The following is a 54,705-nucleotide window of genomic DNA, read 5'->3' as shown; positions in this document are numbered from 1 at the left end:
AGCGTTTGGCCTCATCAACCAGAAGCAGAGCCCGGTTGCTGTCATTGGACTGAAGGGCGGAAATAATGCCGGAATTAAAATAATGTCGCACTTTTTCGGCCGCATTGGCGTTATCGGCAGGTGAGCCCGGCAGTTTCAAGGTGGTTTTATCCTGGCCATAGGCCTTAATAAAGGTTTGCTCGGCCTGGCTGGCAGTGGTGATGGCCTCCTGGCGAAGTTTCATGGCCCCGGCAACGTTGCCTTTTTTCAACTTAGACTGGATATGAAGAATGGCCTCATCAATCATGACTTCCACATTACGGTCACTTTTTATGGCCTTATGGGCAACGGTTGGCACCATTCTCAGCTTACTGTCCACCTCCATACTCTGTTGTGCCTTGACGGTATCCGGGGTGATTGGCGTGAGCCTGATCAGGAGCTCTCCCTGGCTGACGTGCTCTGCCTCAATATCCGGTATGGGGGGCGCTACCTGTCCTCTGGCTTCAGCATAGGCTTTGGCTTCATTGAACAGTGCGGTTGTGTCCTGACGCAGCTCATCGGTGGTGTAAACCACCAGATAGCGGGCCTTGTCACCGGTATTGATCTGCAGTGTTGTGCTGACATTTTCCGGGTTCAGGAATTGTCTCGGCTGGTAGATCATCTCATCAGCCATCAGGTGATCCACTGTCTGGTAGTTCTTATCAAGCACCAGCACTTCCGGATAAAAGAGGGAGCCATGGTTCATGGTTCTATTCACCAGGCTTGCTATCTCGACGGAGTATGGCGTTTGCTCTGGCAACTGATACCCGACAACCGGTGTTGTACCACCGGGCAGGTTCATTTGCTGAATCGATGCAGTAATGGCGCTGGACAGCTTTTTTTCGGAGGAAAGATCCAGAGGCCGATAGCTGACATCGGAAAAATCATGAATGATGGCTGGCTGCACAATAGCAGAGGATACCTGCTCGGTTTTGTGAGCATTGTTAGCAGCGGTACAGCCGCCCAGTAGCGTTAACGGTATTATCCAGAGGATAGACTTCACTGTATTTCGCCCCCGACTCTTCATTTTTTATTCATCATTTGCTGTTTTCTAATTTGTCTGATTCATGACAGCGGAATGAATAGGTTGAATTTTACGTTGATTGTTTTAAATACAACAGGGTTAAAAATAAATTATTAAATGTCTGTAAACGCTTACATGTTGATATGAGTCACATTCATTCATCTTTTATCAATAAAAAAATAAAAAGACCTGATGATTTCAGTAAACGTTTACAGATTGATTTAAATCACAATTCTCTTACAACGGATTTCTTATAGTTCTTTTCCCATAAGCAAACAGCAAGTCACAGCAAAGCAATTTTGCTAACAGCGCTGTCTGCTTTTGCCAGAACAGGTCATTCTGCCCGGCTTAGGGGAGCTGATGGGCAGGATTGATCGGATTAACAAAAACACAAACACCTGAGTAGTAAATCAATGTCAAACTTGAAGCGTCTTCCGCTGGCCGGTGCTATTGCTGCTGCACTGATGGCCTCTTCTGCCATGGCAGCCACTGTTGATTTTCATGGTTATGTTCGTTCCGGTATTGGTGCTTCCGCTGGTGGTGGTGGGTGCTCTCTCTGAATGATTGAAACAATAGTGCTCTATTTTCACAGCTACTATGGGAACACCACTCATAATAGTTAACTGTCATGCCCGCTTCTGTTATTTCCAGCTCTACCAAAAGCATCGTTTTGCAAATTGAAGTTTCTATAGATTCAGGCAACATGCTGAATCTTGAAGATAGTTTACAGCGTGCACTCAATGAAGCCGGGCAGCTTGGAACAAAAGAGTTATTGGGGCTATTTGAATCACCCAATAAAGAACCTATCGTCGTTAATCAGCAGAAGTGGAACTACAAAGGAAAGGTTCTTAAGCACTATGAAACCTTATACGGTCGTATACCTTTGGAGCGCTCCGTATATCAGGGTGTCAGAGGTGGCAGTACTCTGGCAGCACTTGATCTTCGTGCCGGTATTATTGGTTCAGCTACCCCCAAATTTGCCAAGTCTATCGCCTGGAAATACAGCCAGATGCCAGCGCCTGCGGTAAAAGAAGATTTTGAGACCAACCATCAAAGGACGCTTTCAAATTCTTATATCAAGCATTTATCGGACAGAGTAGGTGCATTAATTGAAGACCAGCAAGACACTCACTACCACCTTCCTCCACTAAAAGAGCCTGTTGAAACAATAGCCATTGGTCTGGATGGAACCTGCATGCTGCTTTGTGAAGAAGGCTGGAGGGAAGCCATGTGTGGGACATTGAGCCTATATTCTGCAGATGGAGACAGGCTCCACACGATATATACAGCCAGTTCGCCAGAGTATGGTAAACAAAGCTTTATGAGCAAGCTCGACGAGGAGATTGCAGATCTAAAACGACTCTACCCAAATGCCACATACATCGGGGTAGCTGACGGGGCTAGAGAAAACTGGAGTTATTTGAAACAACATACCTCTGGGCAGATACTCGATTTTTATCATGCATCTGAATATTTAGCTGGAGCAGCGGAAGCACTGTTTCCAACCAGTAAGGCGAAGCGACACCAGTGGCTTGAAGACAGGCTACATAGTTTGAAAAACAAGCGTGGAGCAGCCAAAAAAATCCTTCAGGAAATTGAATCAGCCGAGCTCCCGAAAAAGACAATCGCACTGACAGAGAAGCGCTACAAAGCTGTGAGCTATTTTACAAACAATCACCAGTTAATGAATTATCATCAGGCGCTTAAACGCCATTGGCCAATAGGTTCAGGAGTTACTGAAGCGGCTTGTAAGACTCTGGTAAAGCAACGATTATGTGGTTCTGGAATGAGGTGGAAAGCAACAGGAGCGGAAGTGCTTTTGACAACAAGAGCACTGATCCAGAGTAAGGGGCGCTGGGAACAACTTTGGTCTGAGTTCATGACTGGAAAGGTTGAAGCTAACCTATGAGTCAGTTATCAAATTGAGAGAGCACCCGTGGTGGTGACCAGGAAGCGTTTGGTGCAGTGGGGGCGGGTTCCAAATACCGTCTTGGTAACGAAACCGAAACCTACGGCGAAATCAAGCTGGGTTCTGAATTGTTTAATAACGGCGAACAGTCTTTTTACCTGGACAGCAACATGGCATTCAGTGTGGATCAGGCCAATGACTGGGAAGGTACTGATCCGGCATTTCGTGAGTTCAACGTCAAGGGCAAAGGTGTATTGGGCTTTGCTCCAGAGGCTACCCTCTGGGCGGGTAAGCGCTTCTACAAGCGTCATGACGTTCATATGTCCGACTTCTACTACTGGAACGTTTCTGGACCAGGCGCTGGTGTAGAAGGCATTGACCTTGGGTTTGGTGACTTCAGTTTTGCCTGGGTGAAGAGCAGTACTTCATTTGAATATTACAAAACTGCGGTAAATGCTCAGGATCGTACTGACGCTCAGGAATTTGACATTGATCAGAATATTCTTGATTTCCGTCTGGAAAATATTGCTGTTAACCCAAATGGCTCGTTAACCGTGGGTGTTGACTACGCCTTTGGTAATCCTTCTGGCTCATTTGAGGGTGGATTCAAGGCAAATGGTTTTGATAACGCAGGCAATGGTCAGTCTGCAGTGATTGATCCAATTGCTGAGTCTGATATGGACGACACTGGATATATGCTGACCCTTGAACACACCCAGGGTGAGTTCTTTGGTGGTTTCAACAAGTTTGTTGTTCAGTATGCGACAGATGCCATGACTGCCCATGGTTTGGGTTCAAATGGGCAGGGCGTTTCTGCGCTGACTTCCGATAACCTCGATGGTAACGACTTCTATCGCATCATGGATCACGGTGTTGTAGGTCTGGGTAAAAACGTCGAAATGCAGTACCTGGCCAGCTACAACAACCTGTCTTTCAAAGAAACAGGCAAGCCTGATCAGACCTGGATCAGTCTGGGCGTTCGTCCAGTTTATTTCTGGAATGACATCATGAGCACTGCTGTAGAGCTGGGTTATGACCAGGTTGATAATGCCTTCAAAACCGATGCCGGTGACTGGAAAGACTCCAAGCTGACTAAGCTGACGGTTGCCCAGCAGTGGTCTGCTGGCCGTGGCTACTGGGCGCGTCCTCAGATCCGTGTATTCGGCACCTATGCCAACTGGAATGATGATTCCAAAGGCCAGATCGGTGGTGAAGCATTTGCCAATGATACTGACGGCTTTACCTTCGGTGTCCAGATGGAAGCCTGGTGGTAATAATCGGCTGAAAATCTCCTGAAACTCCCTCGTGTTGCTATGGCCGCCTCCGGGCGGTCTTTTTTTAACTCCATATATGCAATAACATGGCCGGTGATTTTTTTCTTCTCCCCGATTTCAGTAAGGTCTCGTCGGAAAGCCGTATGTCGACAGAGCAGGATGAGTCTTCCCAGCCCCCTCAGGTAACCATTCATCACGTTGCAGCCTGTGCAGGGTTATCCATTGCCAGTGTCAGCCGGGCGCTGAATGGTGAAAAGTACGTTTCAGAGAAAACGCGTCAGAAAGTCATGGATGCGGTTCGTGAGTTGAATTATCAGCCGAACTACGTTGCTCGGCAGATGCATCGGCAGAAGCAGTTCTCGATTGGTGTGGTACTGGGCAAGGATGCGGGGACCTATACACCCTTTGCCATGAAAGTCTATGAGTCTCTGCAAGCGTCGTTTCAGCAGCGAGGCTACCGGGCACGGCAGGCTCAGTTCCTGAAGAATGGCAAATTAAAGGATGCGTCTGCAGGCTACATAACGATCGGACTGCACGAGTCTGATCCCCGCTATGAGGTCATGCACAATTCATCTTCTGTTGTTCTGGATATTGGTGAGGCAAGAAAAAGTGGACTCTGGGTTTCATCGAATGATCAGCAGGGTGGGTATCTGGCCACTCAGCACCTGATCGAATCCGGTTGCCGTGATATTCATTTTATCTGTCTGCATGAAAAACACCGGGTATCGCGATTCCGTTATCACGGTTATCTGGATGCCATCAGACAACAGGGCTTGACGGTCTATGAACCGATTGCCGTTGGTGACGATGCAGGCACACCGGCACTGGACACCTACCGGTCACTGACCCGGCTTTTCCATGCAGGTCTTAAGGCGGATGGCTTTGTCTGTTTTGCGGATACCCTGGCCACCGGCGCCTGCTCAGCCGCCAGTGATTTTGGCTTGAAGATACCGGATGACCTATCAGTGATCGGCTATGACGGTATTGTTGGATACGGAAATATAGATCTGTCGTCTATTCGGCAGGACATTGATGGCCTGGCAGACAGTGCTGCAGAACTCTTAATTGATGCCATGAAAAGCGGTGAGATGAAAGGTCGCTCTCTTGATGTCAGCCTTACCGCTGGAAAAACCACCCGTCCTCATAAATCAATAGCCATATAATCAATATGGCTATTGGCTGCTTTAACAAACAATCACATTCACATCAAATAAAACCTGTTCTTTAAATAACGTTGTTAAAGAAAAGTTAACAGAAAATTTCTGGAAACGCTTACAGATTGATTTAAATCATCATCTTGAAAACGTGACCGATGAATACTTTCCCCGGTTCCACAGGAATGGTCAGGTTGTGCCTCTGATAATCAGTTTTTCTTAATTGATTCAGGAAACAGGCACTGAGTTAACCTGATATTCATAACAATTAGATCAGCGACCGAATACTAGCTGTGTTATCCGATGTTCCAGGAGTGGGGAAATGAGCAAAACCAATAATATTTTCGTAAAAACTCTGGCGGCGGCTGTAGCTGCATCCACATTGTTTGCCGGCAGTGTTCAGGCTTTCAGTGAAGACGAGCTGGTTATCTGGGTAGGGGGCGATAAGGCTTACAACGGTATTCGTGAAGTCGGCAAGCGTTTCGAGGAAGAAACCGGCATTAAGGTGAAGGTTGAGATTCCTCAGAACATCACTGACCGCTTCCAGCAGGCAGCTTCTACCGGTGCCGGGCCTGACATCATGCTCTGGGCTCACGACCGCTATGGTGAGTGGGCTGCCAGTGGTCTGCTGGCACCAGTCAGCCCATCGGCAGAGTTTAAGGCGGATGTCGTAGAAAAAGGCTGGGAAGCCATGAGCTTTAAAGGCAAAACCTATGGTTACCCCATTTCCATGGAGTCCATCAGCCTGATTTATAACAAGGATATCATTCCTGAAGCGCCAGCCTCTTTTGAGGCCATGTTTGAGTTGAATAACAAGCTGGCGAAAAAAGACATCAAAACCATCATGTGGGATCAGGTCCAGCCTTATTTCACCATGCCAATGCTGGCTGCCAACGGTGGTTACCCATTCGCCTATGAGAATGGCAGTTACAACATCAAGAAGACCGGTGTAAATAACGATGGCGCCATGAAAGGTGCTCAGATGATCACCAAAATGATTGACGCTGATGTTCTGCCCCGTGGTGTGGATTACGGTGTCATGGAGTCCACCTTTAACAATGGCAAAGTCGCCATGATGATCACTGGCCCATGGGCCTGGTCCAACCTGGACAAGAGTGGCATTAACTATGGTGTAGCTCCACTGCCGTCTATTGATGGCAACCCATCCCGTGCATTTGTCGGCGTCTGGGGCGCTGCTCTGAACAACGCCAGTCCGAATCAGGCTTTGTCTGCCGAGTTCCTTGAAAACTATCTGCTCAGCATCGATGGTCTGAAAACCATGAACGCTGACGTTCCACTGGGTGCGGTGGCGAACAGGGAACTGATGGCTGAACTGCAGAAGGACCCACGTATTGCCGCTACCTGGGCGAACGTTGAAGCCGGTCTGCTGATGCCAAACATTCCGGAAATGGGCAAGTTCTGGTCTGCCATGGAATCTGCGCTGCGCAATATCACCAGTGGTCGCCAGGTGGCTGATGCGGCATTGAATGACGCGGCATCACGCATCGTTAATTAATTCTGATTGAGCCAACTTTGCCGGTTTTTCCATTGGGATAAACCGGTTGCCTCTTTTTTTGACCATTGTGCTTTCTGGAGTGTTCAATGAGTGATGTTGTGCTGGGGAGCGGCACCAACCGAATCGGCAATGGCCTTAAATGGGCGCTGGTAGCAGCCATTAACCTGCTTCTTTTATACGGCGTGACCCTGATGTATGCCCAGGGAGAGATGGCCTTTGCTTTGCTGGTGCTGATTATTACGGCGACGGCTAACTGGGTTTTTCTCAGCAGTAAGGCGTACAGTTACCGCTATGTGTTTCCTGCCCTGGTTGGCGTACTGGTTTTTGTGGTCTTCCCACTGATTTATACCGTCAATATCGCCTTTACCAATTACAGTTCTACCAACCTGTTGAGTCTGCAGCGGGTTAAAGAGATTCACCTTGCCAAAACCTATGAAACTGGCGGTGGCAGTTATGGCTTCTCCCTCTATCAAAACGGAGAAAGTTATCAGCTGAACTTGCAGGGCAAAGGTGACAATAAGCATTCCTATACCACGGAAGATTTTTACCTGATGGGCGCCGAAGGGGTGGACGCTATTCAGGTTACGACCCTTGATGGTTCATCAGAGCCTGTGGGTGAAAAACTGGCGATCAAAGCATTGATCAAGCTTCGGCAGGGTTTGAAGAAAGTTCAGATAACACTGCCCGATGGAACCGGTCTGGCCATGACGGGTTTACGTTCCTTTGGAGCGATTGCACCGGTTTATCAGGCGGGAGAAAACGACACATTAATTGACAGTCGAAGTGGTGCAGTACTGACACCGGATCATGCCACTGGCTTTTATATCGATGAGCATGGTGAGCGCCTTTCTCCCGGTTTTACTGTTTACACAGGCTGGGACAACTTTATTCGGGTAACCACCGATGAAGGGGTTCAGGAGCCTTTCCTTAAGATATTTGTTTGGACAGTGTCGTTTTCTGCACTGACCGTGGTTTTCACGCTCGCCGTTGGCCTGCTGATGGCCTGTCTGATGCAGTGGGAGCCGTTGAAAGGCAATGGCGTCTATCGACTGTTTCTGATTCTCCCTTACGCCGTACCCGCCTTTATCTCCATTCTGATTTTCCGGGGATTGTTCAATCAGAACTTTGGTGGTAACTATTCAGCACCCTTCATATAAATCTGGAATTTTCTGATTTTTCGACCATCATCTTATACTCAATTTTTCTAACAAATCTCCAGTATGGAACCAGACTTCCCAGCTACTCCGTTTACCGAAGCTCTCCTTAAAGAGAATGAAGAGCTTCGGACCGAGAATGCGCTTTTACGGGAACGTTGCAGCGAACTGGAAGAAAGGGTTAATAAAAACAGTCAAAACAGTAGTAAGCCACCATCGTCAGATGGTTATCAAAAGCCCAGTAAAAAAGGGAGTGATAAAGGTGATACATCTTCCAAAGAAGCCCCCTGCTCCTCACAGGAAACACCGAACCCCAAAAGCCTTAGACCATCTTCAGGCAATAAACCAGGTGGCCAGAAAGGTCATCAAGGCTCTTGTTTGAGACGTGTCGCCTTACCCGATTATGTCAGGCATCTGAAGGTTGAAAAATGTTGCTGTTGCCAGTCTTCGCTTATCGATATTAAACCCACCAAATACATTGAGCGACAGGTTTTTGATCCAGGTAGACCCGGAGAATTTGAAGTTACCGCGTACTGGGCAGACGTTAAAGTATGTCCTTGTGGTAAACGGAACACCGCTGAGTTTCCCCAAGGAGTGAAAGCCGCTGCTCAATACGGAGAAGTGACTCAGGCAATGGCTGTTCATTTAAACCAGTATCACTTCATCCCATATCACCGGGTGTCTGAGTATTTCAATACTATTTATTGCATGAGTGTCAGCGCAGGCTCTGTTGCCAATTTTGTTGCCTATACCCATGAGAACCTGGCCTCTACTGAGCAGAGTATCCGCGATGCTTTACAAGAAAGTCCGGTTGCAGGAGCGGATGAAACTGGCATGCGGGTTGACGGTTCACTGTGGTGGTTACACATTATGCGAGATGACCAATGGACGCTTTACTACCTCTCAGAAAGGCGAGGTTGTGAAGCAATGGATGCAATGGGCATCCTGCTGACTTTTGCAGGCATTCTGGTTCACGATCATTGGAAGTCCTACTTTGCCTATGCGGCAGTGCATGTGCTTTGTAATGCCCATCATCTGAGAGAGCTTCAGGGAGTTGTCGATAGGGATGCGAATAAGCTGGCTCTGCGGCTGATGAAATTGCTTACGCTCTCCTGGCACTTCTGCAAGAAATACAAAGCAGCCGGTCTGACTCAAATGCCTGGTGCAATACAGCTTCGCATTGAGACGATATACGACCAAATCCTTCAAAGGGCTCTCACGAAGGAAACCGCTTATATGGAAAAACAACGACAGGTGCTTGGACGTAAGAAGGTCAGGAATACCAAGGCCTACAACCTGTTCAAAAGGCTTATTGAGTTGTAACTATTCAGCACCCAGCAAAGGCGTATTGTTGTAATTTCGAACCGCTTTAAGAAGCGCCTGAAATATGTTCAACCCCTGCTTTTTAGCAGATGATAAATAGCTTCGGATTCGGGTAAACATGGTACCTCCGTCTTCGCTTCTGAAGCAGCCTGAGATCTTCTGCTTAAGTTTGGCCATCCTGGCATCACGTTCACTGCCATTGTTATCGAAGGGAATTGAAAAGTCCGACATGAAGCGCAACGTTTCAACCTTAAACTCAATAAGCCTTTTGAACAGGTTGTAGGCCTTGGTATTCCTGACCTTCTTACGTCCAAGCACCTGTCGTTGTTTTTCCATATAAGCGGTTTCCTTCGTGAGAGCCCTTTGAAGGATTTGGTCGTATATCGTCTCAATGCGAAGCTGTATTGCACCAGGCATTTGAGTCAGACCGGCTGCTTTGTATTTCTTGCAGAAGTGCCAGGAGAGCGTAAGCAATTTCATCAGCCGCAGAGCCAGCTTATTCGCATCCCTATCGACAACTCCCTGAAGCTCTCTCAGATGATGGGCATTACAAAGCACATGCACTGCCGCATAGGCAAAGTAGGACTTCCAATGATCGTGAACCAGAATGCCTGCAAAAGTCAGCAGGATGCCCATTGCATCCATTGCTTCACAACCTCGCCTTTCTGAGAGGTAGTAAAGCGTCCATTGGTCATCTCGCATAATGTGTAACCACCACAGTGAACCGTCAACCCGCATGCCAGTTTCATCCGCTCCTGCAACCGGACTTTCTTGTAAAGCATCGCGGATACTCTGCTCAGTAGAGGCCAGGTTCTCATGGGTATAGGCAACAAAATTGGCAACAGAGCCTGCGCTGACACTCATGCAATAAATAGTATTGAAATACTCAGACACCCGGTGATATGGGATGAAGTGATACTGGTTTAAATGAACAGCCATTGCCTGAGTCACTTCTCCGTATTGAGCAGCGGCTTTCACTCCTTGGGGAAACTCAGCGGTGTTCCGTTTACCACAAGGACATACTTTAACGTCTGCCCAGTACGCGGTAACTTCAAATTCTCCGGGTCTACCTGGATCAAAAACCTGTCGCTCAATGTATTTGGTGGGTTTAATATCGATAAGCGAAGACTGGCAACAGCAACATTTTTCAACCTTCAGATGCCTGACATAATCGGGTAAGGCGACACGTCTCAAACAAGAGCCTTGATGACCTTTCTGGCCACCTGGTTTATTGCCTGAAGATGGTCTAAGGCTTTTGGGGTTCGGTGTTTCCTGTGAGGAGCAGGGGGCTTCTTTGGAAGATGTATCACCTTTATCACTCCCTTTTTTACTGGGCTTTTGATAACCATCTGACGATGGTGGCTTACTACTGTTTTGACTGTTTTTATTAACCCTTTCTTCCAGTTCGCTGCAACGTTCCCGTAAAAGCGCATTCTCGGTCCGAAGCTCTTCATTCTCTTTAAGGAGAGCTTCGGTAAACGGAGTAGCTGGGAAGTCTGGTTCCATACTGGAGATTTGTTAGAAAAATTGAGTATAAGATGATGGTCGAAAAATCAGAAAATTCCAGATTTATATGAAGGGTGCTGAATAGTTACAATTCCAGATTTATATGAAGGGTGCTGAATAGTTACAGCAGAAGATCTCAGGCTGCTTCAGAAGCGAAGACGGAGGTACCATGTTTACCCGAATCCGAAGCTATTTATCATCTGCTAAAAAGCAGGGGTTGAACATATTTCAGGCGCTTCTTAAAGCGGTTCGAAATTACAACAATACGCCTTTGCTGGGTGCTGAATAGTTACCTTTGGTGAAATCAATATGGTGCTGAATGCCCTGTTTGGCCTTCGTCCAGAGCGGTTCAGTGATGAAGGGCTTGCCCGTTCCATGCTGCTGATCGTGAATACCTGGCTGGGTTATCCCTACATGATGATTCTCTGCATGGGACTGCTGAAGGCAATTCCAGATGATCTGTATGAAGCCTCTGCGATTGATGGTGCGGGTCCTGTGGATAACCTGATGCGCATCACACTGCCAATGATTATTAAACCATTGACGCCTTTATTGATTGCCGCCTTTGCCTTCAACTTTAACAACTTTGTACTGGTTGAACTACTCACTGGCGGTGGACCAGACATGATTGGGGCAACAACACCTGCGGGATCAACCGATCTGCTGGTCAGCTACACCTACCGGATCGCCTTTGGCCAATATGGACAGGACTTCGGTCTGGCATCCGCCATTGCCACCATTATCTTCCTGATGGTGGGTGTTATTTCCTGGCTCAACCTGCGGGCCACCAAGAAACTACAGGAGAGTTAAGGGGGCGGTTATGGCAATGGTACAACCAAAAAACCTGAAATACCGTGTCTGGGCAACCCGGATATTTCTGATCCTGTTTATTCTGATGATCATGCTGCCCTTTCTGATGATCATTTCCGTGTCTTTCCGCACAGGTAACTTTGCAACGGGCAGTTTAATCCCGGAAAACCCAACACTGGAGCACTGGTCCCTGGCGTTTGGTATTCCCTGGACCAATGCGGACGGCAGTATTTCATTACCGCCATTTCCGGTGCTTACCTGGCTGTGGAACTCCATCAAGATTGCGGTCATCTCTTCTACGCTGATTCTGATGTTATCCACAACCGGCGCTTATGCATTTGCCCGTTTCCGCTTCCGTTTTCGTGAACATATGCTGACCGCTATGATGATCTTTCAGATGTTCCCGGCGGTACTGGCCCTGGTTGCGATCTACAGCATCTTTAACACCCTTGGGAACTATGTGCCCTGGCTGGGGCTGGATACCCATGGTGCGGTGGTGATTGCCTCTCTGGGTGGTGTCACTCTGCATATCTGGCTGATTAAAGGGTATTTCGAGAGTATCGATGGTTCCCTGGAAGAGGCTGCCGCTATCGATGGTGCGACGCCCTGGCAGGCATTTCGATATGTACTGCTGCCGTTGTCTGTTCCGATTCTGGCGGTGGTCTTTATTCTGGCTTTCATCGCCTCTGTGGGTGAATACCCGGTGGCATCAGTACTCCTTCAGGATGTGGATAAGTTAACCCTGGCAGTTGGCTCGCGTCAGTACCTGAATCCACAGAATTACCTCTGGGGTGACTTTGCCGCAGCCTCGGTGCTGTCCGGCTTGCCAATTACCCTGGTGTTCCTGTTGTCCCAGCGCTGGATTGTCGGCGGTCTGACGGCAGGTGGCGTTAAGGGATAAGAATTCAAACGGTGGTCCAGATCATAGGAGCCTGTCGAACTTAACACAGACCTACTGCGAAAAAGCCGGATTTGGCCATTTTTTATGCTGCTTTTCGTTGAATAGAACCACTATTCGCCTCAAATCAGCATAAAAACTGGCTCAAACCGAACTTTTTCTCGCTACGGTCGATTAAGTCCGACAGGCTCCCAGGTCACCGTAACCAATTACTAAATACATTGAGCCAATGTCGTTTGGCTGGGTGGGAGTGAAAAGAATGGCTGAAGTATTTCTGGTCGATGTCAGCAAAAGTTATGACCAGGGAAAATCCTGGGTTCTGAAAAACGTGAATCTCTCCATTGCGGATGGTGAGTTTGTGGCCTTTGTTGGGCCATCCGGTTGTGGTAAGTCCACGCTGTTGCGCATGATCTGTGGCCTGGAAGAAATTACTAAAGGTGACCTTTCTATTGGTGATGAGCGTGTCAATGATATGCCGCCCAATGAGCGTAAGGTCGGCATGGTATTTCAGTCTTATGCGCTTTATCCCCATATGACGGTACGGGAAAACATGGCCTTTGGCCTTAAGCTGGCAAAAGCGGACAAAAAGACCGTTGACCAGCGAGTCGATGAGGCGGCCAGGATTCTTCAGCTGGAGCCCCTGTTGGATCGCAAGCCAAAAGCTATGTCTGGTGGACAGCGCCAGCGTGTAGCCATTGGCCGCTCCATTGTTCAGGAGCCAAGGGTGTTTCTGTTTGATGAGCCGCTGTCTAATCTGGATGTTTCACTGCGGGTGCAGATGCGTCAGGAGTTGGCCCGTTTGCATCGCCGTCTCAAAACTACCTCCATTTATGTAACCCATGACCAGGTAGAAGCGATGACCCTGGCGGATAAAGTGGTGGTGCTGAGCCCTCTGGCTGACGGTGCAGAAAGTAACCTTGAGCAGGTGGGTGCTCCTCTTGAGCTGTATCACCACCCGAGAAATATTTTTGTTGCCGGGTTTATCGGCTCTCCCAAGATGAACTTCTTTGATGGCACCTTACTGGAAGGTGGTGAGGAGTTCAGCCGGGTGCGACTGAACTCCGGCAGTGAAATCTCGGTTGCCGTTAATGCAGTCAGCGGCAAAGCAGGCGATAAAGTGGTTTTGGGGATACGTCCTCAGGATATCCATCTGGTTGAGTCTCAGGGTAATGCCATTGAGGGAACGGTTTCAGCGCTTGAGCGCCTGGGAACGGAGTCGTTTATTTATTTCTCCCATCCAGATATCCGTGAAAGCCTGACCGTCCGGGTTGAAGACTCCAAGGCCCGTCATGAAGGCGATGTACTGACACTGAAGCTGCCGGCAGAGAACTGTCATCTCTTTGATGCCGATGGCCTGGCTTTTCGCCGCACCCGTGTCACCGATTTTTAACCAGTCGGCTTTACCATTCTGAAGAACCTGAATACGACGAGTTTATAAAAGAAGAGGGAGAGAGTTTAACAGTGGATATGCAACGGATTGAGCGCCTGGCCGCATGCTATGGCCTGAGTGGGGAGTATAACGACTGGGCTGGTAATCCGGTTAAGGTTCCCGTTGAGAAAATGATTCCAATGCTTGAGGCCATGGGCCTTCAGCTGGGTTCCGATCAATTGATTGACCAGCAGATTGAAGACGTTGAAAAACAGCGCTGGCAATCCATTTTACCCGGTGTTGCTGTGCTGCACAAAGGCAGCCCTTTTGAACTGGAGCTGCACTTACCGGCCAGTAAGCTGAAAGATACGATCAAGCTGAACCTGACTCTGGAAAATGGCAAACAGCGACTACTGGAGCTCTCTGGAAAAGAAGGGCAGTACAAAGAGGTGGCTCGCAATAAACATGGGCGGACAACCATCGTCAGGATCAATGCGATCCTGCCTGATGATCTGCCAGAGGGTTATCATCAGCTGCAACTGCAGGCGGTAAAAAAGAAGAAGGGCGATAAAAAGCCCGAAGGCGTTGAAACCTGCGCGTTGATCATTGCTCCAGAAACCTGCTATGAACCGGAAGCACTGGCCAAAGGCCAGAAAATCTGGGGATCGGCCATTCAGCTCTACACGCTGCGTTCCGCAAGAAACTGGGGGATGGGGGATTTTACCGATCTTAAGGAAACGGTAACGGCACTGGCTGCAAAAGGCGCTCATATTGTGGGATTGAACCCCATTCATGCGCTGTACCCTGCGGGGCCTCAGCATTGCAGCCCTTACAGTCCTTCCAGTCGGAGCTTCCTGAACCCTCTTTATATCGATGTAGAAGCGGTTGCGGAGTTTGAGTTCAGTGATGATGCCCGCCGATTGATGGATGATCAGGCGTTTCAAGCCAAACTGTCCGAAGCCAGGTCTGCAACCCATGTGAATTATCCTGCAGTGGCTGAGCTGAAGATGGCGGTGTTGGAAAAGCTCTATGACACCTTTGTCAGTCGAGAATTGAAAGCCAAGACCCAACGAGGTAAGCAGTTCAAGGCATTCTGCAAAACCCGGGGTGGGAGTCTGGATCGTCAGGCGCTTTATGATGCGCTCTTTGAGCATCATCTTAAGCAGGGTGCCCATGCCTGGGGCTGGCGCCATTGGCCAGAGTCTCTGCAGAATCCGGAGAGCTCAGAAACCAAGGCTTTTGCCAAAGCACATAAAGAGCGGGTTCTTTTTTACACCTGGCTTCAGTGGGTGGCCGATGGTCAGCTGGAAGATGCCCAGCAGGCTGCACAGCAGTCCGGCATGATGGTTGGACTCTATCGTGACCTGGCGGTTGGCGTTGACAGTGGTGGGGCGGATGTATGGTCCGATCGTGAACTCTATTGTCTGGATGCCAGTGTCGGTGCGCCGCCTGATGGTGTTGCCCCGCAGGGACAGAACTGGGGTTTACCACCATTCAATCCCGAAGTGCTGAAAGCATCCGCTTACCAGCCATTTATTGAGATGGTTCGCGCCAATATGGATCACTGTGGCGCATTGCGCATTGACCATGTGATGGGATTACTGCGACTGTGGTGGTGTCCAAACGGCAAGACCGCAGACTTCGGGTGTTACGTTCGCTATCCGCTTCAGGACCTGCTGGGCATTATCAAACTGGAGAGTCAGCGCCATCAGAGTCTGGTGTTTGGTGAAGACCTCGGCACGGTACCGGAAGAAATTTCAGAAAGCCTGCCGCCAGCAAAATTCTACTCCAACACCGTAGGGCTATTTGAGAAGCTGGAAGAGGATCGGTTTACCGCGCCAGTGGATTATCCGGGCAGAACGCTGGCCTGCATGTCCAATCATGACATTCCTACGCTGAATGCCTGGTGGAACTGTCTGGATCTGGACCTGTGGCGTGAGCTGGGCACTTATGATGAAGAGCGCTGTGAGCGGGAAAAGAATGAGCGTCACGCTGCCAAGGTGGCACTGCTGAACACGCTGGCTGATATTGGTGAACTACCACCGGGTATGGATCCTGAGCGGATGGAGACCATGGCCTTTTCCCGCGAGCTGATGGAGCGTCTGCATTATTATCTGGTTCGCTCCAATGCACTGATTACCGTTATTCAGCTGGAAGACTGCATGATGCTGGATACGCCGGTGAATGTTCCGGGAACTTGTGAGGAATACCCGAACTGGCGTCGTCGACTGACCAGTGACGTTGCTGCTTTGGTCCAACAGGAGGGGATGGAGCAGTTTCTTAAGAACGTAAATATCATCCGGGGAGCAGAGCAGGCAGCGTTTTGAGTTTACAGGGCAGAGAACCTGCTTTCAGGGTTCTTTGCTCCTGCTTCTTTTTCTGGAAGTTTTCTCGCTCCCATGATGACCATGGGAGCGTTGTCAGTTGCAGGCCAGCAGACAGTAAGAATTAATCCTGCTGATGCCCACGCCACATCTTGTAATTATTCATCAACAGCGATTTACCCAGCAGTTGTGCTGCGACAGGGGCTGTCATCAGGATAAATGCGATAATGCCGATTGCCCGTGAAATGACGGACGTATCGTGAAAGTGCAGCGCAACAGCCACCATAATCAAGCCAACCCCGATGGTGCCCGCCTTAGTAGACGAATGCATGCGTATATAGGCATCGGGCATTCGTAAAATACCCAGCGCAGAGAAAAAGCTGAACAGTACCCCGACGATTAAACAGCTGGCGACCACCCACTCCATCATAATTCTTCTCCTGGCTTTGAACCTGAGTTTGAGCCTGAGTCTGCATCCGACTGACTCAGTGGCACGCGCATAATAAAGCGGGCAAAGGCAATCGTACTGAGAAACGCAACCAGTGCCAGAGTAATGGCTATATCCATAAATGCGGTGGCGTTGCTGTAAATGGTAAAGACGCCAATAAAACCAATGGTGATAAAAGCGATCAGGTCCAGGGCGATAACACGATCGGCCAGTGAGGGGCCTTTGCACAGTCGGATGAATGCCAGGGCAAGTCCGGCTAACAAACCGGCAAAGGCGAAGTTAGTCGCAAAAGCCATAATGTCAGTCACGGGTCACCTCCAGAATGCGGCGTTCCAATGTTTCTTTAATGTCGTCGATCACCGACTGCTCGTCCTGGCTGAACATGGCATGTATGACCAGATACTTACGATCTTCACTGACGTCCAGACTCAGTGAACCCGGCGTCAGCGATACGATATTGGCCAATAACATAATCTCAAAGTCAGACTCTACCTCCAGTGGCACGTTGATGATGGCCGGATGACTCAGGTGAGTCGGGGTGATGACATCCCACACTACCTGCAGGCTACTGGTCAGCAGTTTGTAGAGGAAGACCGCCAGCAGTTTCAGGGCTGCCCAGAACTTGCGCCCATAATTGGGTTTATTCCGGAACGGCTCCGTCAGTAGCAGAGCAAAAAAGCCAACCACAAAACCAATGGTAAAGTCGGTGCTGCCGTAGTTGCCGTTCAGCAGCATCCAGCCAAACGCCAGGAGAATGTTTAATAAAAACAAGTTCATTGTTGTATTCCTCCCGCAGGTGCTGCTGATAAAGAAGGTGCGGATAGCTGCGCAGCGTAGGGAGTGCTGTCGCTGCCAAGCACAGCATTAATGTAAGGCTGTGGGTTGAGAAGGTTGGTTGCGGAGGTTTCTGCCAGCTGATAAATGGGCTCGACCATCAAACCGATCAGAACGGTAATCACCGCCAGTACCGCAATAGGTGTAATGTACAGGCAGTTTTCCTTCCACGTCAGAGAGGCTGGTGCTGCTGCATTCTCCGGCAGAGGCTTCCAGAACGCTTCCGCCCAGATTTTGGTCATTGAGTAAATGGTCATCAGACCAACAAATAATGCGGTTGCTGCCAGCAGATAGTCTTCAGTGAGCAGGCCCGCCTTGATCACCAGAAACTTGCCCCAGAAACCGGACAGTGGTGGAAAGCCGGCCAGAGAAAAAGCCGGAATCAAAAACAGCAGCGCCAGCCAGGGCATGGCGCTATAGGCACCACCCAGCTCACGCAGGTTGTCGCTGCCCTGTTTGCGTTTCAAAAAGCCGCCAATCAGGAACAGGTTAGCCTTAACAATAATGTGATGGATGATGTAGAAAATCGCCCCCGTAATGGCCAGCGGTGTATAGATGGCCAGCCCCATCAGCATATACCCAATCTGACTGATAATATGAAACGACAATATACGTTTAATATTGAACTGACTGGCAGCGCCGAGAACACCTGTGAGCATGGTCAGGCCGGCAATCACAATCAGCAACGGCTGGTAACCACTGGCCACCAGGTCGAACACGATGGTGAAGACACGCATCAAGGCGTAAACGCCAACCTTGGTCAGCAGCGCAGCGTACAGGGCAACGATGGCACTGGGCAGATGGTGATAGGATGCTGGCAGCCAGGAGAAGACCGGGAACGCCGATGCTTTGATGGCAAAACCAAAGAGAAACAGCCCGGAAATGAGCATCATGGTGGTGTCCGGCAGCTGCGCAACTTTGGCGTGCAGGTCAGCCATGTTCAATGTGCCGGTAGCACCATAAAGCAGACCGATGGCCAGCAGGAAAACCATGGTGGATATCAGGTTGAGTACGACGTATTTCACCGCCGCATCCACTTGCTCTTTATTCGCACCCAGCACCATCAAACCAAATGAAGTAATCAGCATGACTTCAAAAAACACATAGAGGTTGAAGATGTCGCCGGTTAAAAAGCTGCCCATAACACCGGCCAGCAGCGCATGAATCAGGCTGTGGTAAATGGCATAGAATGGTTTGCTGCGCAAATCGGCGGTGCTGTAGAGCACAATGGCGATACCGATAATGGCAGTAATCAATACCATGCTGGCGGACAGCAGGTCGGCAACAAAGACAATACCGAAGGGGGCTTTCCAGTCCCCGAAGGCCGTCACCTGCAGTCCGTTTGAGATAACCTGTTGCATCAGCAATACGGCGACACACAGATTAGCGATTGCACCGCACCAACTGATCACAGACGACAGTGAACGGGCGCGAAAGCTGAAGGCGCAGGCCGTTGCGGTAAGCAACGGAATAAAAATAGGCATAACCAGCAGCCAATGCGTCATTGCTCGGCCTCCGCGTGTTGCATTTTATCCATGTCAGCAGTGCCAAGCTCTTTGATGGCGCGATAGGCCAGTAATAAGGTGAATAACAGCAGACCGAAACCGATCACGATAGCCGTAAGAATGAGTGCCTGAGGCAGTGGGTTCGCGTAACCGGCAGCAGGGAGTAAAGCGTCACTGGCAATCAGCGGTGGATTGCCGCGGGTTAATCGACCGGCGACAAAAATGGCCAGGTTAATGGCATTACTGACCAGAATCATACCGAACAGAAAGCGCACAATATGGCGTTCCAGCATCAGGAAAACACCACAGGCAGTCATCAAGCCAACGACCAGACACCAGAGAAATTCCATTAACTTAACTCCTCTTCCACATTCAGTAGAACCATCAGCACGGAGCCAATAACTGCGAGATAGATGCCGATGTCAAACAACAGCGGGCTGCCGATTTTGCCCCACCACAGACCGGAGAGAAAAGGCTGCCCAAAGAACAGTGGCAGCAGTCCGGCCAGAAGCGCGATTAACACACCGGCGCCAGCAAAGACCGCTGGTGGGTAGACCAGGCGGTCGCGCACATAGTCAATATTTTCGGCCAGCATTAACAGGGCAAAGGCAATCACCGCAATAAGACCTGCGATAAACCCACCGCCTGGATTGTTGTGGCCGCGCAACAGCAGATAGACAGAAAACACCAGCATCAGCACCGTGACGAAATGAGCACTGGTACGAAAAATAATCGATGACATTAACGGTGCTCCTTGTCGGTTTCAGAGACCAGCTTGTTAATCCGTTTACCGGCCAATACGGCGACGGCGGCCAGTCCGGCAATCACCACCACAACGGCCTCACCAAGGGTGTCGAAAGCGCGGAAGTCCACCAGGATAACATTGACGATATTGCGTCCCTTACCACCACTGACGCTGGTTTGGGCATAGAACTCGGAGATTTCCTGATTCATGGGGACGGCAGTAATAATCCACAGCGCCAGAGTGATGCTGATACCGATACCAGCAGCAACACAGGCGTGAATAATACGACGAGAGGTTGAATGCCGGGGGACAGAGCTGACAGCGGATAAGTGGCGCAACACGATGGCGATAAAGACGACCAGCAGGGTTTCGACCAGAAGCTGTGTTTTGGCAACATCCGGTGCGCTGTATACCAGAAACACCATGGTGGTTAGAAAACCGATCGTACCAAGTGCGGCAACCGCCAATAACAGGGTACGGGCTTTAACCACCACAAAAGCGGCGATGACCAGAAACACCGCAAGTACGACGTCGTAGTAATACAGATCCCATTCAATAGAGGGCAGTGGGTGTATTTGCCAGAGTACTGTTCCAAGAAAAGCCAGCAGCACCAGGAAGAACTGCAGGCTGTATTGGGTGAGGTGGCCATGCTGCAACACACGGGTTTGCCAGTTCGCCAGTTTAATCACTGCATTCAGCAGGTGCTGGTAAACCGCTGGTCCGGAGGGCAACCCAGACAGGAGCTGGTCGAGTCGTGGCTTCAAACGTGGATAAGCGACATAGAGCAGAATACCAAGTAACAGCGTGAGTGCGCTTAACAGCAGTGGCAGATTTAAGCCTTCCCAGAGTTTGACCGTTTTCACCTGAGGGGTTGCCAGCATCACCGAGGCGGCAGGATCAATTATCACACCCTGATACCAGTTCAGCAGGGCCACCGGCACAATAACTGACAGCAGCGCCAGAACGATGGGTGGTAACCACAGCAGCTGATTATGCTCAACGGCTTTCATCGGCGCAGCTTTTGGGTGATGAGGTTTTAAAAAAGGTTTGATCAGGATCAGCAATGCCAGAGCGACCATAATGGCATTAGCCAGCAGCATGGTGCCGGAAAGCACCCAGCCAAATTCGAGACCTGCTTTATAGAGGTATTCCTTGGACAGGAAACCAAACGATGGCGGCAGGCCAGCCTTGGAAGCGGCGGTTACCAAAGCGGCGGTGAAGCTGATGGCCAGTACTGCACGCAGGCCGGCCAGCTCATGGTATTCACGGGTGCCGGTGGCTTTATCGATATTGCCGACCACCATAAATAGCCCGGCCTTATAAAAGGAATGGGCGGCAATCAACAGTAGTGCAGCAGTGACGGCATAACTGCTGCCGATGCCAATCAGCATGACCAGCTGGCCAAGAATGACATTGGTACTGAAGGCAAGCATCAGCTTTAAGTCGGTCTGGCGGTAGGCCTGTATGGCGCACCACAGGGCAGTGAAGGCACCGGCACTGCACAGCAGTGTGAACCATAACGTGCTATCGCCATACACGGGCAGCAGTCTCGCCAGCAGGTATACGCCCGCTTTTACCATGGTGGATGAGTGCAGATAGGCGCTGACGGGGGTGGGGGCAGCCATGGCGCCCGGTAGCCAGAAATGAAAAGGAAACTGTGCCGATTTAGTGAATGCGCCAAGCAGAATAAGTAGCAGTGATGGGGTAAACCATGGCTGCTGAGCCAGTGAAGCCCCTTGGGTGATGATGGCGCTGATACTGTAGGTGCCTGCCATTTCACCCAGCATAATCAAGCCGGCCAGCATCGCCAGACCGCCAGTGCCGGTGACCAGCATGGCTTGCAGGGCGTTCTTGCGTGATCCTTCTTTCTCGTGGTTAAAGCCAATCAACAAATAAGACGTGAGTGTGGTTAATTCCCAAAATACGAACAGCAGCAGCAGATTGTCGGCCAGTACTAATCCCAGCATGGCCAGCATAAACAGGGTCAGATACAGGTGGAACGCTGCGCGGCCTTTATAGGGTTTCATGTAGGCAATGGCGTAGAGCTGAACCAGAAAACCGACGCCGCTGATCAGGCTGGCAAACAACACGCTGAGGCCATCAAGGCGGAGCGAAAACGGAATATCCAGGGATGGAATCCAGGGCCAATACAGCAGAGTCTCTGGTGGTTTATAGCTGGCGCCGATCAGCAGAAAAATCCCAAGCGGTAGCAGTGCGCAGAACGCTAACCAGAGTTTGAGTAGTGGATTTGGCATGAAGTGAGGCCGTAAATACCGTTTTGATGAGAAAGCCGAAATTAATATCGGGCATTATAATGACACTTTCGCCCTACTATATATAAAAGTTATGTTGCCCATAAGAGGTAGTGTTCACGGTTGTATTTTGCAGCTCTTTATCGGGTTATGGTTGGAACTTCCCAATAAGCTGGATAAACAGGCGAGTTGAGTCGCTAGTCGAGTGCACTACGGCATCTTCCGCGATTAGTGCTGACTGTGCCTGGGGGGATTTGCGGTATTTTGCAAAGGAACCTATGCCAGGTTACAGCAATCCACAATATAAATGATGTTCGACCGACCTCTATAATGCCCGCCAGATAAAATGACATTCTGCTCTTCCATATAACAAAAACTTGTTTGAACGCTTGTGTTGACAGCAGGTTTTGTGGTTAGTAGAATTTCGCGTCCTTTTGTCTAGGTGACATAGTTCATCAGACTTTGTTCTTTATAGATGCCATGGTTAGAACAAAATGAGCCAACAATCAAAGCAGTCCTCACAGGCGCAGCAAATTCGTATTCGCCTGAAGGCTTTTGACCATCGCCTGATTGACCAGTCTACGCAGGAAATCGTTGATACTGCGAAGAGAACTGGTGCGCAGGTGCGTGGTCCAATCCCTCTGCCAACCCGAAAAGAACGTTTTACGGTTCTGATTTCTCCACACGTCAACAAAGACGCTCGTGATCAGTATGAAATCCGTACCCATAAGCGTCTTCTCGACATTATCGAGCCCACCGAAAAAACTGTAGACGCACTGATGAAGCTGGATCTGGCAGCCGGTGTTGAAGTGCAGATCAGTCTCGGTTAATGAGGCCATGGGCTCTCCATCAAAGTGTGCACACTTTTGTGTAACAGCTCTGAAGTGAGCGGCCATAGTGGGTAATAGCCCCGTACACGAGAGAGGTTGAAATGACTATTGGATTAGTCGGCAAGAAACGCGGTATGACCCGTGTTTTCACCGAAGACGGTGCTTCTATACCAGTTACCGTAATTGAAGTAGATCCAAACCGCGTTACCCAGGTTAAGAGCCTGGAAACCGATGGATACACTGCAATTCAGGTTACTTCTGGTAGCAAGAAAAGCAGCCGTCTCAGCAAGCCAGAAGCTGGCCACTTCGCCAAAGCAGGCGTTGAAGCTGGTTCTGGTCTCTGGGAATTCCGTATCGACGCTGACGCTGAATACAAAGCTGGCGACGTTATCGGTGTAGACCTGTTTGAGCAGGGTCAGAAAGTAGATGTTACTGGTCAGTCCAAGGGTAAGGGGTTCCAGGGCGTAATCAAGCGCTACAACTTCCGTATGCAGGACGCGACTCACGGTAACTCTCTGTCTCACCGTGCACCTGGCTCTATCGGCCAGTGTCAGACTCCAGGTCGAGTCTTCAAGGGCAAGAAAATGGCTGGGCATATGGGCGCTGAGAAAGTGACCGTACAGTCCCTGGAAATCGTTCGTGTTGATGGCGAGCGTAACCTGCTGCTGGTTAAGGGCGCAGTACCTGGTGCTACCGGTGCTGACGTTATCGTTAAACCTGCGGTTAAAGCTGGCGCCTGAGGGGATTAGACGATGGAACTGAAGGTAAACGGTGCAGATGCCGTTCAGGTCTCAGACGTGACTTTTGGCACTGAATTCAACGAAACCCTGGTTCACCAGGCTGTTGTTGCATTCATGGCAGGTGCGCGTCAAGGCACCAGAGCTCAGAAAAACCGCAGCGACGTAAGTGGCGGTGGTCGTAAGCCCTGGCGTCAAAAAGGTTCCGGTCGTGCACGCGCCGGTACTATCCGCAGCCCACTGTGGCGCGGGGGCGGCAAGACGTTTGCTGCCAAACCACAGAATCATGCTCAAAAGCTGAACAAGAAGATGTATCGCGCAGCGCTGCGCTCCATCTTGTCCGAGCTGGTTCGTCAGGAGCGTCTGGTGGTGGTTGAGCAGTTCGCTGTTGAATCTCCAAAGACCAAACTGGTTGTTGCCAAGTTGAATGAACTGAACGCTAACGGCGCGTTGATCGTTGCTGATGAAGTGGATCAGAACATTTATCTGGCCGCTCGCAACATTCCTCACGTGGATGTTCGTGACGTGCAGGGTATTGATCCGGTTAGCCTGGTTGCTCACGAGAAAGTCGTGATGACCGTGTCTGCCATCAAGAAGTTCGAGGAGATGCTGGGATGAACCAGGAACGTATTTTTAAAGTTCTGCTTGGTCCGCACATTTCCGAGAAGGCCACTGTCGTTGCTGAAGAGCACAACCAGTACGTCTTCAAGGTAGCTAAGGACGCAACCAAGCTCGAAATCAAAAAAGCTGTTGAGCAGCTGTTTGAAGTCAGCGTTAAAGCTGTCAGGACTGCCGTTGTTAAGGGCAAGACTAAGCGTACTCGTTTCGGTATGGGCCAGCGCTCAGACTGGAAAAAGGCTTACGTCAGCCTGGAGCAGGGTCAGGAAATTGACTTCGCGGACGCGGAATAAGGAGCTAGAGAATGGCAGTTATCAAATGCAAGCCGACTTCTCCAGGTCGCCGCTTCGTTGTCAAGGTAGTTAACCCTGACCTCCACAAGGGCCGTCCATACGCGCCTCTGGTGGAAAAGAAAGGCAAGACTGGTGGTCGCAACAATGCTGGTCGTATCACAACCCGTCATCGCGGGGGTGGTCACAAGCAGCACTACCGTATCGTAGATTTTCGTCGCAACAAGGACGGCATTCCAGCTGTTGTTGAGCGTCTGGAATACGATCCAAACCGTACTGCGCACATCGCCCTGTTGAAGTACATGGATGGTGAGCGTCGTTACATTATCGCGCCTAAAGGCGTGAAAGCTGGTGATGAGCTGTTCTCCGGTGTGCATGCCCCGATTAAAGCTGGTAATACTCTGCCTCTGCGCAATATTCCACAGGGTTCCATCGTACACTGTGTAGAAATGAAGCCTGGTAAAGGCGCTCAGATGATTCGCAGTGCTGGTGCTTCTGCCCAGCTGGTCGCTCGTGACGGTGCTTACGTTACTCTGCGTCTGCGTTCCGGTGAAATGCGTAAAGTATTGGCTGACTGTCGCGCCACTCTGGGCGAAGTCTCTAACAGTGAGCACAACCTGCGCTCTCTGGGTAAAGCGGGTGCTAAGCGCTGGCGTGGTGTGCGTCCGACCGTTCGTGGTGTTGCCATGAACCCGGTAGATCACCCACATGGTGGTGGTGAAGGTCGTACTTCCGGTGGTCGTCATCCTGTGACGCCATGGGGTGTTCCGACTAAGGGTCGTAAGACTCGTTCCAACAAGCGTACGGACAAAATGATCGTACGTCGTCGCAGCGCGAAGTAAGCCTAGAGAGAGGATACGATAGTGCCACGTTCATTGAAAAAAGGCCCATTTATCGACCTTCACCTGCTGAAGAAGGTTGAAGAAGCGGCTGAAAGCGGCAACAAGCGTCCGATCAAGACCTGGTCTCGCCGCTCCATGATTATCCCAACTATGGTTGGTCTGACTCTGGCTGTTCACAACGGTCGTCAGCACGTACCAGTCTTCGTTACTGAAGACATGGTTGGCCACAAGCTGGGTGAGTTTGCTGCAACCCGTACTTATCGCGGACACGCAGCAGACAAGAAGGCCAAGAAGCGCTAAGAGGGTATAGAAATGAAAGAAGTTGCTGCTATGCATAAAGGCGCTCGCATTTCTGCCCAGAAAGCGCGTCTGGTCGCTGACCAGATCCGCGGCAAGGCAGTTGGCGAAGCCCTGGATCTCCTGAGCTACAGCCCGAAAAAAGCTGCAGTTCTGGTTAAGAAAGTGCTTGAGTCTGCTATTGCAAACGCTGAGCACAATGACGGCATGGATATCGATGAGCTGAAAGTCTCCACTGTCTTCGTTGACGAAGGCATGACTATGAAGCGTATTCGTCCACGTGCCAAGGGTCGTGCTGATCGCATTCTGAAGCGGTCTTGCCATATTACGGTTAAGGTTGCAGAGGTCTAAGGAGCGGTCAGATGGGTCAGAAAGTACATCCTAATGGAATTCGCCTGGGCATCGTAAAGCCCCACCGTTCAGTCTGGTTTGCAGATGGCAGCGATTACGCTGACAAGCTGAATGCTGACCTGGCGGTGCGCAGTTTCATTGAAGCGAAGCTGAAAAATGCTTCTGTAAGCCATGTTGAAATTCAGCGTCCAGCTCAAAGCGCTCGCGTAACCATTCACACTGCCCGTCCAGGTATCGTGATTGGTAAGAAGGGTGAAGACGTTGAGAAGCTGCGTCAGGCTGTGTCCAAAATGATGGGCGTGCCTGTGCACATCAACATTGAAGAAATCCGCAAGCCTGAACTGAATGCCATGCTGGTAGCTCAGAGCATCGCTGGCCAGCTGGAGCGTCGTGTGATGTTCCGTCGTGCCATGAAGCGCTCTGTACAGAACGCTATGCGTCTGGGTGCCAAGGGTATCAAGGTTCAGCTGAGTGGTCGTCTTGGTGGTGCTGAAATCGCGCGTACTGAATGGTACCGTGAAGGTCGTGTGCCTCTGCACACCCTGCGTGCTGACATCGATTATGCACATTATGAAGCACTGACCACATACGGAATTCTGGGTGTGAAGGTCTGGATCTTTAAAGGTGAGGTTATCGGTGGCATGGCGCCAACTGTTGAGCCTTCCAAAGATAAAGAACAGCCAGCTCGTCGCCCTAAGAAGCGTCAAGCTAAGAGTTAAGGAGCGCGGAAATGTTACAGCCTAAGCGTACGAAATTTCGTAAGCAGCAAAAAGGCCGCAATCGTGGTCTGGCACTCCGCGGCTCCAAGGTTAGCTTCGGCGAATACGCATTGAAAGCAATCGGTCGTGGACGTATAACAGCTCGCCAGATCGAGGCGGCTCGTCGTGCCATGACCCGTCACATTAAACGTGGCGGTAAAATCTGGATCCGCGTCTTCCCTGACAAGCCGATCACCGGTAAGCCTCTTGAGGTTCGTCAGGGTAAAGGTAAGGGTAACGTGGAATACTGGGTGTGCCAGATTCAACCAGGCCGCGTTCTCTATGAGATGGAAGGTGTGTCCGAAGAGCTGGCTCGTGAAGCTTTTGCTCTTGCTGCAGCCAAGCTGCCACTGGAAACTGCCTTCGTTAAGCGGAGCGTAATGTGATGAAAGCTGCTGAACTGCGTGAAAAGTCTGTAGAGGAGCTCAACACTGAGCTGCTCTCTCTGCTGCGGGATCAGTTTAACTTCCGTATGCAGAAAGCTACTGGCCAGCTGGGTCAGAGCCATCTGCTGAAGCAGGTTAAGCGCGACATCGCTCGTGTGAAAACCATCCTGAACCAAAAGGCAGGAGCATAAGATGGCTGAAGACAAGAAGGTCCGTACCCTGACCGGTAAGGTCGTGAGCGACAAGATGGATAAAACCGTCACTGTTCTCATCGAGCGCCGGGTAAAACATCCGCTCTACGGTAAAATCGTTAAGCGGTCCACCAAGTTGCACGCTCATGATGAAAACAACGACTGCCGTATGGGTGACGTTGTAACCATCAAAGAGACGCGTCCTCTGTCAAAGAGCAAGACGTTTACGCTTGTATCTATTGACGAGCGTGCTACTCAGATCTAAGGCTACGGTGCTTTGGGCTTGAGTGATTAATGGCCGTTCCGGCTGTTTCTGGAACGGTTGTTTTTGTGAAAGCTGGCGAGTACCCGTCTGCAGTTTGGGCTTGGAGAATAAGCAATGATCCAGACAGAAAGTCAACTCGAAGTCGCTGATAACAGCGGCGCCCGTCGAGTTCAGTGTATCAAGGTGCTGGGTGGATCCCACCGCCGTTACGCTGGCATTGGCGACATCATCAAAGTATCCGTCAAGGAAGCAATTCCTCGCGGTAAGGTCAAAAAAGGCCAGGTGATGAACGCTGTTGTCGTGCGTACTAAAAAAGGTGTTCGTCGTCCAGACGGTTCCCTGATCAAATTCGATGGCAATGCAGCTGTTCTTCTGAACGCAAACCTGCAGCCAATCGGTACCCGTATCTTTGGACCAGTGACTCGTGAACTGCGCGGTGAGCAGTTCATGAAGATCATCTCACTGGCCCCAGAAGTACTTTAACGGGAGCAGGTCATGAAAAAGATCCGTCGTGATGACGAAGTCATCGTAATTGCCGGCAAGGACAAAGGTAAGCGCGGTAAAGTGCAAACCGTTCGTGCTGACGGCAAACTGATTGTTTCAGGCATCAATATGATGAAGAAACATCAGAAGCCTAACCCAATGCTGGGCACTCCTGGTGGAATCGTAGAGAAAGAAGCGGCTATTCAAGCTTCTAACGTTGCGCTTCTGAACCCTGAAACCAACAAGGCTGATCGTGTTGGCTTTGCTATCGAAGATGGCAAAAAACAGCGCGTATTCAAGTCTAACGGCAAGCCTGTTGACGCGTAAGGGGAGAGTGATGGCAAATTTTAAAACCAAATATCGTGAAGAGATTCTTCCAAAGCTCAAAGAAGAGCTGGGTGTAAAGAACGTTCATGAAGTGCCACGCATCACTAAAATCACCCTGAACATGGGTGTGGGTGAAGCGATTGGTGACAAGAAAGTTATCGAGCATGCCCTGGCTGACATGGAAAAAATCGCTGGTCAAAAGCCAGTGGTAACCAAGGCTCGCAACTCTGTTGCAGGCTTCAAGGTTCGTGAAGGCTGGCCAATCGGTGTTAAGGTGACTCTGCGTCGTGAGCGCATGTATGAGTTCCTGGAGCGTCTGGTTGACATCGCTCTGCCACGTGTACGTGACTTCCGTGGTCTGAGCCCTAAGTCTTTCGACGGCCGTGGTAACTACAGCATGGGTGTTAAAGAGCAGATCATCTTCCCTGAAGTTGATTACGACAAAATCGACACTCTGCGCGGTCTGGACATCACTCTGACCACTACCGCCAAGAATGACGAAGAAGGCCGTGCTCTGCTGAAGGCTTTCAACTTCCCATTCCGTAACTGATACAGGTACGAGTTTTATGGCAAAAGTATCCATGAAGCAACGGGAACTGAAGCGTCAGCGCACCGTTGCCAAGTATGCTGAAAAGCGTGCACAGCTGAAAGCTGTGATTAACAATCCTAACAGCACTGAAGATGAGCGTTGGGATGCCCAGGTAGCTCTGCAGAAGCAGCCTCGCAATGCGAGCAAGGCTCGTCTGCGTAACCGCTGCCGCATCACTGGCCGTCCACACGGCGTGCTGCGCAAGTTCGGCCTGAGCCGTATCAAGCTGCGTGAAGCAGCGATGCGTGGCGATGTTCCAGGTCTGGTTAAGGCCAGCTGGTAAGCGCATTTCATCTTCGGGAGATATAGATAATGAGTATGCAGGACCCGTTAGCAGATATGCTAACTCGTATCCGTAATGCCCAGATGGCAGAGCACGCCTCTGTCACCATGCCGTCCTCCAAAATCAAGGTTGCTGTAGCCAAGGTTTTGAAAGACGAAGGTTTCATCGCTGACTACAACGTAGCTGGCGAAGCCAAGGCTGAACTGGTTGTTGAGCTGAAGTACTTTGAAGGCAAGCCAGTTATTGAAAGCCTGATGCGTACCAGTCGTCCTGGCCTGCGTTCTTACGCTGGCAAGGAAGCTCTGCCAAAAGTGAACGGCGGTCTGGGTATCGCTATTGTTTCCACCAACAAAGGTGTTATGACCGATCGCGCTGCTCGTGCAGCCGGTGTTGGTGGTGAAGTTCTCTGCACTGTGTTCTAAGGGAGGGGTATTATGTCTCGAGTAGCCAAAAGCCCTGTTGCTATCCCTGCTGGTGTAGAGATTAAGCGCAATGGCCAGATCCTTGTAATCAAAGGGTCTAAGGGTCAACTGGAACTTGTTGTTCACAACAATGTCGAAGTTGCTCAGGAAGAAAACGTTCTGACGTTTGCTCCACGTGATGGTGCCAAGCACTCTCGTACTCTGGCCGGTACTACCCGTGCTCTGGTTAACAACATGGTGACTGGCGTTACCGCTGGCTTCGAAAAGAAGCTGCAGCTGGTAGGTGTTGGTTATCGTGCAGCGGCCAAAGGTAATAGCCTGACTTTGAACCTGGGCTTCTCCCATCCGGTTGAATACGAACTGCCAAAAGGCGTGACTTGTGAAACCCCAAACCAGACTGAAATTCTGGTTCGCGGTATCGACAAGCAGCTGGTTGGACAGGTTGCTGCGGAAATTCGTGAATTCCGTCGTCCTGAGCCTTATAAAGGCAAGGGTGTTCGCTATGCTGACGAACGCGTTCGTCGCAAAGAAGCCAAGAAAAAGTAAGGTAGGGTGAGATCATGATGGACAAGAAATCTTCTCGCCTGCGTCGTGCCCTTCGTGCAAGGGTTAAGATGCGTGAGCTGGGTGCCATTCGTCTGAGCATTCATCGTACGCCTCGCCACATCTATGCGCAGGTTATCGCCGCTGACGGCGACAAAGTGCTGGCAACTGCCTCCACTGTTGAAAAAGAACTGCGTGGCGAAGCTACCGGTAACGTAGAAGCTGCCAAGAAAGTTGGTGCTCTGGTTGCTGAGCGTGCCAAGGCGGCGGGTGTGACCAAGGTGGCGTTTGACCGCTCTGGTTTCAAATATCACGGTCGTGTCAAGGCGCTTGCCGATGCAGCCCGTGAAGGCGGACTGGAATTCTAAGGGTAGAACGTCATGGCAAGAGAAAGAGATGAGCGTAAGCCTAACAACGACGAAGGCTTGATTGAGAAGCTGGTACAGGTTAACCGAGTAGCCAAGGTGGTGAAAGGTGGTCGTATCTTCGGCTTCACAGCTTTGACCGTTGTTGGTGATGGCAAGGGTAAGGTTGGTTTCGGTCGCGGTAAAGCCCGTGAAGTGCCAATCGCTATCCAGAAGGCTATGGAAGCTGCCCGTCGCAACATGATTAATGTTGACCTGAACGGTGACACCCTGCAGTACCCTGTGAAAGCCCGTCACGGTGCTTCCAAGGTTTACATGCAGCCAGCATCTGCTGGTACCGGTGTTATCGCCGGTGGTGCAATGCGTGCCGTTCTTGAAGTGGCTGGCGTACATAACGTACTGGCCAAGTGCTACGGTTCTACCAATCCTGTGAACGTAGTTCGTGCTACTTTTAACGGTCTGCGCGACATGCGTTCTCCTGAAGGCATTGCCGCTAAGCGTGGCAAGTCTGTTGAGGACATCCTGGGGTAAGTCATGGCTGAGAAGATGATCAAAGTGACGCTCGTGAAGAGCACCAGCGGTCGCCTCGAAAGCCACAAGGCTTGCGTACGGGGTTTGGGCCTGCGTCGTATCAACCACACTGTTGAAGTAGAAGATACTCCTTCAGTTCGTGGCATGATCAACAAGGTTTCCTACCTTGTCCGGGTAGAAGGAGAATAACATGCGTTTGAATACTCTGAGCCCGGCTGAAGGTAGCCGCAAAGAGGGTAAGCGCGTAGGTCGTGGCATCGGCTCCGGCCTGGGCAAGACCTGTGGCCGTGGTCACAAGGGTCAGAAGTCCCGTTCCGGTGGTTCTGTCAAGCCAGGTTTCGAAGGCGGTCAGCAGCCACTGCAGCGTCGTCTGCCTAAGTACGGCTTTACTTCACGCAAAGCGCGCTTCACTGCTGAGATTCGTCTGCACGAACTGAGCAAGGTAGAAGCTGACGTGATCGATCTGGCTGCACTGAAAGCTGCTGACCTGGTCAGCGGTAGCATCCAGCGTGCTAAAGTGGTACTGTCTGGCGAATTGGCTAAAGCAGTGACCATTAAAGGTCTGGCTGTTACCAAAGGCGCCCGTGCTGCGATTGAAGCTGCCGGTGGTAAGATCGAGGACTAAATGGCTAAGACATTACCTGTTGGGAATCAAAGCGGCTTAAACGAGCTCTGGTCTCGCGTTAAGTTCGTGTTTCTGGCGATCCTGGTTTACAGGATCGGTGCGCACATCCCTGTGCCGGGCATCAATCCTGATGCGCTGGCTCGGATGTTTCAACAAAATGAAGGCACCATTCTGGGTTTGTTCAACATGTTCTCTGGCGGTGCGCTTGAGAGGATGTCGGTACTGGCTCTGGGTATCATGCCTTATATTTCGGCATCCATTATCGTTCAGTTGATGAGCGTGGTGAGTCCGCAGTTGGAGCAGCTCAAGAAGGAAGGTGAGTCCGGACGTCGCAAGATCAGCCAGTACACCCGCTACCTGACCGTTGCCCTTGCTCTGATTCAGGGTACTGGCATGACTGTCGGTCTGGCCAATCAGGGTGTTGCCTTCAGCACTGACCTCAGCTTCTACGTTGTTGCTGTTGTCACGTTCGTAACCGGTGCCGTCTTTATGATGTGGCTGGGCGAGCAGGTGACTGAACGGGGAATCGGCAATGGTATTTCGATTCTCATTTTTGCAGGTATTGTCGCTGGTCTTCCAAGTGCGATTGTGCGGTCTTTCGAGTCCGCACGCCAGGGTGATATTAACATCCTGATGCTGCTCGCCGTTGCGCTTCTGGCAATTGCGATCATCGCATTTGTGGTCTTTATCGAGCGGGGTCAGCGCCGGATAACCGTAAACTATGCCAAGCGTCAACAAGGACGTAAGGTGTTTGCGGCCCAGAGCAGTCATCTGCCATTGAAGGTTAATATGGCCGGCGTTATTCCAGCTATTTTCGCTTCAAGCCTGCTGCTGTTCCCTGCGTCTATTGCGCAGTGGTTCGGTCAGGGTGAAGGCATGGGATGGCTGCAGGAAATTGCTCTGGCGCTGGGTCCGGGTCAGCCACTGAACATCATACTGTTCTCGGCAGGCATCATCTTCTTCTGCTTCTTCTACACTGCGCTGGTCTTTAATCCAAAAGACGTGGCAGACAATCTGAAGAAGTCGGGTGCATTCATTCCTGGTATTCGTCCGGGAGAGCAGTCTGCACGTTATATTGATGGTGTCTTGACTCGCCTGACCATGTTCGGTGCTCTCTATATGACAGCAGTGTGTCTGTTGCCACAGTTCCTGGTAGTGTCGGCCAATGTTCCGTTCTACCTTGGTGGTACCAGCCTGTTGATCGTGGTTGTCGTGGTAATGGATACCATGGCTCAGGTGCAGTCGCATCTCATGTCGAATCAGTATGAGTCGCTGCTGAAAAAATCCAATCTTAAGGGCTATGGCTCCAGCGGTCTGATCCGCTAAGCCTCTCTCGACGAGAATAGTTCTGCAACGGTTGTGGAGTTAGTTATGAAAGTACGTGCGTCGGTTAAAAAAATCTGCCGCAACTGTAAGATCATCAAGCGTAAGGGTAATGTGCGCGTGATCTGTCAGGAGCCACGTCACAAACAGCGTCAGGGCTAATAGTTTTTGGGAATCTACGGATTCTCCAAGCGGCTCTACTCTGGTCTAATGTGACCCTAGGCAAAAACAACCGTTCATGATTTTTTTCATGAGCGGTTGTGTTTTATCGAAAGGGGGATTACAATTTCCGCCTTTCGACCTGTTGGAAGTGCTTTTGGGTGCGTGTGTGTTTTAGCTTTGCTACAACGCTCCGCTTCGAAGGTGCTTTCTCAGGATGAAAGCAGCCATTTCTGAAACAATGGATTTTCTATCGTTTCAATATGGTGACGTGTTTCAGTTTAATTTGGTTTTGCTGAGAAATCAGGAATGATCAACTGAATAGCTGCTACACGGTTAAATGTAATAACGGAGACGATTGAATGGCCCGTATTGCTGGCGTCAACATTCCAGATAACAAGCATGCCGTTATCTCGTTGACCTACATTTTTGGTATCGGTAAGACTTCAGCTCAGCAGCTTTGCGCTGCCACTGGCGTTAACCCGTCTGCCAAAGTATCTGAACTGAGCGAAGATCAGCTGGAATCTCTGCGTACTGAAGTTGCAAAACTGAACGTAGAAGGTGACCTGCGTCGCGAAATCAGCATGAACATCAAGCGCCTGATGGACCTGGGTTGCTACCGTGGCCTTCGCCACCGTCGCAGTCTGCCGGTTCGTGGTCAGCGCTCGAAGACCAATGCCCGTACTCGTAAGGGTCCGCGCAAACCGATTCGTAAGTAAGAACGTTGCATTTCTCTAAAGAGCCTCTATTCATAGAGCGTTTCAATAAAGAAATTGAGCAACGGACTTTTTCAATACAGGATTTGTTCTGATATGGCAAAGCCAGGTACTCGTACACGTAAGAAAGTTAAAAAGTCGGTTGTGGATGGCATCGCCCATATTCACGCCTCTTTTAACAACACTATCGTGACAATTACCGACCGCCAGGGTAATGCATTGTCCTGGGCTACTGCTGGAGGCTCCGGCTTCCGTGGTTCCCGTAAGAGCACCCCGTTCGCTGCCCAGGTTGCAGCTGAGCGTGCTGGACGTGCTGCCGCTGAGTTCGGTCTGAAGAATTTGGACGTGAATGTTAAAGGGCCTGGTCCAGGCCGTGAATCCGCTGTACGCGCGCTCAACGCTTGTGGTTTCAAGATCAATAACATCACTGATGTTACCCCGATCCCACACAATGGTTGTCGTCCGCCCAAGAAGCGTCGTGTATAAGCAGGAGACCGGTAAATGGCTAGATATATAGGTCCTAAGTGCAAACTGTCTCGTCGTGAAGGCACTGATCTCTTCCTGAAGAGTGGTGTTCGTGCGCTCGAGTCAAAGTGCAAGGCAGAAAATGCTCCTGGTCAGCATGGCCAGCGTCGTGGTCGTCTTTCTGACTACGGTGTTCAGCTTCGTGAGAAGCAGAAAGTTCGTCGTATCTACGGTGTACTGGAAAAGCAGTTCCGTAACTACTACAAGGAAGCTGATCGTCTGAAGGGTGCTACAGGCTCAAACCTGTTGCAACTTCTCGAAGCTCGCCTTGATAATGTGGTTTACCGCATGGGATTCGGTTCTACCCGTGCAGAAGCACGCCAGCTGGTCAGCCACAAAGCTGTCATGGTTAATGGCAAGACTGTAAACATCCCGTCTTTCCAGGTTCGTCCTGGTGACGTAGTTGCTATCCGTGAAAAGGCAAAGAACCAGCTGCGCATCAATGCAGCGCTTGAACTTGCTGCTCAGCGTGGTTTCTCCATCTGGGTAGAAGTAGACGCCAGCAAGAAAGAAGGTGTCTTCAAGACGCTGCCCGAGCGGAGTGATCTGGCGGCCGACATCAACGAGAGCTTGATCGTCGAGCTGTACTCCAAGTAAGGGATAGACAGTTAGGTGGGGTGTAACATCCATGCAGAATTCGGTTACTGAATTTCTAACTCCTCGACACATTGATGTTGAGGAAATCAGTCTGACACGGGCAAAGGTCACCCTGGAGCCGCTGGAACGTGGTTTTGGGCATACCTTAGGCAATGCCCTGCGTCGCATTCTTCTTTCCTCTATGCCCGGCTGTGCCGTGACTGAGGTAGAGATTGATGGCGTGCAGCATGAATACAGTGCTATTGAAGGTGTTCAGGAAGACGTTATTGAAATCCTGCTCAACCTGAAAGGCCTGGCTATTCGCATGACTGGCCGTGACAGCGTTACTCTGACTCTGAGCAAAAAAGGTGAGGGTGTCGTCACTGCTGCTGACATCCAGCTGGATCACGATGTTGAAATCGTGAATCCTGATCATGTTATTGCCCACATGAACGACAAGGGCAATCTCAACATGAAGCTGAAGGTTGCTCGTGGTCGTGGGTATGAATCAGCCGACAGCCGCCGTCAGGATGAAGAGGAAACTCGCGCTATCGGCCGTCTGCAGTTGGATGCCACCTATAGCCCTGTATACCGTGTTTCCTATGTCGTAGAAAGTGCTCGTGTAGAACAGCGTACTGACCTCGACAAGCTGGTTATCGATCTGGAAACCAATGGTACTCTGGATCCTGATGAAGCCATCCGTCGTGCTGCAACTATTCTGCAGCAGCAGCTGGCTGTATTTGTGGATCTGGAAGGTGAGTCCGAGCCAGAGCCTGTGAAGGAAGAAGACGAGGTTGATCCGATTCTTCTCCGTCCAGTTGATGATCTCGAACTGACTGTACGTAGTGCGAACTGTCTGAAGGCAGAGAACATCTACTACATTGGTGACCTGATCCAGCGCACTGAAGTTGAGTTGCTCAAGACCCCGAACCTGGGTAAGAAGTCCCTGACTGAGATCAAGGACGTTCTGGCCTCCCGTGGTCTGAGCTTGGGTATGCGTCTCGACAACTGGCCACCTGCCAGTTTGAAGAGTGACGACAAGGTTTCTGCTTAATTGCGGCTGAGGGTTGCCACCGTTGTAGAAACAGAGGCAACTCCCAGTAAGAAGAGGAAGTTTGTGCCATGCGTCATCGTAAGAGTGGCCGCAAGCTTAACCGGAACAGTTCTCATCGCAAAGCGATGTTCAAGAATATGGCTGCTTCCCTGGTTGAGCACGAAGTAATCAAGACAACACTGCCAAAGGCTAAAGAGTTGCGCCGTGTTGCTGAACCGCTGATCACCCTGGCTAAGGAAGACAGCGTTGCTAACCGTCGGCTGGCGTTCGATCGTCTCCGTAACAAGGCTGCGGTAGGCAAACTGTTTACTGATCTGGGTCCGCGTTTCAAAGAGCGTCCAGGCGGTTACATCCGCATCATCAAGTGCGGATTCCGTCATGGTGACAACGCTCCTATGGCTTACGTCGAGCTGCTGGACCGTCCTGCTGTTGAAGCAGTAGAGTCCGCTGACGAAGCATAAGTCAGTTAAAAAAGTCGGGTTTTCCCGGCTTTTTTATTTTCATCTTCCTTCCTCTCTTCCCGTTAAGGCTGCGCTTTTTCCCTTTCACATTTATTTCTACTATTTGATTTCTGATTTTTTTACTCTGAAATCCAAATAGGTTATTCATTGAACTTTTATCTGTGATTTTCTCTATTTTCTTTTGTTTTAGCTTTTTTTAATTCTCATAGAACTATTCCGCTACATCCGAATCTTAGTTTCATTAATTGTTCAATTGAGGGATAAGCGGTGGACCCCGTAATTACAGTGCAACCAATGCGATCTGGTTATCTGCCAGACGCCGGTGAAGTAAATAAAGGAGTTCCTGTTTGTGAATCTGCAGACGTATCCATATTGAATGCTCTTGAAAAGGAGTTTCACGCAGCCAAAAGTGATTGCAAAGTTTCTCAGGCATCCGGACAAAATGCATTTGTCGCATTAACTTCAAATAGAGGAAAGCCAGAATTTTTTGTTGTTTCGAATGGAGCAGACACTACACCTGTTGCACAGGGAGAGAGCGGCATTTTTTTTAACAGTCGTAGGATTGAAAGAGATTCAATAGATCGTTGGGTGTTGTGTGGGTCAGGATTTATGGGGTGCTCTCTCAATTTGATAACTGACTCATAGGTTAGCTTCAACCTTTCCAGTCATGAACTCAGACCAAAGTTGTTCCCAGCGCCCCTTACTCTGGATCAGTGCTCTTGTTGTCAAAAGCACTTCCGCTCCTGTTGCTTTCCACCTCATTCCAGAACCACATAATCGTTGCTTTACCAGAGTCTTACAAGCCGCTTCAGTAACTCCTGAACCTATTGGCCAATGGCGTTTAAGCGCCTGATGATAATTCATTAACTGGTGATTGTTTGTAAAATAGCTCACAGCTTTGTAGCGCTTCTCTGTCAGTGCGATTGTCTTTTTCGGGAGCTCGGCTGATTCAATTTCCTGAAGGATTTTTTTGGCTGCTCCACGCTTGTTTTTCAAACTATGTAGCCTGTCTTCAAGCCACTGGTGTCGCTTCGCCTTACTGGTTGGAAACAGTGCTTCCGCTGCTCCAGCTAAATATTCAGATGCATGATAAAAATCGAGTATCTGCCCAGAGGTATGTTGTTTCAAATAACTCCAGTTTTCTCTAGCCCCGTCAGCTACCCCGATGTATGTGGCATTTGGGTAGAGTCGTTTTAGATCTGCAATCTCCTCGTCGAGCTTGCTCATAAAGCTTTGTTTACCATACTCTGGCGAACTGGCTGTATATATCGTGTGGAGCCTGTCTCCATCTGCAGAATATAGGCTCAATGTCCCACACATGGCTTCCCTCCAGCCTTCTTCACAAAGCAGCATGCAGGTTCCATCCAGACCAATGGCTATTGTTTCAACAGGCTCTTTTAGTGGAGGAAGGTGGTAGTGAGTGTCTTGCTGGTCTTCAATTAATGCACCTACTCTGTCCGATAAATGCTTGATATAAGAATTTGAAAGCGTCCTTTGATGGTTGGTCTCAAAATCTTCTTTTACCGCAGGCGCTGGCATCTGGCTGTATTTCCAGGCGATAGACTTGGCAAATTTGGGGGTAGCTGAACCAATAATACCGGCACGAAGATCAAGTGCTGCCAGAGTACTGCCACCTCTGACACCCTGATATACGGAGCGCTCCAAAGGTATACGACCGTATAAGGTTTCATAGTGCTTAAGAACCTTTCCTTTGTAGTTCCACTTCTGCTGATTAACGACGATAGGTTCTTTATTGGGTGATTCAAATAGCCCCAATAACTCTTTTGTTCCAAGCTGCCCGGCTTCATTGAGTGCACGCTGTAAACTATCTTCAAGATTCAGCATGTTGCCTGAATCTATAGAAACTTCAATTTGCAAAACGATGCTTTTGGTAGAGCTGGAAATAACAGAAGCGGGCATGACAGTTAACTATTATGAGTGGTGTTCCCATAGTAGCTGTGAAAATAGAGCACTATTGTTTCAATCATTCAGAGAGAGCACCCGATTTATGTTGGTCAGTAAAGCGGGTGAACCAAAAGAAGCACCAGCTAAAAGTCCAAGCGATCCCCGCTGTAATTCAGGAGGCACAACCTCTTACACAAGTTTTCAGGAAGTACCCGGCAAGCCTTTAGGTCAGTGGTTGTCCAGTCATGAATGTACTGATATGAAGAAGCTTGAGTTTTCAAAAAACCTCTTGCAAGGCTGTCTTGTTATGCATAAGGAAGGGAAAGCTTTTCAGTCTGTCATTAGGCCTGAAGTGATTCTTTATGATGAAGATAAGAAACAGGTTAGCTTTCTCAATGATAAAATCTTAATGGATGAGGGCTCTGGAGCAAGAGCAAAAGGTACCTATGCAAAAGATGCTTACTGCTTTCCGGAAGATTCTAGCCATCGTGCTAGCCAGGAGCAGAAAGATGTTTTTTCATGCGCTATTCTTTTTATGAATCTGTTCTCAGGTCGGCCTGAAGGCTGTTCTGCAGCAAAAGTGAGGTCTAAGGATGGTCATGCTTATGTGGAACGAAAAGCACATTTGATGATGGAGGGGACTAAAAAAATAGCTACTGACGTCAGGTTATCCTGTCTTCAGCTTTTTGAGGATATGTCTTCCAGTAAGGCTTCAGCAAGACCAGCACTTAGTGTTTGTTTAAAGAGATTGTCTGAGCAGGCAGATTTATATTCAGCCATCGTGCAGAGTATTGAAAGTAAAGAGTCTTATGAAAGGCAATGTAGAGAGAATATGCATTCGCTGCAACTACAAATTGATAAAGTATCGAAGTCTACAGATTTAGATAAATCGGCTAAAGACTCTCAGCTTGCTTTGTTGGAGCAGCAGCTTGTTGAGGCCAAAGTACAGCTGTCCAAATATGAACAGGTGAACAAAGAGAAAGAAGAGGCTCTTAAGCAGAAGCACCAGGCTTTGGAAATGCAAAAAAGTGAAAGTCGGAAGTTAAAAGAAGAAAATGATGGGCTTCTACAAGAGCATGAGGAGCTTGAGAGTCAGTTGAGAGAGGCTGCGGAGAAAGTAAAAGACTTGGGAGGGCAAAGCAGAAAAATTCAGCAGGATGCAAGAGAAAAGCAGGATGAGCTTAAAGCTGATAAAAAACTCTGTGAAGAAAGAGCTCTACAGCTACAAGAGGAGTTATCAGGTAAACAGAAGAGTTATGATGGTAAAGTGCTTGAGCTAGAGGAGGAAATAAAAGCCAGACAAGTCAGTGAACAAAGATATCAAGAGCTAAAAAAACAGGTGCTTGAGGAAATGAAGTCATGTGCCTCAAACGAGCCTGGGAAGAAAGCTGATTTTATGAATAATATTTCAGGTGCTATGCTAGCATGGCCTTTGCCAGAACGGATCCAATTATTGGATGATTTATGTTGCTCTATTATTTTGAATAAGGATGGCTCATACCAGCATCGAGGTAATTCTCGATCCTATCGTCCAGTGAATTTTACTCAAACACAAATAGACCAAATCAATATGCTGAGAGCCGAGGCATTAAAAGCGGCAATAGCGATGCTTAATAAAGCGATGCTTGATGATGATGATTCTTTAAAGTTTAAAACATGTAAATATCTTGATGAAAGTCTAGCTGTTCATTTCCAGCCAACCCATTCGCTTCAGTCTTGGGATAGTGGTTGTCAGGTTGATAGTCAAAAGCTCCTGGCAAAAACTCCAGAAATATGGAAGTTTCGGGATCATGGAGAGAAGGGTAAATGCCATCCTCTTCAGATGCATTTCCAGGATGGCAGAGTTGGTGATAAGAACCAAGATAAGAAATTGACGGATTACATGAAGCATCTGGCGAATGCAGGAGTTGAAGTGGCGGGTAAGGCACTCTATGAAGAGATATCTGACAGGTCGATAGTTGATAAAACGTAACTATTCAGCACCCTTCATATAAATCTGGAATTTTCTGATTTTTCGACCATCATCTTATACTCAATTTTTCTAACAAATCTCCAGTATGGAACCAGACTTCCCAGCTACTCCGTTTACCGAAGCTCTCCTTAAAGAGAATGAAGAGCTTCGGACCGAGAATGCGCTTTTACGGGAACGTTGCAGCGAACTGGAAGAAAGGGTTAATAAAAACAGTCAAAACAGTAGTAAGCCACCATCGTCAGATGGTTATCAAAAGCCCAGTAAAAAAGGGAGTGATAAAGGTGATACATCTTCCAAAGAAGCCCCCTGCTCCTCACAGGAAACACCGAACCCCAAAAGCCTTAGACCATCTTCAGGCAATAAACCAGGTGGCCAGAAAGGTCATCAAGGCTCTTGTTTGAGACGTGTCGCCTTACCCGATTATGTCAGGCATCTGAAGGTTGAAAAATGTTGCTGTTGCCAGTCTTCGCTTATCGATATTAAACCCACCAAATACATTGAGCGACAGGTTTTTGATCCAGGTAGACCCGGAGAATTTGAAGTTACCGCGTACTGGGCAGACGTTAAAGTATGTCCTTGTGGTAAACGGAACACCGCTGAGTTTCCCCAAGGAGTGAAAGCCGCTGCTCAATACGGAGAAGTGACTCAGGCAATGGCTGTTCATTTAAACCAGTATCACTTCATCCCATATCACCGGGTGTCTGAGTATTTCAATACTATTTATTGCATGAGTGTCAGCGCAGGCTCTGTTGCCAATTTTGTTGCCTATACCCATGAGAACCTGGCCTCTACTGAGCAGAGTATCCGCGATGCTTTACAAGAAAGTCCGGTTGCAGGAGCGGATGAAACTGGCATGCGGGTTGACGGTTCACTGTGGTGGTTACACATTATGCGAGATGACCAATGGACGCTTTACTACCTCTCAGAAAGGCGAGGTTGTGAAGCAATGGATGCAATGGGCATCCTGCTGACTTTTGCAGGCATTCTGGTTCACGATCATTGGAAGTCCTACTTTGCCTATGCGGCAGTGCATGTGCTTTGTAATGCCCATCATCTGAGAGAGCTTCAGGGAGTTGTCGATAGGGATGCGAATAAGCTGGCTCTGCGGCTGATGAAATTGCTTACGCTCTCCTGGCACTTCTGCAAGAAATACAAAGCAGCCGGTCTGACTCAAATGCCTGGTGCAATACAGCTTCGCATTGAGACGATATACGACCAAATCCTTCAAAGGGCTCTCACGAAGGAAACCGCTTATATGGAAAAACAACGACAGGTGCTTGGACGTAAGAAGGTCAGGAATACCAAGGCCTACAACCTGTTCAAAAGGCTTATTGAGTTTAAGGTTGAAACGTTGCGCTTCATGTCGGACTTTTCAATTCCCTTCGATAACAATGGCAGTGAACGTGATGCCAGGATGGCCAAACTTAAGCAGAAGATCTCAGGCTGCTTCAGAAGCGAAGACGGAGGTACCATGTTTACCCGAATCCGAAGCTATTTATCATCTGCTAAAAAGCAGGGGTTGAACATATTTCAGGCGCTTCTTAAAGCGGTTCGAAATTACAACAATACGCCTTTGCTGGGTGCTGAATAGTTACGATAAAACTAAAATTTTGGACAGCTTATTTCGTCATGTTTGCTTTCAATTTGATGCCTACACACGTTCTACTAAAGGGATGCAAGCCTCTGCAGGGGGTTACCTGTCCTATGTCGCCGGAAATCAGGTTCGTGGAGATGTTGCAGAACCAACAGAAACCAGAAACAAACATGCTGAGTTTTTACAGGGGGCTTTCCGGCAGATGTTAAAAGGCATCAAGGAGAGCGGTGTGCCACTATCTCGAGATGAAATATCAGTTCTCTCAAAAAGCCCTTTGACAAAATATATTCCTGGACAGTATCAGCATGAGGTGGCTAAGCAAGCTGCTCCTCTTCTAGCTCTTGAAACTCAGTCCATATTCGAGTTGGAGTATAACTTTGACTCATGGAAAAGATATATTGAAGAAGAGTTCTCAGTAAAGTTTAGCTAACCGAACTTTTTAATATTGTGAAGGGTGGTTGGGAGGCTGATACGCTGTATCAGCCTCAGATTTGGCTAGACCTGTGCCATGGACTCTTATCTTTTTCTTTCATTGAAATTGTTCTTAAGCTCAGACATCAAATCGATATTCTCTCTGAGCGGAGATTTTTTTGCCTCACCCAATGGCGGTTGGTAACTGTCTTTTTCAACTACTAGTGATTGCTGCTCGGTGCTGCTGGTATCTTTGTTTTTAAGCATCGGGCTGTTCGCTAATGCATTCATAACCGGGCTGGCAATTTTATCATCTTGCTGCTTTTTAGATGGCTTTGGATGTTTATCAGTTTCTACAGGTCTTAATTGAATGCCCTTTTGAATGTCCAGAAGCAGGTTTTTTCGATCGTCACCGGCAGGTGCAGAAGGTATGTAAGGTGCAGAAGGTATGGAAGGAGGTGGGGGCGCTTTTGGAGGCAAAGGTGGAATGTCTTCGGCTTTCTGATTAACCATATCTGATTGTTCAATTGAGTCTTCTTCTGCTTCAAGATCAATCAGCGTGACAGAGTCTTGTTCTAACGAACGAGCTGTTGTAGATAATGTGCTGTTAAACGTGCTCTCAAGGTCACTCTCCGAGTCTGAATCGCCAGCGATTGCTTTTCTTCTTGCGGCCAGATCATTTGGAGATAAGTTAACTGGCCCAGCATATTGCTCGTTGTTGTCGAGTTTAGGTGCTGTCCGGGTAAACAGAACATCATGCTGTAACGTTTTGGGTTTGGTTGTCTCTGCTGGGGGGAGTGCCTCATCAGGTGGTGAGGTGTCCTCTGTTGATAAGGCATCCTGTTTAAACGAAGCCGTTAACTCTTCGAGCTTTTCAATGAATAAATCATAATCATCGTCGAATGGCTCCTCATCCACATCTGATTCATCAATAACATCGTACTTTTCTGGGTTATTTAGTTGGTGTCTTGCCAGAACCCATGCATGCTGTTCTTCCTGTAGATCTGAATCGGTCCAGTTGAAGCTGATCGCCATTTGAATATTAAGAATTCCGTTATTAATTGACTGACTGTGGTGGCGATATAGGGATGCTGCTGTCGTAAGTTGTTCAAGTTGTGGATGGTATTCACGGCTTGCTTTAGCCAGGTCACGGCAGATATTGAAAACCAGGGATTTTGCTGCTTCAGGCTCCTGAGTCAAAATGGCTCTGCAGTTATCGAGTACTCCATCCAGAACCGCTGCTGATGCGCTTGTTGGCTGCTGGTCAGAAATAAACTTATGGTAAATGAACTCCAGAGCTTCACAATCTATTGGGGGAGTTAAAACTTCTGCAACCAGTCTCTGGGTTAATTGGTTAACGCTATTCTGTTGAGTAGCCCATGCCGGGTTATTGGATAGTTGATGTATGTGTTTGGCCAGATTGCTATAGCTGTGTGTATTTCGTGCTTCAGTAAATAATCGGTCAATGCTGTTCTGGCTTGCTCGCTGGGTATTTACGGCGTGTGGAGCCTTCGTCTTTTTTGACGGTGAAGGTTGCGGGAACTTCGGCACCTTTGGTGATTCCGGGTAATGCTCTTTGGTATTTTTTACAGGTTCTCCAGAACGAATGCTATCTCCGAGTGCACTGTCCAAAGTGGCTATCAGTTGCTCGGAAGCGGAGACGCCTGCTTTTACGGTTTGACTATTGGGAGTGCATTTTCCAGTTTTGTTGCCTGCATTTGGAAGGTTGAATGCTATTCTGAGAGCTCTCTTTGCCCTGGGGTCTGGAAACTTGCTGACTTGTTTGGCAACGGCTTTCAGCTCTTTTGTTGTAGGGTTTGAAGGGTCTTTGAAGTGTTTTTCAACCAGCCTGGTTGCTTTCCTTCTTATGGATATTCTGACGTCGTGAAATGGCATGACTTCCCGATCACCAGGATTATCTGGAAGGTGTTGTTTGCGTAAATCCGATAATTTTTCAGATAACTTCCCAAGTTCGCTTAGGCTATTTGCTGTTTTGGAGGCAGTTTTTAAAGCAGTTAGCTCATGTGAAGGAATACTTCTATGGGGAGAAGAGCCTTTGGTCGCAGGTTGCCCGGGTAATGGTGGAAGGTCGCTCAGGTGATTTTTAGTAAAAGGTGCTTTTGCGGTTTTTCTGTCAATGACGCTTGACTCTTGCGCTCTGTTATTAAGATTGTCTGGATGCTCAGCCTTATAGCTTTGGGCTGAATGTTTCTCAACGGAACGCTGATTGTGTTTGCCCCTAGAAGGTTTGATCTGGGTATCCAGGTATTTTTGATCACCAGTGGTTACCTGCCCTGGCGAACCATTAAGTTTGGTGGCCATCCTTGCCTCCTGAGGTTGGTTCCTACCTGACAGCTATTCCTGTGGTAGCTGCACACTCATTCCTCTTTAAAGCATAGTTTTAGATTTTTTTATTCATTTAAGTTATTAATATTTCATTTAAATAACTTTTTGGAGTTATAAAAAAGGTTTTGTTCAGGAGTTGGTTTAATTGATTGTTTCGCCAAAGCATTTGGCGTCTAATGAGTTTTCTTTTCCTCCCCGTCTGTTTTGAGCTTTTTATGATTAACCGGCTTCATCATGTGGCGATTATTGGTTGCGATAAAGCCAGCTCTTTGCGTTTCTATAGGGATTTACTGGGGCTCAGGGTAGTCGCTGAACACTATCAGGAAAACCGGAATAGCTGGAAGATTGATCTCGCCTTAGAAAGCGGTATGCAGATAGAGTTGTTCATTTTCCACGATGCTCCTTGCCGTCTCAGTTACCCCGAGGCAAGAGGGCTTCGTCATATCGCCTTTTGTGTTGATGATCTCGATAAAATGCTGGTAACACTGGCTGAGGAGGGAGTGCAGGCTGAGCCTGTCAGGACGGATCCGTACACCCAGGCAAAGTTTACATTTGTCCAGGACCCTGACGGTCTTCCAGTTGAACTTTATCAGTCTGTCTGAGCTTTTCTTTAATACAGATGTTTGCTGTTGGTGTGTTAAAAACTCGTTAGATAGTAAGGAGAGATGCTATGGGTCTGTTTGATGCCCTGCTGGGTAATGCAGGAGAGATGACTAAAGCAGAAGCAATGGAAGATCTGGCCACCATTCTCAATCCATCCGAATCGGTAGAGCTGGCCTACAAGCTTATTCGGGATATGGTGATTTTAACCAATCATCGTTTGATACTGATTGATAAACAGGGACTTACTGGGCGCAAGGTTGAGTATCGTTCAATTCCTTACAAGTCGATCACTATGTACACTGTTGAGTCTGCTGGCCATTTTGATCTGGATGCTGAGCTGAAAATATGGATTTCAGGCCAGCCAGAGCCAATGCAGATGGAGTTTACTAGCAAGACAAATATTTACACACTACAGGCAATGCTGGCTGCAAAGGTAGCAGGACATTAGCTATCCATTGACACAGATGTGAAGAAAAGGCCACTATTGCGGCCTTTTTAGTCTCTCAGCCCTGTACTCTCAACAAATTAGAAAGGGCTGGGTTAGGCTTGTCGGCTGCTTTGAAAATCAGCGCGATTTTACCAATGGTTTGAATAAGGTCGGAATTGGTGGCGCTGATCAGCTCGCTGATCAGTTGCTGGCGAACCTCACGGTCAGCAATGGCAACTTTGACCTTAATCAGTTCATGGTCATTCAGCGCTCTGAGTGTTTCTTCAACCACTCCATCGGTTAATCCCTTGTCAGCCACGATGACGACCGGGTTCAGGTTGTGACCGATGGTACGAAAATGCTTCTTTTTTGCTGCATTCAAGCTCATGTTTGCTATTCCTGATGATATCTTCAATAACGAATCGTCATACACGACTTCTAATGATGGTATGACATGATTTTTCCGGAGAAGTTTTCGTTAATACAGATTGGGAGCAGAGAAGTGCCTCTTTTCTGCCGCAGGCTGGATGTCGAAGAGAATGGGTTAATGCGCAATGCCCTTGGGCTACTCATGGTAGTTGGCAGGATACATACTCGACAACATATTCAGGCTTCTGGTAGCGCATGCTATCGTTTTCTGGCAGTTGATGGAAGTCTGTCTATTTACACCGGGATGCCCGTATTTTAATACAGGGCTTCCATCAGGCTGTTGTAAGAGTGCATTAGTTCTCAAGCTGAATCATCATGGCCTAATCTAGTCTGTGCTACTGGTAATAAAGTTCAGGTGAAGTTTTGGCTTATTACACTCATGTATGGGGGCAGCTGGTCAACCTCTGGGTTGAGTTCAGGCATTCGGTTGCGGCCTTTGCCGTTTTTGCCAATGGCTTGCTGATTTTTAAAACCATCTGGGGAATGCCGGTTAATCTTCTGGATCTTTTTCAGATTAATAATCTTGTTGATGTCGATTGGGCTGATGTGGCTGATGGTCCTTGGTTTTTACTCGGTGTTTTTTTAATGTTGAATGCACTGGGTATGTTGTTTCGTGCAAGAATTGCCTGGGCAGTCAGTGTGTTTCTTCTAATCATTACGCTGGCATTTACCATGCATTTTTACCCTCTCTTACGTAGCCGAACACTCTTTTGTGCAGTGACTCTCGTAGGAGTTTTATTTTTGGGAAAAGACTTTAATCGTTCCAGTGCTACCGCCGGCGGTATTTTTGCCATTATCAGTTTCTCAATTCTTCTGTTTTATGCCAGTTACGGCTCACTTTATTTCGGTAGTGGCTTTTCACCAGAAATTGATAGTCTGGTTACGGCTTTTTATTTTTCCATTGTGACAATGACGACGGTTGGGTACGGAGACATTATTCCAAAAACAGAGCCAGCCCGACTGTTTACTGTCTCAATGATTATTGCTGGCATTACTGTGTTTGCGACCTCGCTTACCACAGTTTTTGGCCCTGTAATTCGCAGTGGTATTGGTAAACTGGTAAAAGGTAGAGAGCAGGCTATGAAAAAGACAGACCACTTTATTGTCTGTGGTACCTCTATCCTGGCGATAGGGACGATCAGTCAGTTGATTCAAAGGGGGCTTGATTTAACCGTGGTCACCATACGCCCGGAAGATGAGTTTCCTCAAATAGAGCAGAAAGCCGGGCAAAAACTGGATCTGATTTCCGGTGACAGCACAGATAATGCTGTGCTGGAAAGTGCTGGATTGATGGGGTGTCGCGCTTTGTTAGCGCTTACTGATGATGATGCGGCAAACGCTTTTATTGTGCTGACGGCCAGGGAAATGAATCCTGGTATCAGAACCGTTCTTGTTGTGAATGATGCAAAAAATATGAATAAAATTAAGCAGGTAAAGGCGGATGTCATCCTCTCGCCTCAACTGTTTGGCAGTGAAATTCTAGCCTGTGTGCTTAGCGGGGAAACTCTCGATCATGAAAAGTTGACTTCCATGCTGCTGACATCCGGTCACGGGCTATTCGATAAGACCTGAGTGATTAAGTATTTAATCGACGCTATAGGTGGTGGTCAGAATGGTTGTCGCGGGTTTTTATACAGAAATATCAAGTAAAGCCTGTGGTTATTATGAAAAGTGCGGTTTGTGTGAGTTGTTGATGGACACTACTACCTAATTGGCCTCTTAATCTTTTACCTTCTTCTGCTGTCACAGCTATCTTGTATAAGATATTATTCACATGCATTCACTTTTCATGCTGATGGAAATCTCAGTTTTTTCAGACGTAAACTTTTTATCCCTTTCGGTTTTCGGTTCGAGGTTGTTCAAACAGCTTTCGAGCTTATTTAGGCAATTTGCAAAAAGATTATGGCGAGATCCAAAAGTAGTGGTCGCTGGTTGAAAGAGCACTTTGATGACCATTATGTAAAGCAGTCGCAAAAAGATGGGTGGCGATCCAGAGCCAGTTATAAACTTCTGGAAATTCAGGAGAAAGATAAACTCTTTCGTCCTGGCATCAAAGTGGTTGACCTTGGTGCGGCTCCCGGAGGTTGGTCTCAGGTGGCTGTTGAGTTGGTAGGCGATCAGGGGCGGGTGGTTGCATCAGATATTCTGCCAATGGATCCCATTGCCGGAGTTGATTTTGTCCAGGGTGACTTCACTGAAGATGCCGTGCTGGAGCAAATACTTGAAACCATCGGTTCTGATAGGGTAGACCTTGTAATTTCCGATATGGCCCCCAATATGAGTGGAGCGCTGTCTGTTGATCAGCCCAATGCCATGTATCTTGTTGAGCTGGCACTGGATCTGTCCAGACAGGTATTGCGTAAAGGAGGTGTTTTTCTGGTCAAGGTATTTCAGGGTGAAGGCTTTGATGCCTACCTGAAAGATATGAAAACCAGTTTTGATAAAGTGCAAACCCGAAAGCCGACGGCTTCCAGGGCGCGCTCAAGAGAAGTATATCTGCTGGCCACCGGCTTCAGGGGATAATACGGAACGTTGAAATTATAGGATGCATTAATCAGCATGATAGAAGACAATCACTGTCACACCGTCCACTGATCGTGTATCGTTGCAGATAAGCATTAATACATAATCCCAGCGAGCCAGGGGAACGTGCTCAAAATAAACGATTACCTGAGGCTTAAGTACGCTCAAGAGAGGTTAGCCCCTTGAATGATATGGCAAAAAATTTGATTCTCTGGGTCATAATCGCCTTGGTGCTATTGACCGTCTTCAAAAACTTCGATGGCATGCAGTCGTCTACCCAGAAGGTTGCATATTCTGACTTCATCAGCATGGTAGAAAATCGCCAGGTCAGTAAAGTCGTCATTGATGGTTTTACCATTACTGGCATGTTAAATAACAGTGAGCGCTTTGAAACCAATTTGCCGCCCACTGTACCGGACAACAAACTGATGGATGAACTCCTTCTTGGCAAAGTTCAGGTGGAGTCCAAGCCTATTGAAAAACAGAGTATCTGGACGCAGCTGCTGGTAGCCAGCTTCCCGATCCTAGTGATTCTTGCTGTCTTTATGTTCTTCATGCGCCAGATGCAGGGTGGTGGTGGAGGTCGTGGTGGCCCAATGAGCTTTGGTAAAAGCAAGGCTCGTCTTTTGTCTGAAGATCAGATCAAAACCACATTTGCCGATGTGGCTGGTGTTGAAGAAGCTAAGGAAGATGTTCAGGAGCTGGTCGACTTTCTGAAAGATCCCGGTAAATTCCAGCGTCTGGGTGGGCGTATTCCTCGCGGCGTTCTCATGGTTGGCCCTCCGGGTACCGGTAAAACCCTGATCGCCAAAGCGATTGCTGGTGAAGCCAAGGTTCCGTTCTTTACCATCTCCGGTTCTGACTTTGTTGAAATGTTTGTGGGTGTTGGTGCTTCACGTGTCCGAGACATGTTTGAGCAGGCCAAGAAGCAGGCGCCCTGCATTATCTTCATTGACGAGATAGATGCTGTCGGTCGTCACCGTGGTGCTGGTATGGGTGGTGGTCATGATGAACGTGAGCAGACGCTTAACCAGTTGCTGGTTGAAATGGATGGCTTTGAGGCAAACGACGGTATTATTGTAATTGCGGCAACCAACCGTCCCGACGTTCTGGACCCTGCATTGCTGCGTCCCGGTCGTTTTGACCGTCAGGTTGTCGTTGGATTGCCTGATATTCGTGGTCGTGAACAGATCCTTAAAGTGCATATGCGCAAGGTTCCGGTTTCAGACAATGTAAAACCTTCGGTTATTGCTCGTGGTACCCCAGGATTCTCTGGTGCTGATCTGGCAAACCTGGTCAATGAAGCAGCGCTGTTCGCCGCTCGAGCTAACCAGCGCACGGTGGGTCAGAAAGAGTTTGATCTGGCGAAAGACAAGATCATGATGGGTGCTGAGCGTAAGTCCATGGTCATGAGTGATAAGGAGAAGAGCAATACCGCTTATCATGAAGCCGGTCATGCCATTGTTGGTCGATTGGTGCCAGACCATGATCCAGTATATAAAGTGAGCATTATTCCACGAGGCCGGGCGCTTGGTGTTACCATGTTTCTGCCTGAAGAAGATCGATACAGTCAGAGCCGTCAGGCGCTGCTAAGCCAGATCTGCTCTCTGTTTGGTGGCCGTATCGCGGAAGAAATGACTCTGGGCAAAGACGGTGTTACTACTGGTGCCTCCAATGACATCCAGCGTGCTACCCAGATTGCCAGAAGCATGGTGACTAAATGGGGTCTTTCTGAAAAACTTGGCCCGCTGCTTTATGATGAAGATGAGGGTGAGGTCTTCCTGGGTAAAAACTACGGGAGTGGTGGTTCCAGGATGAATGTCTCCGGTGAAACGGCAAAGATTATTGATGAGGAAGTTCGCAGGGTTGTTGATGAGTGCTATTCCCGTGCTAACCAGATCCTCGTGGATAACCGTGACAAACTGGACAAGATGGCCGAGGCTCTGATTCAGTTCGAAACCATCGACAGTGACCAGATTGATGACATCATGTCTGGTCGTGAAGTTCGCCCGCCAAAAGATTCGGGTGACGAGGATAACGATGACAGTGGTGTTAAGGCAGCTACCGATGAGCCAGAGGTGGATGCTGATGATAAGACTGAAGACAGTGATAAAAAAGATTCTGGCGGTTCGATTGGTGGTCCTGCCGGGGAGCACTGATCTTAAGTCGGGTCTATGATTGTGAAGGGCAGGTTTATCCTGCCCTTTTTTATACCTTCAGTACTTATAAATGCCTCATTGCTATCTGCTTTTGTAACTGCTTTTGGTATATCAACTTCAGGGGTAGTGATTTATCAGGATGGTCATCTGTGAATAAAAACGTCTGACTGTCCGTAGATCTGAGGAGTTTTCATGAGCAACGAATTTAAGTTGAATTGTGCAGGGAAAATACTTGATCTGAGTAAGCCCAGGGTGATGGGGGTATTGAACGTTACACCAGACTCTTTTTATGAAGGGAGTCGCTGTTCTGATAACTGGCTGAATGTAGCAGAGCAGATGATCAAAGATGGAGCCAATATTCTGGATATTGGCGGTGAGTCGACACGGCCTGGAGCGTCAGGGGCGCCAAATCAGGAGCAGGAACTAGAGCGGGTTTTGCCTGTTATCGAAGGCTTGGCATCACGCTTCAATGTCATCATCTCAATTGATACCAGCTCTCCCCTGGTGATAAAAGAAGCGGTAAAAGCGGGTGCAGGGATTATTAATGATGTACGGGCATTGCATCGTGAGGGAGCGCTGGAAGCTGCGGCGGAAACCAATGTTCCCATTATTCTAATGCACTCTCTTGTTGATCAGCCCGAGCCCGGGTTTGTGCCCGTTTACGGAGACGTTGTTGAGGAGGTAAGCCAGTACCTGATGGATTGTGTGGAGCGTTGTGAAAATGCTGGAATAGTCAGGGAGCGCTTGATTCTTGACCCTGGCTTTGGTGGAGGGATGTTTGGTAAAACGCCAGTATACGATCTGGAAATGCTGAAAGGCTTTCGTCGCTTTCATGAGCTGGGCCTGCCTGTGTTTGCGGGTATGTCCAGAAAATCCTTTATTGGCGCAACGCTAGACCGGGATACTGATGACCGGCTCCCGGGAAGTCTGGCTGCTGCCATGCTGGCTGCCCAGGCAGGTGCTCACATCATTCGTGTGCATGATGTCAGAGAGACGGTTGATGTTCTCCGTTTTCTGCAAGCTGTTGAAGAAGCGTAGTTTCCTCCCTCCAGTTTTTAAAGCCCACCAGTCAGGAAATACCATGCCGTTTTCTGGAGTGGTGGGTGGTCACTGACGAATCAGCCTTCAATGTCACTCATTCCATAAACGCTCTTCGCCTTTCAATATGACTTAATGGTACTGGTGGTTCACTTGAATGAGTGAGATGATTGCTGGTTATTGCTTTCAGAACTTTTTGGTAAACGGCTATGGCGCGCAAATATTTTGGTACCGATGGAATTCGAGGAAAGGTTGGTGAATTTCCAATTACGCCGGATTTTGTTCTTAAGCTGGGTTGGGCCGCTGGCCGAGTTCTTGCTGAAGAAGGAGAAGGGAAGGTCATCATTGGCAAAGATACCCGAATTTCTGGCTACATGTTTGAGTCCGCACTTGAGGCAGGTCTGTCTGCTGCTGGTATCGATGTTGTCCTGACCGGCCCAATGCCAACCCCGGCTATTGCCTATCTGACCCGGACCTTTAATGGTCAGGCGGGTATTGTTATCAGTGCCTCCCATAACCCATTTTACGACAATGGTATAAAGTTTTTTGCTGGTGATGGTACCAAATTATCCGATGAGGTTGAGCTGAAGATCGAGTCGCTGCTCGAGTCAAAGATTGAGGTGGTTGATTCACAGAGTCTGGGCAAAGTGACTCGGATGAATGATGCGGCCGGCCGGTACATTGAGTACTGTAAAGGCAGCACTTCCCAGCAACTTGATTTGCGTGGTATGAAACTTGTGATCGATGCCGGTCACGGAGCAACCTATCAGGTTGGGCCCGCGGTTTTCCGTGAACTGGGTGCTGAAGTTATTGCAATGGGCACCAGTCCAGATGGTGTCAATATCAATGAGAATGCAGGCTCTACCAAACCAGAAGGTATGGCTGCCAAGGTTAAAGAAACAGGGGCAGACTTGGGTATCGCCTTTGACGGTGATGGTGACAGGGTCATTATGGTGGACGATAAAGGGGAAATCGTTGATGGTGATCAGCTGCTCTTTATTATTGCCATGGATCGCCATTCCAGAGGGGTCTTGAATGGTGGTGTCGTGGGTACGTTGATGACTAACCTGGGGATGGAAAAAGCGCTTGAGGCTGCGGGTATTCCCTTTGCCAGAGCCAATGTTGGTGACCGCTATGTCAATGAGCTCCTGATAGCCAATGACTGGCAGTTGGGTGGTGAGTCTTCCGGCCATATTATCTGCCGTGATGCATCTACCACCGGCGATGGCATTGTATCGGCACTGAAAGTGTTGAAAGCCATGCAGACGGCGAGAAAGTCCCTGTCAGAAATGGTGGGTACGATTACGCTTTATCCACAAGTCATGATCAATGTCCGGGTTCAGCATAAGCGGGATACCGACACCGTTCCCGGTATTGTTGAGGCAGTAAGAAAAGCAGAGGAAGAGATGGCTGGAAAAGGTCGTGTTCTTCTGAGGCCTTCAGGAACAGAACCGGTCATTCGGGTGATGGTTGAAGGTGAAGACGCTGAGCAGGTAAAAGCACAGGTTGAGAAACTGGCCAAAATAGTTGAGCGTGAAATGTGCTGAAGACGGGCGGTGCTCACGTTTTACTGTTCTTCTTTTTCAGGTTTCTGCTCGGGCTTGTATTGTGGGTATTTATGAGGGAGCAGTGCTTCTTTTTCAGGGATTATGATCACTACCTTTTTTGATTGGCTGGAGTCAGAGGAGGCCGGAGCAGCGGTGTATTTTACCTGAGTAGGGCTTTGCTCAATAACTTGAGATCTTGGAGGTACTGGAGTCTGTTTTGCATGCTGGGGTGTTTTTGTTGGGCAAATAGTTGGCTTGAGGCCGCCACAGAACCTGATTACTCTATCCGTCAGTGAACCAAGAGTCGTTCCGGCCAGGCCGCCCGTAGGTATTCCTGCCAGAATGTGTGGGATTGATGCTTTCCAGATCAGGCTGGCTGCTGCCCCTCCAAACATCAAGCCGACAGCAGCAAAACCTATGGTAACGGGGTTGTTGATATATGGGATGACTTTCTCACAGAGTTTTGGTCAGCGAAATTGGTTAGCCTTAAGCTTATCCATATTAATATGGACAGTTTCACGTTGCTCAGGCTCTTTTTGACTGTTATTTGATGTTCCTGAAGATGCGCTAATAATATCCATTTCTGGAAACTCAGCCCTTTGCTAGCTAAATTGAATTGAGGCTCTACTGTACTCTTACCAGACTCATCAAGATGACTATAAGAATATAGACCAAACAATGGCACAGATTTTGGTTGTTTTCAGTGGTTTGCGCAGGGTGTGTGAATCACTTGACTTATTGTATGTTGACAGCATTCGGGTTAGTATTCCGGCCTCGCGATCAAAGAGGTAAGCGGTATGCGTCAGCCACTGGTAGCCGGAAACTGGAAGATGAACGGATCTTCAGACAGTATCCGTGAGCTTGTTGATGGAATCCTTTCTGGGCTTGAAACCAAGGCTGAGGTGCTCGTTTTTCCACCTAGCGTATATGTTCAGCAGGTTCGCGATCTGTTGAATGGTTCATCTGTTAAGTTCGGTGTGCAGAATGTCTCCGATCAGTTGTCAGGTGCCTATACTGGTGAGATCTCTCCTCTGATGGCCAAAGACCTTGGCTGTGAATATGTATTGATTGGCCACTCTGAGCGTCGTTCTCTGTTTGGAGAAACGGATGCTGATGTGGCAGCGAAATTCTGTGCTCTGGT

The 54,705-nt window shown here is 48.8% G+C and carries 62 protein-coding genes and 1 pseudogene (2 of these 63 only partly in view); 51 read left to right on the top strand and 12 right to left on the bottom strand.

The genetic code is table 11. From position 1 onward, the window contains the following. On the bottom strand, nt 1-1,021 hold the 5' portion of the coding sequence (locus ACOCLE_RS16895; RefSeq protein WP_419533442.1) for a MalM family protein. Its footprint begins 32 nt before the window's first position; 1,021 of the gene's 1,053 nt are visible here — the first part of the coding sequence; it begins with the start codon at nt 1,019-1,021; its stop codon lies beyond the left edge, outside the window. Between the two features lie 434 nt (nt 1,022-1,455). On the opposite strand from ACOCLE_RS16895, the gene ACOCLE_RS16890 reads away from it, so the two are divergent. From ACOCLE_RS16890 to ACOCLE_RS16860, 7 genes are all read left to right on the top strand, one after another. Continuing rightward, entirely contained in the window at nt 1,456-1,602 is a 147-nt protein-coding gene (locus ACOCLE_RS16890; RefSeq protein WP_419533441.1) for a hypothetical protein, read from the top strand. A gap of 68 nt (nt 1,603-1,670) precedes the next feature. Beyond that, the gene (locus ACOCLE_RS16885; RefSeq protein WP_419532972.1) at nt 1,671-2,951 is read left to right on the top strand and encodes an ISKra4 family transposase; all 1,281 of its coding nucleotides are present in this window, start codon (nt 1,671-1,673) and stop codon (nt 2,949-2,951) included. A 56-nt stretch (nt 2,952-3,007) separates the two neighbouring features. Next, complete coding sequence (locus ACOCLE_RS16880; protein ID WP_419533440.1) at nt 3,008-4,225, top strand: maltoporin; 1,218 nt, start codon at nt 3,008-3,010, stop codon at nt 4,223-4,225. Between the two features lie 143 nt (nt 4,226-4,368). Then, a complete protein-coding gene (locus ACOCLE_RS16875) occupies nt 4,369-5,388 on the top strand; it encodes a LacI family DNA-binding transcriptional regulator (RefSeq protein ID WP_419533439.1) in 1,020 nt (339 codons plus the stop codon). Nucleotides 5,389-5,701: 313 nt separating this feature from the next. After that, nucleotides 5,702-6,895: a maltose/maltodextrin ABC transporter substrate-binding protein MalE gene (gene malE, locus ACOCLE_RS16870; RefSeq protein WP_419533438.1), complete on the top strand. Its 1,194-nt coding sequence runs from the start codon at nt 5,702-5,704 to the stop codon at nt 6,893-6,895. An 86-nt stretch (nt 6,896-6,981) separates the two neighbouring features. Then, nucleotides 6,982-8,052: a maltose ABC transporter permease MalF gene (gene malF / locus ACOCLE_RS16865; RefSeq protein ID WP_419533437.1), complete on the top strand. Its 1,071-nt coding sequence runs from the start codon at nt 6,982-6,984 to the stop codon at nt 8,050-8,052. A gap of 63 nt (nt 8,053-8,115) precedes the next feature. After that, the gene (locus tag ACOCLE_RS16860; RefSeq protein WP_419533436.1) at nt 8,116-9,372 is read left to right on the top strand and encodes an IS66 family transposase; all 1,257 of its coding nucleotides are present in this window, start codon (nt 8,116-8,118) and stop codon (nt 9,370-9,372) included. Here ACOCLE_RS16860 and tnpC (ACOCLE_RS16855) read toward each other — a convergent pair whose 3' ends face one another. After that, nucleotides 9,373-10,878 (bottom strand): IS66 family transposase, encoded by a 1,506-nt coding sequence (tnpC, locus tag ACOCLE_RS16855; protein WP_419532963.1) that lies wholly within the window; start codon nt 10,876-10,878, stop codon nt 9,373-9,375. Nucleotides 10,879-11,172: 294 nt separating this feature from the next. Here tnpC (ACOCLE_RS16855) and ACOCLE_RS16850 point away from each other — a divergent pair. From ACOCLE_RS16850 to malQ, 4 genes and pseudogenes are all read left to right on the top strand, one after another. Then, nucleotides 11,173-11,688: pseudogene (locus ACOCLE_RS16850) on the top strand (ABC transporter permease subunit); the annotation flags it as partial. Nucleotides 11,689-11,698: 10 nt separating this feature from the next. After that, on the top strand, nt 11,699-12,589 hold the full coding sequence (gene malG, locus ACOCLE_RS16845; RefSeq protein WP_419533435.1) for a maltose ABC transporter permease MalG: 891 nt from the start codon (nt 11,699-11,701) through the stop codon (nt 12,587-12,589). 256 nt (nt 12,590-12,845) lie between these two features. Then, nucleotides 12,846-13,976, top strand: a complete 1,131-nt coding sequence (locus tag ACOCLE_RS16840; protein ID WP_419533434.1) for an ABC transporter ATP-binding protein — start codon at nt 12,846-12,848, stop codon at nt 13,974-13,976. Nucleotides 13,977-14,053: 77 nt separating this feature from the next. Next, the gene (gene malQ / locus ACOCLE_RS16835) at nt 14,054-16,282 is read left to right on the top strand and encodes a 4-alpha-glucanotransferase (RefSeq protein ID WP_419533433.1); all 2,229 of its coding nucleotides are present in this window, start codon (nt 14,054-14,056) and stop codon (nt 16,280-16,282) included. 121 nt (nt 16,283-16,403) lie between these two features. Here malQ and mnhG read toward each other — a convergent pair whose 3' ends face one another. Genes mnhG through mbhE form a run of 7 tightly spaced genes read right to left on the bottom strand, consistent with a single transcriptional unit; the run spans nt 16,404 to nt 22,066 of the window. Beyond that, the gene (mnhG, locus tag ACOCLE_RS16830; protein ID WP_419533432.1) at nt 16,404-16,709 is read right to left on the bottom strand and encodes a monovalent cation/H(+) antiporter subunit G; all 306 of its coding nucleotides are present in this window, start codon (nt 16,707-16,709) and stop codon (nt 16,404-16,406) included. Further along, on the bottom strand, nt 16,706-17,035 hold the full coding sequence (locus ACOCLE_RS16825; RefSeq protein WP_020582421.1) for a cation:proton antiporter: 330 nt from the start codon (nt 17,033-17,035) through the stop codon (nt 16,706-16,708). The genes mnhG and ACOCLE_RS16825 overlap by 4 nt, the downstream gene beginning before the upstream one ends. Further along, nucleotides 17,028-17,504, bottom strand: coding sequence for a Na+/H+ antiporter subunit E (locus tag ACOCLE_RS16820; protein WP_020582420.1), 477 nt, complete (start codon nt 17,502-17,504; stop codon nt 17,028-17,030). The genes ACOCLE_RS16825 and ACOCLE_RS16820 overlap by 8 nt, the downstream gene beginning before the upstream one ends. Further along, on the bottom strand, nt 17,501-19,066 hold the full coding sequence (locus tag ACOCLE_RS16815) for a proton-conducting transporter membrane subunit (protein WP_419533431.1): 1,566 nt from the start codon (nt 19,064-19,066) through the stop codon (nt 17,501-17,503). Before ACOCLE_RS16815 ends, ACOCLE_RS16820 begins: the two co-directional genes overlap by 4 nt. Then, nucleotides 19,063-19,416 carry a Na+/H+ antiporter subunit C gene (locus ACOCLE_RS16810; protein ID WP_020582418.1) on the bottom strand — a complete coding sequence of 118 codons (354 nt, stop codon included), beginning with the start codon at nt 19,414-19,416 and terminating at the stop codon, nt 19,063-19,065. Before ACOCLE_RS16810 ends, ACOCLE_RS16815 begins: the two co-directional genes overlap by 4 nt. Next, the gene (locus ACOCLE_RS16805; RefSeq protein ID WP_419533430.1) at nt 19,416-19,808 is read right to left on the bottom strand and encodes an MnhB domain-containing protein; all 393 of its coding nucleotides are present in this window, start codon (nt 19,806-19,808) and stop codon (nt 19,416-19,418) included. The genes ACOCLE_RS16810 and ACOCLE_RS16805 overlap by 1 nt, the downstream gene beginning before the upstream one ends. Beyond that, a complete protein-coding gene (gene mbhE, locus ACOCLE_RS16800) occupies nt 19,808-22,066 on the bottom strand; it encodes a hydrogen gas-evolving membrane-bound hydrogenase subunit E (protein WP_419533429.1) in 2,259 nt (752 codons plus the stop codon). The genes ACOCLE_RS16805 and mbhE overlap by 1 nt, the downstream gene beginning before the upstream one ends. 491 nt (nt 22,067-22,557) lie before the next feature. Between mbhE and rpsJ the strand changes: the two genes are divergently transcribed. From rpsJ to ACOCLE_RS16655, 29 genes are all read left to right on the top strand, one after another. Next, nucleotides 22,558-22,893 (top strand): 30S ribosomal protein S10, encoded by a 336-nt coding sequence (gene rpsJ / locus ACOCLE_RS16795; protein ID WP_066014867.1) that lies wholly within the window; start codon nt 22,558-22,560, stop codon nt 22,891-22,893. Between the two features lie 101 nt (nt 22,894-22,994). Then, a complete protein-coding gene (gene rplC / locus ACOCLE_RS16790) occupies nt 22,995-23,633 on the top strand; it encodes a 50S ribosomal protein L3 (RefSeq protein ID WP_419533428.1) in 639 nt (212 codons plus the stop codon). 12 nt (nt 23,634-23,645) lie between these two features. After that, nucleotides 23,646-24,248, top strand: coding sequence for a 50S ribosomal protein L4 (gene rplD / locus ACOCLE_RS16785; protein WP_419533427.1), 603 nt, complete (start codon nt 23,646-23,648; stop codon nt 24,246-24,248). Further along, nucleotides 24,245-24,541, top strand: coding sequence for a 50S ribosomal protein L23 (rplW, locus tag ACOCLE_RS16780; protein ID WP_066014869.1), 297 nt, complete (start codon nt 24,245-24,247; stop codon nt 24,539-24,541). Before rplD ends, rplW begins: the two co-directional genes overlap by 4 nt. An 11-nt stretch (nt 24,542-24,552) precedes the next feature. Further along, entirely contained in the window at nt 24,553-25,380 is an 828-nt protein-coding gene (gene rplB, locus ACOCLE_RS16775; RefSeq protein WP_066014870.1) for a 50S ribosomal protein L2, read from the top strand. Between the two features lie 21 nt (nt 25,381-25,401). Continuing rightward, nucleotides 25,402-25,680, top strand: coding sequence for a 30S ribosomal protein S19 (gene rpsS, locus ACOCLE_RS16770; protein ID WP_066014871.1), 279 nt, complete (start codon nt 25,402-25,404; stop codon nt 25,678-25,680). Between the two features lie 12 nt (nt 25,681-25,692). Continuing rightward, a complete protein-coding gene (gene rplV, locus ACOCLE_RS16765) occupies nt 25,693-26,028 on the top strand; it encodes a 50S ribosomal protein L22 (RefSeq protein ID WP_066014872.1) in 336 nt (111 codons plus the stop codon). Between the two features lie 11 nt (nt 26,029-26,039). Then, nucleotides 26,040-26,747, top strand: coding sequence for a 30S ribosomal protein S3 (gene rpsC / locus ACOCLE_RS16760; RefSeq protein ID WP_066014873.1), 708 nt, complete (start codon nt 26,040-26,042; stop codon nt 26,745-26,747). A gap of 11 nt (nt 26,748-26,758) precedes the next feature. Then, complete coding sequence (gene rplP / locus ACOCLE_RS16755; RefSeq protein ID WP_020582409.1) at nt 26,759-27,172, top strand: 50S ribosomal protein L16; 414 nt, start codon at nt 26,759-26,761, stop codon at nt 27,170-27,172. After that, complete coding sequence (rpmC, locus tag ACOCLE_RS16750; protein WP_020582408.1) at nt 27,172-27,363, top strand: 50S ribosomal protein L29; 192 nt, start codon at nt 27,172-27,174, stop codon at nt 27,361-27,363. The genes rplP and rpmC overlap by 1 nt, the downstream gene beginning before the upstream one ends. A 1-nt stretch (nt 27,364) precedes the next feature. Further along, nucleotides 27,365-27,628 carry a 30S ribosomal protein S17 gene (gene rpsQ / locus ACOCLE_RS16745; RefSeq protein ID WP_066014874.1) on the top strand — a complete coding sequence of 88 codons (264 nt, stop codon included), beginning with the start codon at nt 27,365-27,367 and terminating at the stop codon, nt 27,626-27,628. A gap of 114 nt (nt 27,629-27,742) precedes the next feature. After that, nucleotides 27,743-28,111 carry a 50S ribosomal protein L14 gene (gene rplN, locus ACOCLE_RS16740; protein WP_066014875.1) on the top strand — a complete coding sequence of 123 codons (369 nt, stop codon included), beginning with the start codon at nt 27,743-27,745 and terminating at the stop codon, nt 28,109-28,111. 12 nt (nt 28,112-28,123) lie between these two features. Next, nucleotides 28,124-28,438, top strand: a complete 315-nt coding sequence (gene rplX / locus ACOCLE_RS16735) for a 50S ribosomal protein L24 (RefSeq protein ID WP_066014876.1) — start codon at nt 28,124-28,126, stop codon at nt 28,436-28,438. 10 nt (nt 28,439-28,448) lie between these two features. Beyond that, the gene (gene rplE, locus ACOCLE_RS16730) at nt 28,449-28,988 is read left to right on the top strand and encodes a 50S ribosomal protein L5 (RefSeq protein WP_066014877.1); all 540 of its coding nucleotides are present in this window, start codon (nt 28,449-28,451) and stop codon (nt 28,986-28,988) included. A gap of 16 nt (nt 28,989-29,004) precedes the next feature. Then, nucleotides 29,005-29,310, top strand: coding sequence for a 30S ribosomal protein S14 (gene rpsN, locus ACOCLE_RS16725; RefSeq protein WP_066014878.1), 306 nt, complete (start codon nt 29,005-29,007; stop codon nt 29,308-29,310). A 29-nt stretch (nt 29,311-29,339) separates the two neighbouring features. Continuing rightward, nucleotides 29,340-29,732 carry a 30S ribosomal protein S8 gene (gene rpsH, locus ACOCLE_RS16720; RefSeq protein WP_419533426.1) on the top strand — a complete coding sequence of 131 codons (393 nt, stop codon included), beginning with the start codon at nt 29,340-29,342 and terminating at the stop codon, nt 29,730-29,732. A 12-nt stretch (nt 29,733-29,744) separates the two neighbouring features. Further along, nucleotides 29,745-30,278, top strand: a complete 534-nt coding sequence (gene rplF, locus ACOCLE_RS16715; protein WP_419533425.1) for a 50S ribosomal protein L6 — start codon at nt 29,745-29,747, stop codon at nt 30,276-30,278. A gap of 14 nt (nt 30,279-30,292) precedes the next feature. Then, a complete protein-coding gene (gene rplR, locus ACOCLE_RS16710) occupies nt 30,293-30,643 on the top strand; it encodes a 50S ribosomal protein L18 (protein ID WP_066014881.1) in 351 nt (116 codons plus the stop codon). Between the two features lie 12 nt (nt 30,644-30,655). Continuing rightward, on the top strand, nt 30,656-31,171 hold the full coding sequence (rpsE, locus tag ACOCLE_RS16705; RefSeq protein WP_066014882.1) for a 30S ribosomal protein S5: 516 nt from the start codon (nt 30,656-30,658) through the stop codon (nt 31,169-31,171). Between the two features lie 3 nt (nt 31,172-31,174). Beyond that, on the top strand, nt 31,175-31,360 hold the full coding sequence (rpmD, locus tag ACOCLE_RS16700) for a 50S ribosomal protein L30 (protein ID WP_066014883.1): 186 nt from the start codon (nt 31,175-31,177) through the stop codon (nt 31,358-31,360). 1 nt (nt 31,361) lies between these two features. Next, entirely contained in the window at nt 31,362-31,796 is a 435-nt protein-coding gene (rplO, locus tag ACOCLE_RS16695; protein WP_066014884.1) for a 50S ribosomal protein L15, read from the top strand. Then, nucleotides 31,797-33,122: a preprotein translocase subunit SecY gene (gene secY / locus ACOCLE_RS16690; RefSeq protein ID WP_419533424.1), complete on the top strand. Its 1,326-nt coding sequence runs from the start codon at nt 31,797-31,799 to the stop codon at nt 33,120-33,122. A 45-nt stretch (nt 33,123-33,167) separates the two neighbouring features. After that, nucleotides 33,168-33,281: a 50S ribosomal protein L36 gene (gene rpmJ / locus ACOCLE_RS16685; RefSeq protein ID WP_081622108.1), complete on the top strand. Its 114-nt coding sequence runs from the start codon at nt 33,168-33,170 to the stop codon at nt 33,279-33,281. Nucleotides 33,282-33,640: 359 nt separating this feature from the next. Then, nucleotides 33,641-33,997: a 30S ribosomal protein S13 gene (gene rpsM, locus ACOCLE_RS16680; RefSeq protein WP_101746626.1), complete on the top strand. Its 357-nt coding sequence runs from the start codon at nt 33,641-33,643 to the stop codon at nt 33,995-33,997. A gap of 93 nt (nt 33,998-34,090) precedes the next feature. Then, nucleotides 34,091-34,480: a 30S ribosomal protein S11 gene (gene rpsK, locus ACOCLE_RS16675; protein ID WP_020582394.1), complete on the top strand. Its 390-nt coding sequence runs from the start codon at nt 34,091-34,093 to the stop codon at nt 34,478-34,480. Between the two features lie 15 nt (nt 34,481-34,495). Continuing rightward, entirely contained in the window at nt 34,496-35,116 is a 621-nt protein-coding gene (gene rpsD, locus ACOCLE_RS16670) for a 30S ribosomal protein S4 (RefSeq protein WP_066014887.1), read from the top strand. A 31-nt stretch (nt 35,117-35,147) separates the two neighbouring features. Beyond that, nucleotides 35,148-36,149 (top strand): DNA-directed RNA polymerase subunit alpha, encoded by a 1,002-nt coding sequence (locus ACOCLE_RS16665; RefSeq protein ID WP_066014888.1) that lies wholly within the window; start codon nt 35,148-35,150, stop codon nt 36,147-36,149. 68 nt (nt 36,150-36,217) lie between these two features. Further along, entirely contained in the window at nt 36,218-36,610 is a 393-nt protein-coding gene (rplQ, locus tag ACOCLE_RS16660; RefSeq protein ID WP_066014889.1) for a 50S ribosomal protein L17, read from the top strand. A gap of 294 nt (nt 36,611-36,904) precedes the next feature. Beyond that, on the top strand, nt 36,905-37,255 hold the full coding sequence (locus ACOCLE_RS16655; RefSeq protein WP_419533423.1) for a hypothetical protein: 351 nt from the start codon (nt 36,905-36,907) through the stop codon (nt 37,253-37,255). Here ACOCLE_RS16655 and ACOCLE_RS16650 read toward each other — a convergent pair. Next, nucleotides 37,250-38,530, bottom strand: coding sequence for an ISKra4 family transposase (locus ACOCLE_RS16650; protein WP_419532972.1), 1,281 nt, complete (start codon nt 38,528-38,530; stop codon nt 37,250-37,252). The two genes, ACOCLE_RS16655 and ACOCLE_RS16650, sit on opposite strands and share 6 nt — an antisense overlap. Between ACOCLE_RS16650 and ACOCLE_RS16645 the strand changes: the two genes are divergently transcribed. From ACOCLE_RS16645 to ACOCLE_RS16635, 3 genes are all read left to right on the top strand, one after another. After that, nucleotides 38,529-40,487: a hypothetical protein gene (locus ACOCLE_RS16645; protein ID WP_419533422.1), complete on the top strand. Its 1,959-nt coding sequence runs from the start codon at nt 38,529-38,531 to the stop codon at nt 40,485-40,487. The two genes, ACOCLE_RS16650 and ACOCLE_RS16645, sit on opposite strands and share 2 nt — an antisense overlap. 85 nt (nt 40,488-40,572) lie before the next feature. Beyond that, nucleotides 40,573-42,078, top strand: coding sequence for an IS66 family transposase (tnpC, locus tag ACOCLE_RS16640; protein WP_419532963.1), 1,506 nt, complete (start codon nt 40,573-40,575; stop codon nt 42,076-42,078). Next, nucleotides 42,068-42,511 (top strand): hypothetical protein, encoded by a 444-nt coding sequence (locus tag ACOCLE_RS16635; protein WP_419533421.1) that lies wholly within the window; start codon nt 42,068-42,070, stop codon nt 42,509-42,511. Before tnpC (ACOCLE_RS16640) ends, ACOCLE_RS16635 begins: the two co-directional genes overlap by 11 nt. An 86-nt stretch (nt 42,512-42,597) precedes the next feature. On the opposite strand, the gene ACOCLE_RS16630 is transcribed toward ACOCLE_RS16635, so the two are convergent. Then, a complete protein-coding gene (locus tag ACOCLE_RS16630) occupies nt 42,598-44,814 on the bottom strand; it encodes a WH2 domain-containing protein (protein ID WP_419533420.1) in 2,217 nt (738 codons plus the stop codon). Between the two features lie 239 nt (nt 44,815-45,053). Here ACOCLE_RS16630 and ACOCLE_RS16625 point away from each other — a divergent pair, with 239 nt between their 5' ends. Both ACOCLE_RS16625 and ACOCLE_RS16620 read left to right on the top strand, forming a co-directional pair. Then, nucleotides 45,054-45,440 (top strand): VOC family protein, encoded by a 387-nt coding sequence (locus ACOCLE_RS16625; RefSeq protein WP_419533419.1) that lies wholly within the window; start codon nt 45,054-45,056, stop codon nt 45,438-45,440. 68 nt (nt 45,441-45,508) lie between these two features. Beyond that, complete coding sequence (locus ACOCLE_RS16620) at nt 45,509-45,889, top strand: PH domain-containing protein (RefSeq protein WP_419533418.1); 381 nt, start codon at nt 45,509-45,511, stop codon at nt 45,887-45,889. A gap of 55 nt (nt 45,890-45,944) precedes the next feature. Here ACOCLE_RS16620 and ACOCLE_RS16615 read toward each other — a convergent pair whose 3' ends face one another. Next, nucleotides 45,945-46,256 carry a YhbY family RNA-binding protein gene (locus ACOCLE_RS16615; RefSeq protein WP_419533417.1) on the bottom strand — a complete coding sequence of 104 codons (312 nt, stop codon included), beginning with the start codon at nt 46,254-46,256 and terminating at the stop codon, nt 45,945-45,947. A 404-nt stretch (nt 46,257-46,660) separates the two neighbouring features. On the opposite strand from ACOCLE_RS16615, the gene kch reads away from it, so the two are divergent. From kch to tpiA, 6 genes are all read left to right on the top strand, one after another. Next, entirely contained in the window at nt 46,661-47,869 is a 1,209-nt protein-coding gene (gene kch, locus ACOCLE_RS16610) for a voltage-gated potassium channel protein (RefSeq protein WP_419533416.1), read from the top strand. Between the two features lie 330 nt (nt 47,870-48,199). Beyond that, nucleotides 48,200-48,820: a 23S rRNA (uridine(2552)-2'-O)-methyltransferase RlmE gene (rlmE, locus tag ACOCLE_RS16605; RefSeq protein WP_419533415.1), complete on the top strand. Its 621-nt coding sequence runs from the start codon at nt 48,200-48,202 to the stop codon at nt 48,818-48,820. Nucleotides 48,821-49,011: 191 nt separating this feature from the next. Beyond that, nucleotides 49,012-50,979: an ATP-dependent zinc metalloprotease FtsH gene (ftsH, locus tag ACOCLE_RS16600; RefSeq protein ID WP_419533414.1), complete on the top strand. Its 1,968-nt coding sequence runs from the start codon at nt 49,012-49,014 to the stop codon at nt 50,977-50,979. Between the two features lie 192 nt (nt 50,980-51,171). Beyond that, the gene (folP, locus tag ACOCLE_RS16595; RefSeq protein ID WP_419533413.1) at nt 51,172-52,017 is read left to right on the top strand and encodes a dihydropteroate synthase; all 846 of its coding nucleotides are present in this window, start codon (nt 51,172-51,174) and stop codon (nt 52,015-52,017) included. Nucleotides 52,018-52,226: 209 nt separating this feature from the next. Beyond that, complete coding sequence (gene glmM / locus ACOCLE_RS16590; RefSeq protein ID WP_419533412.1) at nt 52,227-53,564, top strand: phosphoglucosamine mutase; 1,338 nt, start codon at nt 52,227-52,229, stop codon at nt 53,562-53,564. Nucleotides 53,565-54,361: 797 nt separating this feature from the next. Then, on the top strand, nt 54,362-54,705 hold the 5' end (the start) of the coding sequence (tpiA, locus tag ACOCLE_RS16585; protein WP_419533411.1) for a triose-phosphate isomerase. The gene runs 403 nt beyond the window's last position; only the first 344 of its 747 coding nucleotides appear in the window; the start codon lies at nt 54,362-54,364; its stop codon lies beyond the right edge, outside the window.

It is taken from the genome of Endozoicomonas sp., from assembly GCF_965196975.1.
Lineage (GTDB): Bacteria > Pseudomonadota > Gammaproteobacteria > Pseudomonadales > Endozoicomonadaceae > Endozoicomonas.
Note: the sequence above shows the minus strand (reverse complement) of the source record. Positions and strands in the feature narration are given on the sequence as shown.

What these genes read in the sequence shown, in the direction of transcription:
- ACOCLE_RS16890 (WP_419533441.1), top strand. Translation starts at nt 1,456, where the DNA reads ATGTCAAACTTGAAGCGTCTTCCGCTGGCCGGTGCTATTGCTGCTGCA.
- ACOCLE_RS16885 (WP_419532972.1), top strand. Translation starts at nt 1,671, where the DNA reads ATGCCCGCTTCTGTTATTTCCAGCTCTACCAAAAGCATCGTTTTGCAA.
- ACOCLE_RS16875 (WP_419533439.1), top strand. Translation starts at nt 4,369, where the DNA reads ATGTCGACAGAGCAGGATGAGTCTTCCCAGCCCCCTCAGGTAACCATT.
- malE (WP_419533438.1), top strand. Translation starts at nt 5,702, where the DNA reads ATGAGCAAAACCAATAATATTTTCGTAAAAACTCTGGCGGCGGCTGTA.
- malF (WP_419533437.1), top strand. Translation starts at nt 6,982, where the DNA reads ATGAGTGATGTTGTGCTGGGGAGCGGCACCAACCGAATCGGCAATGGC.
- ACOCLE_RS16860 (WP_419533436.1), top strand. Translation starts at nt 8,116, where the DNA reads ATGGAACCAGACTTCCCAGCTACTCCGTTTACCGAAGCTCTCCTTAAA.
- tnpC (WP_419532963.1), bottom strand. Translation starts at nt 10,878, where the DNA reads ATGGAACCAGACTTCCCAGCTACTCCGTTTACCGAAGCTCTCCTTAAA.
- malG (WP_419533435.1), top strand. Translation starts at nt 11,699, where the DNA reads ATGGCAATGGTACAACCAAAAAACCTGAAATACCGTGTCTGGGCAACC.
- ACOCLE_RS16840 (WP_419533434.1), top strand. Translation starts at nt 12,846, where the DNA reads ATGGCTGAAGTATTTCTGGTCGATGTCAGCAAAAGTTATGACCAGGGA.
- malQ (WP_419533433.1), top strand. Translation starts at nt 14,054, where the DNA reads ATGCAACGGATTGAGCGCCTGGCCGCATGCTATGGCCTGAGTGGGGAG.
- mnhG (WP_419533432.1), bottom strand. Translation starts at nt 16,709, where the DNA reads ATGATGGAGTGGGTGGTCGCCAGCTGTTTAATCGTCGGGGTACTGTTC.
- ACOCLE_RS16820 (WP_020582420.1), bottom strand. Translation starts at nt 17,504, where the DNA reads ATGAACTTGTTTTTATTAAACATTCTCCTGGCGTTTGGCTGGATGCTG.
- ACOCLE_RS16815 (WP_419533431.1), bottom strand. Translation starts at nt 19,066, where the DNA reads ATGACGCATTGGCTGCTGGTTATGCCTATTTTTATTCCGTTGCTTACC.
- ACOCLE_RS16810 (WP_020582418.1), bottom strand. Translation starts at nt 19,416, where the DNA reads ATGGAATTTCTCTGGTGTCTGGTCGTTGGCTTGATGACTGCCTGTGGT.
- ACOCLE_RS16805 (WP_419533430.1), bottom strand. Translation starts at nt 19,808, where the DNA reads ATGTCATCGATTATTTTTCGTACCAGTGCTCATTTCGTCACGGTGCTG.
- mbhE (WP_419533429.1), bottom strand. Translation starts at nt 22,066, where the DNA reads ATGCCAAATCCACTACTCAAACTCTGGTTAGCGTTCTGCGCACTGCTA.
- rpsJ (WP_066014867.1), top strand. Translation starts at nt 22,558, where the DNA reads ATGAGCCAACAATCAAAGCAGTCCTCACAGGCGCAGCAAATTCGTATT.
- rplC (WP_419533428.1), top strand. Translation starts at nt 22,995, where the DNA reads ATGACTATTGGATTAGTCGGCAAGAAACGCGGTATGACCCGTGTTTTC.
- rplD (WP_419533427.1), top strand. Translation starts at nt 23,646, where the DNA reads ATGGAACTGAAGGTAAACGGTGCAGATGCCGTTCAGGTCTCAGACGTG.
- rplW (WP_066014869.1), top strand. Translation starts at nt 24,245, where the DNA reads ATGAACCAGGAACGTATTTTTAAAGTTCTGCTTGGTCCGCACATTTCC.
- rplB (WP_066014870.1), top strand. Translation starts at nt 24,553, where the DNA reads ATGGCAGTTATCAAATGCAAGCCGACTTCTCCAGGTCGCCGCTTCGTT.
- rplV (WP_066014872.1), top strand. Translation starts at nt 25,693, where the DNA reads ATGAAAGAAGTTGCTGCTATGCATAAAGGCGCTCGCATTTCTGCCCAG.
- rpsC (WP_066014873.1), top strand. Translation starts at nt 26,040, where the DNA reads ATGGGTCAGAAAGTACATCCTAATGGAATTCGCCTGGGCATCGTAAAG.
- rplP (WP_020582409.1), top strand. Translation starts at nt 26,759, where the DNA reads ATGTTACAGCCTAAGCGTACGAAATTTCGTAAGCAGCAAAAAGGCCGC.
- rpmC (WP_020582408.1), top strand. Translation starts at nt 27,172, where the DNA reads ATGAAAGCTGCTGAACTGCGTGAAAAGTCTGTAGAGGAGCTCAACACT.
- rpsQ (WP_066014874.1), top strand. Translation starts at nt 27,365, where the DNA reads ATGGCTGAAGACAAGAAGGTCCGTACCCTGACCGGTAAGGTCGTGAGC.
- rplN (WP_066014875.1), top strand. Translation starts at nt 27,743, where the DNA reads ATGATCCAGACAGAAAGTCAACTCGAAGTCGCTGATAACAGCGGCGCC.
- rplX (WP_066014876.1), top strand. Translation starts at nt 28,124, where the DNA reads ATGAAAAAGATCCGTCGTGATGACGAAGTCATCGTAATTGCCGGCAAG.
- rplE (WP_066014877.1), top strand. Translation starts at nt 28,449, where the DNA reads ATGGCAAATTTTAAAACCAAATATCGTGAAGAGATTCTTCCAAAGCTC.
- rpsN (WP_066014878.1), top strand. Translation starts at nt 29,005, where the DNA reads ATGGCAAAAGTATCCATGAAGCAACGGGAACTGAAGCGTCAGCGCACC.
- rpsH (WP_419533426.1), top strand. Translation starts at nt 29,340, where the DNA reads ATGAGTATGCAGGACCCGTTAGCAGATATGCTAACTCGTATCCGTAAT.
- rplF (WP_419533425.1), top strand. Translation starts at nt 29,745, where the DNA reads ATGTCTCGAGTAGCCAAAAGCCCTGTTGCTATCCCTGCTGGTGTAGAG.
- rplR (WP_066014881.1), top strand. Translation starts at nt 30,293, where the DNA reads ATGATGGACAAGAAATCTTCTCGCCTGCGTCGTGCCCTTCGTGCAAGG.
- rpsE (WP_066014882.1), top strand. Translation starts at nt 30,656, where the DNA reads ATGGCAAGAGAAAGAGATGAGCGTAAGCCTAACAACGACGAAGGCTTG.
- rpmD (WP_066014883.1), top strand. Translation starts at nt 31,175, where the DNA reads ATGGCTGAGAAGATGATCAAAGTGACGCTCGTGAAGAGCACCAGCGGT.
- rplO (WP_066014884.1), top strand. Translation starts at nt 31,362, where the DNA reads ATGCGTTTGAATACTCTGAGCCCGGCTGAAGGTAGCCGCAAAGAGGGT.
- secY (WP_419533424.1), top strand. Translation starts at nt 31,797, where the DNA reads ATGGCTAAGACATTACCTGTTGGGAATCAAAGCGGCTTAAACGAGCTC.
- rpmJ (WP_081622108.1), top strand. Translation starts at nt 33,168, where the DNA reads ATGAAAGTACGTGCGTCGGTTAAAAAAATCTGCCGCAACTGTAAGATC.
- rpsM (WP_101746626.1), top strand. Translation starts at nt 33,641, where the DNA reads ATGGCCCGTATTGCTGGCGTCAACATTCCAGATAACAAGCATGCCGTT.
- rpsK (WP_020582394.1), top strand. Translation starts at nt 34,091, where the DNA reads ATGGCAAAGCCAGGTACTCGTACACGTAAGAAAGTTAAAAAGTCGGTT.
- rpsD (WP_066014887.1), top strand. Translation starts at nt 34,496, where the DNA reads ATGGCTAGATATATAGGTCCTAAGTGCAAACTGTCTCGTCGTGAAGGC.
- ACOCLE_RS16665 (WP_066014888.1), top strand. Translation starts at nt 35,148, where the DNA reads ATGCAGAATTCGGTTACTGAATTTCTAACTCCTCGACACATTGATGTT.
- rplQ (WP_066014889.1), top strand. Translation starts at nt 36,218, where the DNA reads ATGCGTCATCGTAAGAGTGGCCGCAAGCTTAACCGGAACAGTTCTCAT.
- ACOCLE_RS16655 (WP_419533423.1), top strand. Translation starts at nt 36,905, where the DNA reads ATGCGATCTGGTTATCTGCCAGACGCCGGTGAAGTAAATAAAGGAGTT.
- ACOCLE_RS16645 (WP_419533422.1), top strand. Translation starts at nt 38,529, where the DNA reads ATGACAGTTAACTATTATGAGTGGTGTTCCCATAGTAGCTGTGAAAAT.
- ACOCLE_RS16650 (WP_419532972.1), bottom strand. Translation starts at nt 38,530, where the DNA reads ATGCCCGCTTCTGTTATTTCCAGCTCTACCAAAAGCATCGTTTTGCAA.
- tnpC (WP_419532963.1), top strand. Translation starts at nt 40,573, where the DNA reads ATGGAACCAGACTTCCCAGCTACTCCGTTTACCGAAGCTCTCCTTAAA.
- ACOCLE_RS16630 (WP_419533420.1), bottom strand. Translation starts at nt 44,814, where the DNA reads ATGGCCACCAAACTTAATGGTTCGCCAGGGCAGGTAACCACTGGTGAT.
- ACOCLE_RS16625 (WP_419533419.1), top strand. Translation starts at nt 45,054, where the DNA reads ATGATTAACCGGCTTCATCATGTGGCGATTATTGGTTGCGATAAAGCC.
- ACOCLE_RS16620 (WP_419533418.1), top strand. Translation starts at nt 45,509, where the DNA reads ATGGGTCTGTTTGATGCCCTGCTGGGTAATGCAGGAGAGATGACTAAA.
- ACOCLE_RS16615 (WP_419533417.1), bottom strand. Translation starts at nt 46,256, where the DNA reads ATGAGCTTGAATGCAGCAAAAAAGAAGCATTTTCGTACCATCGGTCAC.
- rlmE (WP_419533415.1), top strand. Translation starts at nt 48,200, where the DNA reads ATGGCGAGATCCAAAAGTAGTGGTCGCTGGTTGAAAGAGCACTTTGAT.
- ftsH (WP_419533414.1), top strand. Translation starts at nt 49,012, where the DNA reads ATGGCAAAAAATTTGATTCTCTGGGTCATAATCGCCTTGGTGCTATTG.
- folP (WP_419533413.1), top strand. Translation starts at nt 51,172, where the DNA reads ATGAGCAACGAATTTAAGTTGAATTGTGCAGGGAAAATACTTGATCTG.
- glmM (WP_419533412.1), top strand. Translation starts at nt 52,227, where the DNA reads ATGGCGCGCAAATATTTTGGTACCGATGGAATTCGAGGAAAGGTTGGT.